This is a genomic window from Paractinoplanes ovalisporus (assembly GCF_016834655.1).
In the GTDB taxonomy this organism is placed as follows: domain Bacteria; phylum Actinomycetota; class Actinomycetes; order Mycobacteriales; family Micromonosporaceae; genus Actinoplanes; species Actinoplanes ovalisporus.
In genome coordinates this window covers 228349-286019 of record NZ_JAENHP010000005.1, presented here as the reverse complement: position 1 = coordinate 286019, position 57671 = coordinate 228349, and the positions used below count along the sequence as shown (strand labels likewise).

52 protein-coding genes and 2 pseudogenes (2 of these 54 only partly in view) are annotated in these 57671 nt (G+C 70.8%); 15 read left to right on the top strand and 39 right to left on the bottom strand.

What is annotated here, in order from left to right; genetic code table 11:
• Together JIG36_RS19210 and JIG36_RS19205 are read left to right on the top strand one after the other, a co-directional pair.
• Nucleotides 1-422 carry the 3' portion of a GNAT family N-acetyltransferase gene (locus JIG36_RS19210; RefSeq protein ID WP_203377697.1) on the top strand. It extends 142 nt beyond the left edge of the window, so 422 of the gene's 564 nt are visible here — the last part of the coding sequence; its start codon lies beyond the left edge, outside the window; its stop codon occupies nt 420-422.
• 4 nt (nt 423-426) lie between these two features.
• Complete coding sequence (locus JIG36_RS19205) at nt 427-828, top strand: thiol-disulfide oxidoreductase DCC family protein (RefSeq protein ID WP_203377696.1); 402 nt, start codon at nt 427-429, stop codon at nt 826-828.
• A gap of 112 nt (nt 829-940) precedes the next feature.
• On the opposite strand, the gene JIG36_RS19200 is transcribed toward JIG36_RS19205, so the two are convergent.
• The 6 genes from JIG36_RS19200 to JIG36_RS19175 all read right to left on the bottom strand — a co-directional run bounded on the left by JIG36_RS19200 (nt 941) and on the right by JIG36_RS19175 (nt 6557).
• Nucleotides 941-1804: an HTTM domain-containing protein gene (locus JIG36_RS19200; protein ID WP_236047584.1), complete on the bottom strand. Its 864-nt coding sequence runs from the start codon at nt 1802-1804 to the stop codon at nt 941-943.
• Nucleotides 1801-2238 (bottom strand): hypothetical protein, encoded by a 438-nt coding sequence (locus tag JIG36_RS19195; protein WP_203377694.1) that lies wholly within the window; start codon nt 2236-2238, stop codon nt 1801-1803. The genes JIG36_RS19200 and JIG36_RS19195 overlap by 4 nt, the downstream gene beginning before the upstream one ends.
• Nucleotides 2239-2433: 195 nt before the next feature.
• On the bottom strand, nt 2434-3267 hold the full coding sequence (locus JIG36_RS19190; protein WP_203377693.1) for a carbohydrate ABC transporter permease: 834 nt from the start codon (nt 3265-3267) through the stop codon (nt 2434-2436).
• Between the two features lie 46 nt (nt 3268-3313).
• Nucleotides 3314-4333 (bottom strand): carbohydrate ABC transporter permease, encoded by a 1020-nt coding sequence (locus JIG36_RS19185; protein WP_203377692.1) that lies wholly within the window; start codon nt 4331-4333, stop codon nt 3314-3316.
• 2 nt (nt 4334-4335) lie between these two features.
• Complete coding sequence (locus tag JIG36_RS19180) at nt 4336-5571, bottom strand: sugar ABC transporter substrate-binding protein (protein ID WP_203377691.1); 1236 nt, start codon at nt 5569-5571, stop codon at nt 4336-4338.
• 17 nt (nt 5572-5588) lie between these two features.
• On the bottom strand, nt 5589-6557 hold the full coding sequence (locus JIG36_RS19175; protein WP_307872792.1) for a LacI family DNA-binding transcriptional regulator: 969 nt from the start codon (nt 6555-6557) through the stop codon (nt 5589-5591).
• Nucleotides 6558-6691: 134 nt separating this feature from the next.
• On the opposite strand from JIG36_RS19175, the gene JIG36_RS19170 reads away from it, so the two are divergent.
• The gene (locus tag JIG36_RS19170) at nt 6692-8635 is read left to right on the top strand and encodes a glycogen debranching N-terminal domain-containing protein (RefSeq protein WP_236047582.1); all 1944 of its coding nucleotides are present in this window, start codon (nt 6692-6694) and stop codon (nt 8633-8635) included.
• Here the strand turns inward: JIG36_RS19170 and dapB are convergent.
• From dapB to rimP, 16 genes are all read right to left on the bottom strand, one after another.
• Nucleotides 8603-9361: a 4-hydroxy-tetrahydrodipicolinate reductase gene (gene dapB, locus JIG36_RS19165; RefSeq protein WP_203377689.1), complete on the bottom strand. Its 759-nt coding sequence runs from the start codon at nt 9359-9361 to the stop codon at nt 8603-8605. The two genes, JIG36_RS19170 and dapB, sit on opposite strands and share 33 nt — an antisense overlap.
• Nucleotides 9345-10250 (bottom strand): phosphatase PAP2 family protein, encoded by a 906-nt coding sequence (locus JIG36_RS19160; RefSeq protein WP_203377867.1) that lies wholly within the window; start codon nt 10248-10250, stop codon nt 9345-9347. Before JIG36_RS19160 ends, dapB begins: the two co-directional genes overlap by 17 nt.
• A gap of 86 nt (nt 10251-10336) precedes the next feature.
• The gene (locus JIG36_RS19155; protein WP_203377688.1) at nt 10337-11671 is read right to left on the bottom strand and encodes a M16 family metallopeptidase; all 1335 of its coding nucleotides are present in this window, start codon (nt 11669-11671) and stop codon (nt 10337-10339) included.
• Between the two features lie 6 nt (nt 11672-11677).
• Nucleotides 11678-14020: a polyribonucleotide nucleotidyltransferase gene (locus JIG36_RS19150; RefSeq protein ID WP_203377687.1), complete on the bottom strand. Its 2343-nt coding sequence runs from the start codon at nt 14018-14020 to the stop codon at nt 11678-11680.
• A 243-nt stretch (nt 14021-14263) separates the two neighbouring features.
• Complete coding sequence (rpsO, locus tag JIG36_RS19145) at nt 14264-14533, bottom strand: 30S ribosomal protein S15 (protein ID WP_133874895.1); 270 nt, start codon at nt 14531-14533, stop codon at nt 14264-14266.
• Nucleotides 14534-14649: 116 nt separating this feature from the next.
• On the bottom strand, nt 14650-15582 hold the full coding sequence (locus tag JIG36_RS19140) for a bifunctional riboflavin kinase/FAD synthetase (RefSeq protein ID WP_203377686.1): 933 nt from the start codon (nt 15580-15582) through the stop codon (nt 14650-14652).
• A 292-nt stretch (nt 15583-15874) separates the two neighbouring features.
• A complete protein-coding gene (gene truB / locus JIG36_RS19135; RefSeq protein ID WP_203377685.1) occupies nt 15875-16756 on the bottom strand; it encodes a tRNA pseudouridine(55) synthase TruB in 882 nt (293 codons plus the stop codon).
• 115 nt (nt 16757-16871) lie between these two features.
• Nucleotides 16872-18206 carry an MATE family efflux transporter gene (locus JIG36_RS19130; protein ID WP_203377684.1) on the bottom strand — a complete coding sequence of 445 codons (1335 nt, stop codon included), beginning with the start codon at nt 18204-18206 and terminating at the stop codon, nt 16872-16874.
• 489 nt (nt 18207-18695) lie between these two features.
• The gene (locus tag JIG36_RS19125; protein ID WP_203377683.1) at nt 18696-19730 is read right to left on the bottom strand and encodes a DHH family phosphoesterase; all 1035 of its coding nucleotides are present in this window, start codon (nt 19728-19730) and stop codon (nt 18696-18698) included.
• Between the two features lie 14 nt (nt 19731-19744).
• Entirely contained in the window at nt 19745-20212 is a 468-nt protein-coding gene (gene rbfA / locus JIG36_RS19120; protein ID WP_203377682.1) for a 30S ribosome-binding factor RbfA, read from the bottom strand.
• 107 nt (nt 20213-20319) lie between these two features.
• Nucleotides 20320-20613, bottom strand: coding sequence for a DUF503 domain-containing protein (locus tag JIG36_RS19115; RefSeq protein ID WP_203377681.1), 294 nt, complete (start codon nt 20611-20613; stop codon nt 20320-20322).
• Nucleotides 20614-20652: 39 nt separating this feature from the next.
• The gene (locus JIG36_RS19110) at nt 20653-21675 is read right to left on the bottom strand and encodes a TRM11 family SAM-dependent methyltransferase (RefSeq protein ID WP_203377680.1); all 1023 of its coding nucleotides are present in this window, start codon (nt 21673-21675) and stop codon (nt 20653-20655) included.
• A gap of 153 nt (nt 21676-21828) precedes the next feature.
• Nucleotides 21829-24879 (bottom strand): translation initiation factor IF-2, encoded by a 3051-nt coding sequence (gene infB, locus JIG36_RS19105; RefSeq protein WP_203377679.1) that lies wholly within the window; start codon nt 24877-24879, stop codon nt 21829-21831.
• A gap of 92 nt (nt 24880-24971) precedes the next feature.
• Nucleotides 24972-25373 (bottom strand): YlxR family protein, encoded by a 402-nt coding sequence (locus tag JIG36_RS19100; RefSeq protein WP_203377866.1) that lies wholly within the window; start codon nt 25371-25373, stop codon nt 24972-24974.
• Complete coding sequence (gene nusA / locus JIG36_RS19095) at nt 25351-26385, bottom strand: transcription termination factor NusA (RefSeq protein WP_203377678.1); 1035 nt, start codon at nt 26383-26385, stop codon at nt 25351-25353. The genes JIG36_RS19100 and nusA overlap by 23 nt, the downstream gene beginning before the upstream one ends.
• Entirely contained in the window at nt 26382-26996 is a 615-nt protein-coding gene (gene rimP, locus JIG36_RS19090) for a ribosome maturation factor RimP (RefSeq protein ID WP_203377677.1), read from the bottom strand. Before rimP ends, nusA begins: the two co-directional genes overlap by 4 nt.
• A gap of 177 nt (nt 26997-27173) precedes the next feature.
• On the opposite strand from rimP, the gene JIG36_RS19085 reads away from it, so the two are divergent.
• Genes JIG36_RS19085 through JIG36_RS19075 form a run of 3 tightly spaced genes read left to right on the top strand, consistent with a single transcriptional unit; the run spans nt 27174 to nt 28841 of the window.
• Nucleotides 27174-27641, top strand: coding sequence for a hypothetical protein (locus JIG36_RS19085; RefSeq protein ID WP_236047580.1), 468 nt, complete (start codon nt 27174-27176; stop codon nt 27639-27641).
• Nucleotides 27638-28060, top strand: a complete 423-nt coding sequence (locus tag JIG36_RS19080) for a ferritin-like domain-containing protein (protein ID WP_203377675.1) — start codon at nt 27638-27640, stop codon at nt 28058-28060. The genes JIG36_RS19085 and JIG36_RS19080 overlap by 4 nt, the downstream gene beginning before the upstream one ends.
• Before the next feature lie 55 nt (nt 28061-28115).
• Nucleotides 28116-28841 (top strand): nucleotidyltransferase family protein, encoded by a 726-nt coding sequence (locus JIG36_RS19075; protein ID WP_203377674.1) that lies wholly within the window; start codon nt 28116-28118, stop codon nt 28839-28841.
• On the opposite strand, the gene JIG36_RS19070 is transcribed toward JIG36_RS19075, so the two are convergent.
• Entirely contained in the window at nt 28842-29537 is a 696-nt protein-coding gene (locus JIG36_RS19070; protein ID WP_203377673.1) for a VIT1/CCC1 transporter family protein, read from the bottom strand. It lies immediately after the preceding gene.
• Nucleotides 29534-30391: a type I methionyl aminopeptidase gene (map, locus tag JIG36_RS19065; protein ID WP_203377672.1), complete on the bottom strand. Its 858-nt coding sequence runs from the start codon at nt 30389-30391 to the stop codon at nt 29534-29536. The genes JIG36_RS19070 and map overlap by 4 nt, the downstream gene beginning before the upstream one ends.
• Before the next feature lie 186 nt (nt 30392-30577).
• Here map and JIG36_RS19060 point away from each other — a divergent pair, with 186 nt between their 5' ends.
• A complete protein-coding gene (locus JIG36_RS19060; protein WP_203377671.1) occupies nt 30578-30889 on the top strand; it encodes an STAS domain-containing protein in 312 nt (103 codons plus the stop codon).
• Here the strand turns inward: JIG36_RS19060 and JIG36_RS19055 are convergent.
• The 7 genes from JIG36_RS19055 to JIG36_RS19025 all read right to left on the bottom strand — a co-directional run bounded on the left by JIG36_RS19055 (nt 30879) and on the right by JIG36_RS19025 (nt 41309).
• On the bottom strand, nt 30879-34451 hold the full coding sequence (locus JIG36_RS19055) for a SpoIIE family protein phosphatase (RefSeq protein WP_236047578.1): 3573 nt from the start codon (nt 34449-34451) through the stop codon (nt 30879-30881). The genes JIG36_RS19060 and JIG36_RS19055 overlap by 11 nt on opposite strands.
• 90 nt (nt 34452-34541) lie before the next feature.
• Complete coding sequence (locus tag JIG36_RS19050) at nt 34542-35291, bottom strand: gamma-glutamyl-gamma-aminobutyrate hydrolase family protein (RefSeq protein ID WP_203377670.1); 750 nt, start codon at nt 35289-35291, stop codon at nt 34542-34544.
• Between the two features lie 49 nt (nt 35292-35340).
• Nucleotides 35341-36021, bottom strand: coding sequence for a gamma-glutamyl-gamma-aminobutyrate hydrolase family protein (locus JIG36_RS19045; protein WP_203377669.1), 681 nt, complete (start codon nt 36019-36021; stop codon nt 35341-35343).
• A gap of 220 nt (nt 36022-36241) precedes the next feature.
• Complete coding sequence (locus JIG36_RS19040; RefSeq protein ID WP_203377668.1) at nt 36242-37006, bottom strand: 3-oxoacyl-ACP reductase; 765 nt, start codon at nt 37004-37006, stop codon at nt 36242-36244.
• Entirely contained in the window at nt 37007-38371 is a 1365-nt protein-coding gene (locus JIG36_RS19035; protein ID WP_203377667.1) for an aldehyde dehydrogenase family protein, read from the bottom strand.
• Between the two features lie 2 nt (nt 38372-38373).
• The gene (locus JIG36_RS19030; protein WP_203377666.1) at nt 38374-39720 is read right to left on the bottom strand and encodes a glutamine synthetase family protein; all 1347 of its coding nucleotides are present in this window, start codon (nt 39718-39720) and stop codon (nt 38374-38376) included.
• A gap of 62 nt (nt 39721-39782) precedes the next feature.
• Nucleotides 39783-41309 (bottom strand): amino acid permease, encoded by a 1527-nt coding sequence (locus tag JIG36_RS19025; protein ID WP_203377665.1) that lies wholly within the window; start codon nt 41307-41309, stop codon nt 39783-39785.
• A 769-nt stretch (nt 41310-42078) separates the two neighbouring features.
• Between JIG36_RS19025 and JIG36_RS19020 the strand changes: the two genes are divergently transcribed.
• The 5 genes from JIG36_RS19020 (at nt 42079) to JIG36_RS19000 (ending at nt 46762) form a co-directional block, all read left to right on the top strand.
• Nucleotides 42079-42450: a MerR family transcriptional regulator gene (locus tag JIG36_RS19020; protein ID WP_203377664.1), complete on the top strand. Its 372-nt coding sequence runs from the start codon at nt 42079-42081 to the stop codon at nt 42448-42450.
• A 337-nt stretch (nt 42451-42787) separates the two neighbouring features.
• Nucleotides 42788-44077 (top strand): sensor histidine kinase, encoded by a 1290-nt coding sequence (locus JIG36_RS19015; protein WP_203377663.1) that lies wholly within the window; start codon nt 42788-42790, stop codon nt 44075-44077.
• On the top strand, nt 44074-44730 hold the full coding sequence (locus tag JIG36_RS19010) for a response regulator (RefSeq protein WP_307872790.1): 657 nt from the start codon (nt 44074-44076) through the stop codon (nt 44728-44730). Before JIG36_RS19015 ends, JIG36_RS19010 begins: the two co-directional genes overlap by 4 nt.
• A 77-nt stretch (nt 44731-44807) precedes the next feature.
• Nucleotides 44808-45701, top strand: a complete 894-nt coding sequence (locus tag JIG36_RS19005; RefSeq protein WP_203377662.1) for an ABC transporter ATP-binding protein — start codon at nt 44808-44810, stop codon at nt 45699-45701.
• Nucleotides 45698-46762: an ABC transporter permease gene (locus JIG36_RS19000; RefSeq protein WP_203377661.1), complete on the top strand. Its 1065-nt coding sequence runs from the start codon at nt 45698-45700 to the stop codon at nt 46760-46762. Before JIG36_RS19005 ends, JIG36_RS19000 begins: the two co-directional genes overlap by 4 nt.
• Before the next feature lie 114 nt (nt 46763-46876).
• Here the strand turns inward: JIG36_RS19000 and JIG36_RS18995 are convergent, their stop codons facing one another.
• From JIG36_RS18995 to JIG36_RS18985, 4 genes and pseudogenes are all read right to left on the bottom strand, one after another.
• Nucleotides 46877-47488 (bottom strand): TetR/AcrR family transcriptional regulator, encoded by a 612-nt coding sequence (locus tag JIG36_RS18995; RefSeq protein WP_203377660.1) that lies wholly within the window; start codon nt 47486-47488, stop codon nt 46877-46879.
• A gap of 12 nt (nt 47489-47500) precedes the next feature.
• Nucleotides 47501-48148, bottom strand: a pseudogene (locus JIG36_RS54785) (YhgE/Pip family protein); the annotation flags it as partial.
• A gap of 228 nt (nt 48149-48376) precedes the next feature.
• Nucleotides 48377-49612, bottom strand: a pseudogene (locus JIG36_RS54780) (YhgE/Pip family protein); the annotation flags it as partial.
• A 29-nt stretch (nt 49613-49641) separates the two neighbouring features.
• Nucleotides 49642-50544, bottom strand: coding sequence for an ABC transporter ATP-binding protein (locus JIG36_RS18985; protein ID WP_203377659.1), 903 nt, complete (start codon nt 50542-50544; stop codon nt 49642-49644).
• Between the two features lie 132 nt (nt 50545-50676).
• Here JIG36_RS18985 and JIG36_RS18980 point away from each other — a divergent pair, with 132 nt between their 5' ends.
• A complete protein-coding gene (locus JIG36_RS18980; protein WP_203377863.1) occupies nt 50677-51630 on the top strand; it encodes an LLM class F420-dependent oxidoreductase in 954 nt (317 codons plus the stop codon).
• 188 nt (nt 51631-51818) lie between these two features.
• Complete coding sequence (locus JIG36_RS18975) at nt 51819-52454, top strand: CG0192-related protein (protein WP_203377658.1); 636 nt, start codon at nt 51819-51821, stop codon at nt 52452-52454.
• A 505-nt stretch (nt 52455-52959) separates the two neighbouring features.
• On the opposite strand, the gene JIG36_RS18970 is transcribed toward JIG36_RS18975, so the two are convergent.
• On the bottom strand, nt 52960-53547 hold the full coding sequence (locus tag JIG36_RS18970) for a PadR family transcriptional regulator (protein ID WP_203377657.1): 588 nt from the start codon (nt 53545-53547) through the stop codon (nt 52960-52962).
• A 125-nt stretch (nt 53548-53672) separates the two neighbouring features.
• Between JIG36_RS18970 and JIG36_RS18965 the strand changes: the two genes are divergently transcribed.
• Nucleotides 53673-54512: a GNAT family N-acetyltransferase gene (locus tag JIG36_RS18965; RefSeq protein ID WP_203377656.1), complete on the top strand. Its 840-nt coding sequence runs from the start codon at nt 53673-53675 to the stop codon at nt 54510-54512.
• Nucleotides 54513-54839: 327 nt separating this feature from the next.
• On the opposite strand, the gene ispG is transcribed toward JIG36_RS18965, so the two are convergent.
• The 3 genes in view from ispG to dxr are tightly spaced (at most 11 nt apart) and all read right to left on the bottom strand, a layout consistent with a single transcriptional unit that may run on beyond the window.
• Nucleotides 54840-56012, bottom strand: a complete 1173-nt coding sequence (gene ispG, locus JIG36_RS18960) for a flavodoxin-dependent (E)-4-hydroxy-3-methylbut-2-enyl-diphosphate synthase (RefSeq protein ID WP_203377655.1) — start codon at nt 56010-56012, stop codon at nt 54840-54842.
• Between the two features lie 11 nt (nt 56013-56023).
• Complete coding sequence (locus tag JIG36_RS18955) at nt 56024-57286, bottom strand: M50 family metallopeptidase (protein ID WP_203377654.1); 1263 nt, start codon at nt 57284-57286, stop codon at nt 56024-56026.
• On the bottom strand, nt 57286-57671 hold the 3' end of the coding sequence (dxr, locus tag JIG36_RS18950; RefSeq protein ID WP_203377862.1) for a 1-deoxy-D-xylulose-5-phosphate reductoisomerase. The gene runs 823 nt beyond the window's last position; only the last 386 of its 1209 coding nucleotides appear in the window; its start codon lies off the right edge, out of view; it ends in the stop codon at nt 57286-57288. The genes JIG36_RS18955 and dxr overlap by 1 nt, the downstream gene beginning before the upstream one ends.

The following is a 57671-nucleotide window of genomic DNA, read 5'->3' as shown; positions in this document are numbered from 1 at the left end:
GGGGTTGGACCGAGGCCATCGAACGCCCGCCCTCCGACCGGCACCGGGTGCTGGTCTCGGTCGAGCAGAGCGAGTCGGCGACCCAGACGGTCGGGTTCGCCGCGTTCGGCCCGGCCGACGAGCAGGCCCTGGCGCCCGAGGAGCCGCCGCTGCCCGACACGGTGGCCGCGATCACCGATCTGCTGGTCGAGCCGCGCTGGGGCCGCCGCGGTCACGGCAGCCGGCTGCTGTCGGCGGCGGTCGCCCATTGGCGTGACGACCATTTCACGTACGCGGTGGCCTGGGCCTATGAGCAGGACAAGGCGATGCAGAAGTTCCTGGGCTCGGCCGGCTGGGAGCCCGACGGCGCCGGGCGCGCGCTCGACGTGGACGACATGCTCGTCCCCCAGCTGCGGCTGCACGTGGCGCTGAGCGGAGAATAGACGCGTGACCACGCCGACCTTCGTCTACGACGGCGACTGCTCGTTCTGCACGACCTGCGCCGAGTTCATCGAGACGCGCATCCCGACCCACGCCCGGGTGATCCCGTGGCAGTTCGCCGACCTCGAGTCGCTGGGCCTCACGGTCGAGGAGTGCGAGGAAGCCGTGCAGTGGGTCGGCGCCGACGGCACAACGGCGGCCGGCCCCGACGCGATCGCCCTGATGCTGAACGACGCGGGCCGCGCGTGGCAGCTGGCGGGCGGCGCGCTGCAGTTCGGCCCGATCCGCTTGGCGGCGTGGCCGGCCTACCGCTGGATCTCCGGCCACCGCCACCTGCTGCCCGGGGGCACCGCGGCGTGCTCGCTCCCCCAGGCCCAGCGCGACCTGCTCTACGGGAAGGACGCCTGAGGCCGGCCCTCTCGCCGGCCGACAACGCTTGCTGGCCGGCGCTGCTTGCCGGTCGGCGCTGCTAGCCCGTCGGCGCTGCTAGCCCGTCGGCGCTGCTAGCCCGTCGGCGCTGCTAGCCCGTCGGCGCCGGTTTTGTCGGCTCGGGTGTGGCCCGGGAGCGGCCCAGCCGCCGGCGCACCCGCTCGATCGGACGCACCCGCTCCAGCGCCAGGAAGCTCGCCATCGCGACCAGGTGCGGCGCGAACGAGATGGTGATCATCGAGAACGTCATCACGTGGAACGAGTAGAAGAAGGCCACGCCCATCCAGCGGAAACGCTGCGGGATGACGAAGATCAGCGGGCTCAGCAGCTCGAACAGGATGATGCCGGCCTGGGCCGCGATGAGCAGCCCGGGCACGACGGCGATGTGGTCGGCCAGCCAGGTGCCCCGCCGGATGATCGCCTGAGCCAGCACCGCACTGGTCAGCCAGTCGATGCCGCCGAACCGCAGCTTGGCCCACGCGGCCAGGAAGTAGGTGCAGATCACGGCGATCTGGGTGACCCGCAGGGCCCACCCCGCGGCCTCGGAGAGCGTCTTGTCGCCGAAACGCGCCTTCCCGATCGTCGGGAGCACCGCCAGCGCCACCAGCAGCCCGACCCGGTCGTGGTCGACCTTGCCGTAGCTCATCGCGATGACCATCCACTCCAGGTACAGCGCGAAGACGGCCCAGCCCAGGATGCGCGGCGCCCGGCCGGTGGCGGCGGCCAGTGAGAGCACGATCAGCGCCCAGAACACCGCCCAGACCAGCAGGTGGGTCGGCGTCGGCAGATGCAGGATCCGGCCGATGAGCAGCGGCTGGTAGAGGTCGCCGGGGGTGTTGGCGTGCGAGAGCACCCACGGGGTGAAGACCGTCAGGTCGAGGGCCACAAAGACGTAGACCAGCGTGCGGAAGGCGGCGATCCGCCCGAGCGGCACCGGCGCGAACAGCCACTTCATGGGCGCGTCCATTCCGCCACGACCTCGTCGCGCCAGGTGCCGGTGGGTCGGGCGTGCTCGATGCCGTGCCAGCGGATCACGATGCGGACCGTACGCAGCGGCGAAGCGCCCGGGGTGTGTTCCGCGTACGCCTCGGCCACCTGCCCCAGGCGGGCGGGCTCATCGACGTACGCCTGCTGCTGGCCCTCGATCTCGGCCCGGCGGATGCCGCTGTTGCCCTCGGTGATCGCGACCGTGTGCCCGTCGGCGTCGACGCCCTCGACCCGGGTGTCCCGCGCGTCGCCGTTCGGGTCGGGCGCCGTCGAATACATGCGGAAGGGCCCGAACGGGAAGTCGTCGTCGGTGCCCCACAGGGTGCCGGCGAGCAGCAGGACCCCGGCGATCAGGGTGGCGAGCACCCGGACCCGGCGGCCACGGACGGATAGCTGGTTCACAGCACGACAACCTAGCCGCAGTGGTCCAGCCGCCGCCGGGCCGCCTGTGGATAACCTCCGAATGTGGATAACCTCCCCGGCGCCCGCCAACGGCGTAGGCTCTGGGCCCGCCCCCGGTTGGGTGGGGTAGGCCTAGTTGGGACCCTAGGTCTGGCGGGAACGGGCGGGCCTGGTGGCGGGGCGGCGGGGCGGGAACTAGCCCTTGTCGGCGCCGGCGGAGGCGTCGCGGACGAAGTAGCGCTGGAAAATCACGAAGATGATGGCCACCGGGATGGTTGCCAGCAGGGCCGCGCCGAGCTTCAGCGGATACTGCGTGCCTGCCCCCAGCGAACCGCTGACCAGGTCGGCCAGCCCGCGCGGCAGCGTGAACAAGCCCGGGTCCTGCACCGAGACCAGCGTGTGCGGGAACTCGTTCCATGATCCGGTGAACGACAGGATGGTCAGCGTGATCAGCGCCGGCTTGGCCATCGGCAGCACCACCGACCAGAAAATCCGGAACGAGCCGGCCCCGTCGATGCGGGCCGCCTCCTCGACGCTGACCGGCACCGAGTCGAAGAACTGCTTCATCACGAAGATGCCGGTGGCGTCGGCCAGCAGCGGGACGATCAGCCCGGCGTAGCTGTTGTACATGCCGAGCTGGTTGAGCACCAGGAACTTCGGGATCAGCAGCACGACCGGGGGCACCGCCATCAGCGCCAGCAGGCCCGCGAAGAGCGCCCTGCGTCCGGGGAAGCGCAGCCGGGACAGCGCGTAGCCGGCCATCGAGGCGAACGCCACCCGCCCGATCGTCACCACGACCGTGACCAGCACCGAGTTTCCGAGCCAGGTGGGGAAGCCGGTGCCTTCGAAGATGCGTACGAGGGAATCGGTGACGAACGGTGACGGAATGGGCGAGAGCGGGTTGTCGGCCGCGTTCGCCTCGGTCTTGAACGAGTTCGCGATCTGGATGACGAACGGATAGAGGAAGACCAGCGCGAAAAAGATCAAGATCGCATAACCCAGGAACCGCGAGGCCAGCGTACGGATCACAAGTCACGCTCCCAGGAGAGCCACCACAGCAACTGGGGCAGTCGGATCACGAGTCACGCTCCCGGGTGATGCGCCGCTGCAGCAGCGTGAGCAGCACGATGATCAGGAACAGCACGAACGAGATGGCCGCCCCGGAGCCGTAGTCGAAGTCGCGGAACGCCGTCCGGTAGGACAGGAACGCGGGAGTCAGCGTGGTCTTGGCCGGGTTGCCCTGGCTCATCACGTAGATCTGGTCGAAGACCTGCCACGTGCCGATCAGCCCGAGCGTCACCACCAGGAACGTGGTCGGGCGCAGCTGCGGGAGGATCACGTGGCGCAGCAGCTGCCACCGGTTGGCGCCGTCGATGCGGCCGGCCTCCTCGAGCTGCACCGGCACGTTCTGCAGGGCGGCCAGGAACATCACCATGAACGTGCCCGAGGTGGTCCAGACGACCAGCGAGATGATCGCGCACATGGCCACGCTGGGCCCGGAGAGCCAGTCCCACCACGACAGGCCGAAGACCCCATGATCAACCAGCGGCGAAGGAGAAGACACTCCGAACTTGGACAGGACGATGTGGAGGAGCCCGCGCGGGTCGGAGAACCACTGCGGCCCCTCGATGCCGAAGACGGCCAGGATCGCGTTGATCGCCCCGCCGTTGGCGAACATGAACAGGAAGACCACGCTGATCGCCACCGAGCTGGTCACGGACGGGAAGTAGAACGCCGTACGGAAGAAGCCTTTGCCCTTGAGCAGCCGGTTGTTGACGATCAGGGCCAGCCCGAGCGCGAGCACGGTCTGGATCGGCACCACGAAGAACACGTAGTAGGCGTTGTTGCGGATGCTGGTCATGAAGTCCTGGCGGGCCAGCCCCTCGTCGGTGAACAGCCGGGTGTAGTTGTCCAGCCCGGCGAAGGGCACGTCGCCGGTGAACGGGCTGCCCTGGCCGTTCCACCGCGTGAGGCTGACCCACAGCGCCATCAGGATCGGCAGCAGCATGAACAGGCCGAGGATGAGCACGGCGGGGGCGACGAACAGCCAGCCGGCCGGCTGCTCGTTGCCGCGGATGCCTTTCCTGGAGAACAAGGTCAGCCCCCGAGGGCCGTCTTGGCGTTCTTGTCGAAGCGCTGCAGCACCGTCGCCGGGCGGCCGTTCTGCAGACCCTGCAGGCCGGCGTCGAGGTCGGCGAGGACGCTGTCCATCTTGGGCGCGTTCACCGGACCCTGGGCGTACTGCGCGCCGGCCACGAACGCGGCGTCGTCCGGGTTCTGCTGCTGGTAGGTGGCCTGCGCGTCCTGCCGCGAGGGCATCACACCGAACGACTTGCTGAAGCTGAGCTGCTGGTCGGCCGTGGTCATGGCCTGCACGAAGGCGACCGCCTGCTGCTTGAACTTGCTCTTGGCGGCGACGCCCCAGCACTGGGTGAAGCTGAGCGTGCCCTTGCCCTTGGGCCCGGCCGGCAGCTCCTTGACCGTGTACTTGATGGTCGGGAAGTCGGCGCTCAGGGCGCCCTTGATCCAGTTGCCCTCGATCGCCATGGCGGCTTTGCCCTTGCCGAACGCCTCGCCGGCCCAGCCCGCGTCGAGCGCCTTCGGATACTTGGCCAGGCCGTCCTTGAGCAGGGACTGCACATAGGTGAGGGCTTCGACGTTCGGCGGGGTGTCACCGGTGGCCTGCTTGCCGTCGGCGCTCACCCAGTAGCCGCCGGCCTGCACGAGGAAGGCGCCGATGCGGTCCCGGGTGTCGCCGATGGCCAGCGGGGTGATGCCCTTGGCCTTGATCTTCTCGGACGTGGAGCGCAGCTGGTCCCAGGTCGTCGGGATGTCGGCGTCGGTCAGTCCGGCCTTCGTCCACAGGTCGGTGTTGATCTGCAGGGCCAGGGTCGAGGTGTCCTTGGGAACGCAGTAGACCTTTCCCTCGTACGTGAAGCTCTGCCGCAGGTTGGGCAGGAACGCGTCCACCCCTTGCATGTCCTGCGCGTAGGGCTCGAGGGCGCCCACGCTCGCGTAGTCGGCGAAGCGGGCGGCGTCCACATAGAAGACGTCCGGTGGCGTGCTGCCCGCCAGGGCCTGGCCGAGCTGCTGCACGATGTCCTGCGCCGGGATCACCTCGGCCTTGTTGCCGCTGCTGGTCGCCCACTGGGCGGTGGCGTCGCGCACGGCCTTGGTCTCGGCGTCACCGGACGACGCGATCATGATTTTGAGGTCGGCCGGCCCGGAGCTCGACTGGCTGGTGCCTGATCCGTTGTCGTCGAAGCCGCTGCCGCAGGCGCTGGTGGCGATGAGGACGGCGGCGAGGGTGGCGCCGCAGAGTTTGCTTCTCATGGGTGTCTCCAGGGGAGTCAGGCCGTCTGGCGGACGACCAGGGACGGAGGGAGCAGGACAGTCGTCGGGAACGACGGCGCGCGGCCGTCGAGGAGCTCGCCGAGCAGGCCCATGCAGCGGGCGGCGGCCTCGGCGAGCGGCTGGCTGACACTGGTCAGCCCGATCGCGCCGGCCACGGCGGTGTCGTCGAACCCGACCACCGCGCAGTCCCGGCCGGTCTCGCGGGCGGCCTGGAGGGCGCCGAGGGCGAGGGAGTCGCTGGCGCAGACGAGAGCGGTCGGCGGATCGTCGCTCCGGAGAAGGGATGATGCCGCCGCGGCGCCGGGCTCGACCCCGTCCACCGTGGCGGCCGACGGGCCCCACGGGCCCAGGACCCGGTGCCAGCCCTCGCGCCGGGCGTCGCCGACCCCGGAACCGGCCGGCCAGCCGAGGAACCCGATCCGGCGGTGACCGGCCGCGAGCAGGTGTTCGGTGGCGGCGGCGGTGCCGGCCGCGTTGTCGATGTCGACCCAGGAGTGGGTGTCGGGCGCGCCCCACGGCCGGCCGAAGGTCACGAACGGCACGTCGCGGGCCGCGAGCCACGACGTACGGGGATCTCCGTGGTGTGTGCTGGTCAGGACGAAGGCGTCCAGGTCGTACGCGGAAAGCAGCTCGTCGTAGGTGGCGATCTCGGCGTCGTCACCGTCGGCGGTGTAGAGCATCACGCGATAGCCCGCGAGCCCGGCGGCGTCGGTGAGGCCGTGCAGGAAGCGGTCGAGCACCGAGCCGTTGATGCCGTCGCGGGCGGGCTCGATGCGGACGGCGATGAGCCGGGACCGGCCGGTACGCATCTGCCGCGCGGCCTGGTTGACCCGGTAGCCGAGCGCGGTGATCGCCTCGCGGACACGCTCGCGGGTCTCCTCGCGCACCACATCCGGCGTGTTGATCACGTTGGACACTGTCTGGCGCGAGACACCGGCCCGGCGGGCCACCGTCGCGATCGTCACCTTTTCCACCGAAGTGAGGCCTCTCTAGGTCTTGAACGATCAAATTCTGATAGGGCAGGATTGGATCGATCAAGTTACGGGGTTGTTTCGCACTTTGCCTGCACCCCGGCACGCTGTCAACCCGGGAGTTTCTCTTGCCTCTCCAGCCTCTTCTGCACGATCTGGTGCCCACCCTCGCCGCGCCGACCTCGGCGCTCTCCGGGCCCGACGGTCAGATCCGGGCCGCCGGGGTGCAGGGGGTGTTCCACGCCGACCGGCGGGTGCTGTCGCTGGCCGTGCTGCGTCTCGACGGCCACGAGCCCGAGCCGATCGGGCACGCGCAGGCCGGGCCGGGTGCCACGCGGTTCGTTTCGCTCGCCCGCCGGCTCGGCAATCCGGGTCCCGATCCGACGGTCCGGGTCGACCGCCTTCGCCGGGTCCGCCCTGGTGGCCTCGAGGAGGAGATCACGATTTTTTCCACCGCCGACGCCCCCGTCACGACCACTCTCACGATCGAGACCGCCTCCGATCTCGCGCCGATCGAGGCAGTCAAATCCGGGAGCATATCGGCCAGGAAAGACAATTTTCCCGTACGCCTGGAAGGCGACCTCAACCGCACGATCACGATCCCGCCCGGCGAGTCGGTGGTCCTGCGCTGGTCACTGCAGGTCGACGATCCACACGCCGTCATGTTCCCCGGCCCCCGCGGCTCCTTCTCCCGCCCCACGGTGACCGGCCCCGACCGCCGGCTGTCCCGCCTGCTCGACCAGTCCCTGGACGACCTGGCCGCCCTGCGCCTCACCACCGCGATCGACGACGGCGACACGTTCCTGGGCGCGGGCGTCCCCTGGTATCTCACGCTGTTCGGCCGGGACAGCCTGTGGGCCGCCCGCATGATGCTGCCCCTCGGCACCGACCTGGCCCTGGGCACGCTGCGGGTGCTGGCCCGCCGTCAGGGCACCAGGGTCGACCCCGCGACCGGCGAGGCCCCCGGCAAGATCATGCACGAGCTGCGGCGCTCGGACGTCGACGTCGAGGGGCGGCTGCCCGCCGTCTACTACGGCACGATCGACGCCACCCTGCTCTGGATCAGCCTGCTGCACGACGCCTGGCGCTGGGGGCACGACCCGGCCGAGGTCGAGGCGCTGCTGCCCGCGCTCGAAGCGGCGCTGGGCTGGCTCGCCGACCACGCCGACCCCGACGGCGACGGCTTCCTCGAATACCTCGACCCGACCGGCCGCGGCCTGGCCAACCAGGGCTGGAAGGACTCGCACGACGCGGTCCGCTTCCACGACGGCCGCCTCGCCGACCCGCCGATCGCGCTGGCCGAGGTGCAGGGGTACGCCTTCCGGGCCGCCCTCGACGGCGCCGCCCTGCTCGACGCGTTCGGCCGTCCCGGTGGCGACCGCTGGCGGCAATATGCCGACGACCTCGCGGCCCGGTTCCGGGGCGCGTTCTGGGTCGACGGCGGTCGCTACCCGGCGCTCGCGCTCGACCGTGACAAGCACCCGGTCGACTCGCTGACCAGCAACATCGGCCATCTGCTGGGCACCGGCATGCTGACCGGCGACGAGGAGGCCCGGGTCGCCGCGGCGCTCGGCTCCGAGGGCATGTCAGGCGGCTACGGCCTGCGCACGATGTCGGCCGACGACGGCGGGTTCGCGCCTTTGTCATACCACTGCGGCTCGGTCTGGGCCCACGACACCGCGATCGTGGCGGCCGGGCTGGCCCGGGGCGGTTTCGCGGCCGAGGCCGGGCGCCTGGTCGACGGCCTGTTGAGCGCGGGCGAGGCGTTCGGGTTCCGGCTTCCCGAGCTGTACGCGGGGGACGCGCGCGCCGAGATCAGCCGGCCCATGCCGTACCCGGCCTCGTGTCACCCGCAGGCGTGGGCGGCCGCCGCCGCGGTGCTGATCGTCCAGTCGCTGCTGGGCCTCGACCCCGACGTGCCCAACGGCGTGGTCCGCCTCCGCCCGCTCCCCGACGCCCCCACCGTCACCGGCCTGATCATCGCCGGCCGGCCGGTGTCGTTCGAGGGCGGCAAGCTCACCGGCCTGCCCGAGGGGTTGTCAGTCGAGGAACGAGTCCAAGCCGACGGTTAGACCGGGACGCTCGAGGATCTTGCGTACGCCGAGCAGGACGCCGGGCATGAAAGACACCCGGTCGAGGGAGTCGTGGCGGATCGTCAGCGTCTCGCCGAGCGACCCGAACAACACCTCCTGGTGGGCGACCAGACCCGACGCCCGTACGGAATGAACGCGCACCCCGTCGATGTCGGCACCCCGCGCCCCGTCGACCTCTTCCTTGGTCGCGTCGGGCATCGGGCCGAGACCCGCCTCGGCCCGGGCCTGCGCGATCAGCTTGGCCGTGTGGGTCGAGGTGCCGCTGGGCGCGTCCAGCTTGCGCGGGTGGTGCTGCTCGATGACCTCGACCGACTCGAAATACCGCGCGGCCCGGGTCGCGAACTGCATCATCAGCACCGCGCCGAGCCCGAAGTTGGGGGCGATCAGCACGCCCACCCCGGGGTTGGCGTCGAGCCAGCCGCGAACCTGGTCGAGACGCTCCCCGGTGAAGCCGGTGGTGCCCACGACCATGTTGATGCCCTGGTCGATCGCCCAGTGCAGGTTGTCCATGACCACGTCGGGGGTGGTGAAGTCGACGAACACCTGGGCGCCGGCGTCGGACGCCTTGAACAGCTCGTCGCCCTGATCGATCATCGCGACGAGTTCCATGTCGCCGGCGGCGTCGACCGCCTTGCAGACCTCGAGGCCCATGCGGCCCCGGGCACCGAGAACGCCGACGCGGATCGAATCAGGTTGCTGAGTCACCCGGATAATTTATCGCAGCCTTGCGCCGCGCCCACCAGCGCTCGGCGAAGGCCACGACGGCGAACGTGCCCGCCACGTAGAGCCAGCCGACCAGCACGTCGATGATGTAGTGCTCGCCCGTGTAGACCAGGGTGAAGGTCATCGCCAGGGGGTAGGCCAGCAGCAACGGCCACCACCGCTTGCGCACCATCGGCAGGAAGAAGGCGACGGCCATCATCGCGTACGCGGTGTGCAGTGACGGCATCGCGGCGACCGGGTTGGACTGGTGCACCTGCAGGGCGTTCAGGGTGTTGCCGGCGCCGTGCAGGCCGATCACGTCGAGGCCGCGCGAGGAGAACCTCTCGACGTGATCGCTCAGATAGCCGTACTGGGAGGCCCACCACGGCGGGGCCGCCGGGTAGAGGAAGTAGGTGATCAGGCCGGCCATGCTGAGCGTGATCCACCGGCGCATGAACCGGTAGGACAAGCCACGGTTGCGCACCCACAGCACCACGGCCACCGTCGGCACGGCCAGGAAGTGCGAGATGTACACCAGGGTGGTGATCACTTCCCACCACGGAACCGCCTTGGTGTAGAGGTGCTCCTGCAACCAGACCGTCGGGATCTTGTCGTCGGTGAGCCATCCGAACATGGCCACGTCCGCGTCGATCAGCGGATAGACGTGCGGCTTGAACAGTTCGTCGGCCGCGCCCCGGGACACGTTGTAGAAGACCAGCAGCAGTACGACCGGACCCCAGTCGCGCAGGAACAGCAGGTGCTCCCGCCAGGGCAGATAGTTGCGCCAGGCGATCGTGGCCAGCCACAACCAGCCGAAGGCGGTCATCGGGTCGCTGGTCGGCACCCCGACCAGCCACACGAAGACCGCGAAGGCCGCCGCCCACACCAGCATCCCGACGATCCGGCGTTTCCGCTGATCGGGCGTGATGGCGGGGGTGGGCGGCGGCGGAGTCTCCAGCGTGGTCACGGGCACCAAGGTTAGCGGTGGGGGCCGAACGCGGATTCGTCGAAGGGTCCGACCACGGCCAGCGACATCGGCTGGGCCAGCAGCTCGGTCGCGATCTCGTTCACCTCGTCGGGGGTCACGTCGTCGACCCGCCGCAGCAGTTCGTCGACCGACATGAGATCGCCGTACAGCAGCTCGGCCTTGGCCAGCCGGCTCATCCGCGAGCCGGTGTCCTCCAGGCCCAGCACGTACGAACCCTTGGCCATGCCCTTGCCGCGCGCGATCTCCTCGGCGCTGACGCCCTTGACCGCCACCCGTTCGAGCTCGGTGCGGACGAGGTCGAGGACCTCCTCCACCTTGCCCGGCGCGCAGCCCGCGTAGACGCCGAACAGGCCGGCATCGGCGTACTGGCTCGCGTACGAGTAGACCGAGTAGGCCAGGCCCCGCTTCTCGCGGATCTCCTGGAACAGCCGGCTCGACATCCCGCCGCCGAGCAGGTTGTTGAGCACGCCCAGGGCGAACCGGCGCTCGTCGCGGCGACCGATCCCGACCCCGCCCAGCACCAGGTGGCCCTGTTCGGTGTCGCGGTTGCGGACGACGGTGTGCGGCTTCTGGGTGGGCACCCGCTTCGATCCCGTACGGGGTCCGGCCGGCGCCGCCGGAGCGGAGTCGAGCGCCGTGCCCGCCAGCGCCTTGCGCACGAGCCGGACGACCGTGGCGTGGTCGAGGTTGCCCGCGGCCGCGATCACGATGTTCGGGGCGGTGTAGCGCCGCCGGTAGAACCCGTTGATCTGGTTCCGGGTCATCGGGGTGATCGATTCCTCGGTCCCCGAGATCAGCCGGCCCAACGGGTGCGTCCCGAAGATCGCCTCGGTGAAGACGTCGTGCACCTCGTCACCGGGCTCGTCCTCGTGCATCGCGATCTCTTCGAGGATCACGCCACGCTCGGTCTCCACGTCGGCCGGTTCGATGATCGAGTCGGCCACCGCGTCGCAGAGCACGTCGACCGCGAGCGGCAGGTCGGCGTCGAGCACCCGCGCGTAGTAGCAGGTGTACTCCTTCGTGGTGAAGGCGTTGGTCTCGCCGCCCACGGCCTCGATCTCGGACGAGATCTCCAGCGCGGTGCGTTTGTGCGTGCCCTTGAAGAGCAGGTGCTCGAGGAAGTGCGACGCGCCGGACATGCCGGGCGTCTCGTCGCGCGAGCCGATGCCCACCCACACACCGAGGGCGGCGCTGCGGGTGGTCGGGATGGCCTCGGTGACGATGCGCAGCCCGGAAGGCAGGACGGTGCGCTTGGCGCCGTCCGAGAGGGTCCTGGTAGAAACGCGGGCCGGCTTGGCAGCCGACCCGCGGTCACTCGTTGTCACTGGTGATTAGTCGCGACGCTCGCCACCGCGGTCACCGCGGTCACCGCTCGGGCGGGACCGGCGACGGCGGGGCTCGCCACCACCCTCGCCACGGTCACCCCGCGGCTCACGCGGCGGACGGCCACCCTCGGAGGAACCGCCCTCCGCGGCGGCCGGGGCCTCCGCGCCCTCGGGGCGGACCTTGTCGAGGTAGATCTTGCCGCGGGCGTCGATGTCCGCGATGGACACCTCGACCTTGTCGCCGACGTTGAGGAAGTCCTCGACCTTCTCGACGCGCTTGCCGTCGCCGACCTTGCTGATGTGCAGCAGGCCGTCGCGGCCGGGCAGCAGCGAGATGAACGCGCCGAACGCGGCCGTCTTGACCACCGTGCCCAGGAACTTGTCGCCGACCTTGGGCAGCGTCGGGTTGGCGATCGCGTTGATCCGCTCGACCGCGGCCTCGGCCGACGGGCCGTTGGTGGCGCCGACGTAGATCGTGCCGTCGTCCTCGATCGAGATGTCGGCGCCGGTCTCGTCCTGGATCGCGTTGATCGTCTGACCCTTGGGGCCGATGACCATGCCGATCTTGTCGACCGGGATCTTCACCGAGGTGACGCGCGGGGCGTACTCCGACATCTCGGCCGGGGCGCTGATCGCCGCCTCCATCACGCCGAGGATCGTCGCGCGGGCGTCGTGGGCCTGCTGCAGGGCGCCGGCCAGCACGTCGGACGGGATGCCGTCGAGCTTGGTGTCCAGCTGCAGGGCGGTCACGAACTCGCTGGTGCCGGCGACCTTGAAGTCCATGTCGCCGAACGCGTCCTCCGCGCCCAGGATGTCGGTCAGCGCGACGTACTGGGTCTTGCCGTCGACCTCGTCCGAGATGAGGCCCATGGCGATGCCGGCGACGGGCGCCTTCAGCGGCACACCGGCGCTCAGCAGCGACAGGGTCGAGGCGCAGACCGAGCCCATCGACGTCGAGCCGTTGGAGCCCAGCGCCTCCGAGACCTGGCGGATCGCGTACGGGAATTCTTCGCGCGACGGCAGCACGGGCACCAGCGCCCGCTCGGCCAGCGCGCCGTGACCGATCTCGCGGCGCTTCGGCGAACCCACCCGGCCGGTCTCACCGGTCGAGTACGGCGGGAAGTTGTAGTTGTGCATGTAGCGCTTGGACTTCTCGGGCGCCAGGGTGTCGAGCGCCTGCTCCATGCGCAGCATGTTCAGCGTGCTGACGCCCAGGATCTGGGTCTCGCCCCGCTCGAACAGGGCCGAACCGTGCACGCGGGGCAGCACGCCGATCTGAGCGGTCAGCGGGCGGATGTCGCGCGGGCCGCGGCCGTCGATGCGGACCTGCTCACGCAGCACCCGCTGGCGCACCTCGCTCTTGGTGACCGAGCGGAAGGCGGCGCTGATCTCCTTCTCGCGACCCTCGAAACGCTCGTCGAGCAGGTCGTGGGCCTTGGCCTTGACCAGGTCGAGGGCCTCTTCGCGCTCCTGCTTGGCGGCGATCTTCAGTGCCTCGGCGGTCTCGGCGCGGACGGCCTCGGTGACGGCCGAGTAGACGTCGTCCTGGTACTCCAGGAACACCGGGAACTCGACGGCCGGCTTCGAGGCGACCTCGGCCAGCTCGCTCTGGGCGCGGCACAGCTCGCGGATGGCGGGCTTGGCGGCCTCGAGACCGCTCGCCACGACCTCCTCGGTCGGGGCGGTGGCGCCGGCGGCGATCAGCTTGACCGCGTTCGGGGTGGCCTCGGCCTCGACCATCATGATCGCGACGTCGCCGTCCTCCAGCGTGCGGCCCGCGACGACCATGTCGAAGGTGGCCCGCTCGAGCTCCTCGATGGTCGGGAAGGCGACCCACTGGCCGTCGATGTGCGCGACGCGGGTCGAGCCGATCGGGCCGCTGAACGGCAGGCCGGACAGCTTGGTCGACATCGAGGCGCCGTTCATGGCGACCACGTCGTACGGGTGGGCGGGGTCGAGCGCGAGGACGGTCTCGACGACCTGGACCTCGTTGCGCAGGCCCTTGGTGAACGACGGGCGCAGCGGCCGGTCGATCAGGCGGCAGGTGAGGATCGCGTCCTCGCTGGGACGGCCCTCGCGCCGGAAGAACGAGCCGGGGATGCGACCCGCGGCGTACATCCGCTCCTCGACGTCGACGGTCAGCGGGAAGAAGTCGAAGTGCTCCTTCGGCTGCTTGCTGGCCGTGGTCGCGGAGAGGACGACGGTCTCGCCCAGCTGGACGATGACCGATCCGGCGGCCTGCTTGGCGAGGCGGCCGGTGGAGAACGTGATCTCGCGGGTGCCGAACGAGCCGTTGTCGATGACGGCGGTGCGGAACTCGGTGCCGAGAGCGGTGTTCTGCTCTGTCATGTGGTGCGGTACTCCTTCGTCGAGGACCCGGCGGTCTGCACATCGCGGTTTTAGGCTGCCGGTCTTCGATCGAAGTGCCCAGGACGAGGGTCGTTCAGACCTCGCTCGATCGCGCTGGTCGGAAAACCTCTCGCATGGCCTGGGAACCACTACCGAGGACCGGTGGCTCGCCTCGGCATCACCGCGCGGGTCCGTGGGTGGTAAAGCTCGGGGGAGCGGCCAGGCGGCCACTCCCCCGTCAAGTCATCGGCGCAGGCCGAGGCGCTCGATGAGCGACCGGTAGCGCTGGATGTCCTTCTTCTGAACGTAGTTGAGCAGGCGGCGGCGGCGGCCGACCAGCAGCAGCAGACCACGACGGCTGTGGTGGTCGTGCTTGTGGGTCTTGAGGTGCTCGGTCAGGTCGGCGATCCGCTTGGTGAGCATCGCGACCTGGACCTCGGGCGACCCGGTGTCGCCGTCCTTCGCCTTGTACTCGTCGATGATCTTGGTCTTGGTCTCTTGATCGAGCGCCATGTTCTCCGTAATTCTGTGTTGCCGGTGAGAAGCGGTTTCTCCGCGGCCCGCGGCGTCGGGCAGGCAGGCGGGACCGGTCGCTGGACATCCAGCGTCACCTCAACCCTACCAGGGTGTCATCGAAGCAGCGCGCGGGTCTCTTCGACATCGGCGTTGATCTGGGCCACCAACGGCTCGATGGCGTCGTACGTCCGCTGTTCGCGCAGGTGGGCCACGAAGTCGAGGCTCACCCGCTCGCCGTAGAGGTCACCCGCGAAGTCGAGCACGTACGCCTCGACCCTCCGCTCGCGCCCCGAGAACGTGGGGTTGGTGCCGATCGACACGCTCGCGGGCAGGCGCGCGGCGTGCTCGCCCCCGCGGATCAGCCACGCCGCGTAGACGCCGTCGGCCGGCACCGCCGCATAGCGGTGCACCATCAGGTTGGCCGTCGGAAACCCGAGCTCGCGCCCCCGCTGGTCGCCGCGCACGACCACGCCGGCCAGGCGGTGCGGCCGCCCGAGAGCAGCAGCGGCGGCGCGCACGTCCCCCGCGTCGACACAGCTGCGGATGTACGTCGAGGAGAAGACCAGCCCGTCCTCGGTGACCAGCGGCGCATCTTCGACGGTGAAGCCGAACTGCACGCCCAGCCGCTCCAGCAGCGTCACGTCACCGGCGGCGCGGTGCCCGAAGCGGAAGTTGTCACCGACCACCACAACGGCCGCGTGCAGCGCCTCGACCAGCACGTCGTGCACGAACGCGTCGGGGCTGAGCTGCGAGAACGCCGGGGTGAAGGGCACCACGCAGAGCGCGTCGACACCCAGTTGCTCCATCAGTTCGGCCTTGCGCACCGGTTCGGTCAGCACGGCCGGGTGCGAGCCCGGGCGAACCACCTCGGCCGGGTGCGGGTCGAAGGTCATGACCACCGACTGCAGCCCCAGATCGTGGGCCCGCTTCACCGCGTGCCCGATGATCGCCTGGTGGCCGCGGTGCACGCCGTCGAAGACCCCGATCGTGACGACCGAGCGCCCCCACCCACCGGGCACAGCCTCGAATCCCCGCCACCGCTGCATGTTCACGCGCCTCCGTCAGCCCTTGCGTCCCGCACAGCGTATAGCCCGCCCCCTCGGCCGTTACATGCCGTTTGAGCGGCTTTTATAGGCATTTCTCGGTATCCGCTCCTTGTACGAGGTTCATCGGCTGGAGCGGCCATCCCAAACCCCCACCCGCCCTGGGGAACGGCAGGGACGTTACGCCCTGTCAAGGCCGCGCGGAGCGTTGTCCACAGCCGCCGGCCCGTGGCGTTGCTGACACCCCGCTACGCCAGAGCCGGCACGATCTCGGCCCGCTCGACGCCTGCCCCCGCTACGCCGGCGCCAGCACGATCTCGGCCCGCGCCCGCCCCTCCCGCTCCGAGACGATCGCCAGCACCTCACCTGAAGGCGCGAACACCGCATACGGGCCCTCGATACCCACCGGCGCGAGCGGCCCGCCGTGGCTCAGCACCCGCGCCTCGTCGGCCGTCGCCTCGCGCTGCGGGAACGCCTGCCGGGCGGCTTCGGCCATCGGGAGCGTCACCACGTCGGGCGCGACCGCCTCCAGCTGCTCCAGCGTGCGCGCCTCGGCCAGCGTCATGCCGCCGACCGCCGTACGTCGCAACGCCGTCAAGTGGCCACCGACGCCGAGCAGCGTTCCCAGGTCGCGGGCGATGGCCCGGATGTATGTGCCGGACGAGCACGTCACGTCGATATCCACGTCGACCGCGTCGGCCGTGTGCCGGATATCGAGCACGTCGAGCCGCGAGATCGTGACCCGGCGGGCCGGGATCGAGACCTCTTCGCCCTCGCGCACCCGTTTGTAGGCCCGCTCCCCATTGATCTTGATGGCGCTGACCGCGCTCGGCACCTGGTCGATCTCGCCGCGCTGCCGGGCCAGCCCGTCGTGGATCGCGACGTCGGTGACCTCGTCGACCCCGGACGTGGCGGTGATCTCGCCCTCGGCGTCGTCGGTGATCGTCGACTGGCCCAGGCGGATCGTCGCGGCGTAGCTCTTGGACGAGCCGATCACGTACGTGAGCAGGCGCGTCGCCCGGTTGACCCCGATGATCAGCACACCGGTCGCCATCGGGTCGAGCGTGCCGCCGTGACCGACGCGCCGGGTCTTGGCCAGCCGCCGGATGCGCGCCACCACGTCGTGCGAGGTCATCCCCGCCGGCTTGTCCACCACGATGAGTCCGTCCGCATTCACGGCACCACCCTAGAAGCCCCTAGGAGGACCCACTGTCACGGCACCACCCTGGAAAGCCCCCGGGAGGACCCGCTCTCACGGCACCACCCGGAAGACCGCGCACCGCGCCAGAAAGCTAGGAGCTCCGGGAAGCTCCGGTGACGACCCACCGATCCGACCGCCAGCGCCACACGGTCGTGACGAACCGGATCGCGATCAGCAGGGCCAGCCCGGCCCACACCCCGCCCAGGCCGAGGTCGAAGAAGTAGGCGATCCAGATCGCGGGCAGGAAGCCCAGCAACGCCGCGGCCAGCGTGATGTTGCGGAGAAAACGCACGTCGCCGGCGCCGATCAGCACCCCGTCGAGCGCGTAGACCACCCCGGCGAACGGCAGCAGCCCGATGAACCAGGGCCAGATGACCGCCGCCTGGTCGTGGATCCCCTGATCGGGGGTGAACCAGCCGGGGATCGACCCGGCGCCCGCGGTCACGAAGAGGGCGAACACGACACCGGACAGCCCGCCCGCGATCGTCACCTTGCGGGCCACCGCCTTGGCGTCGTCCGCGCTGCCGCCACCGAGCGCGGCCCCGACCAGCGACTGGGCGGCGATCGCGACCGCGTCGAGGGCGAGCGCGCTGAAGAACCACAGCTGCAGGGCGATCTGGTGGGCGCCGACCGACTCGACGCCGAATCGGCTGGCCACCGCGGTCGCCGAGAGGAAGCAGGCCTGGAAGGCGGCGCCGCGGATGAGCAGGTCACGCCCGAGGCGCAGCTGCTGGCCGATGATCTGCGGGCTGGGACGCAGCTGCCGGGTCTCGCGGACCAGCGCGTACAGGAAGAAGCCGCCGGACACGCTCTGGGCGATCACGTTGGCGACGGCCGAGCCGGTGAGACCCCAGCCGACCGGATAGACCAGCAGGGGGCAGAGGATCGCCGACAGGACGTTCGCGCCCAGCACGAAGATCAGGGGGCGGCGGGTGTCCTGCACCCCGCGCATCCAGCCGTTGCCGGCCGCGGCGAGCAGCAGGCCGGGAGCGCCGAGCGCGGCGACCCGCAACCACCCGGCGGCGGCTTCGGCCGTCTCGGGATCGCCGGCCAGCGCGTGGGCCAGGGGTCCGGCGAAGGCTTGGGCCAGCAGGGCCAGCAGGACGCCGACGGTCAGCGCCAGCCAGGAGGCCTGGACACCCTCGGCGACGGCCGCGGCCCGGTCACCGGCACCGAAGCGCCGGGCGGCGCGGCCGGTGGTGCCATAGGCCATGAGCGCGCCGAGCCAGGCGGCCAGCGACATGACCGAACCGCTGACGGCGACGGCCGCGAGCGGCACGGGACCGAGGTGGCCCACCACGGCGGTGTCGACCAGCACATAGAGCGGCTCGGCGGCCAGCACGACCAGCGCCGGCAGGGCGAGCTGGGCGATGCGGCGGGCGGACGCCTGTTCAGGTGCGGCGTGCGGCTGGGCAGGCGGGCTCATGGACAGTCATGATGCCCGCCCAGCCGTAAGGACTGCAATTCAGTGTGGTGCTTACCCGAATTACTGGCGGGTGTCCATCGACGTCTGCAGGGCGCGGCGGGCAGCCTCGCGGGCTTCGTCGGTGTTCTGGGGCTTCGGCTTGGCAGCCATGATCGTGGTCCTTCCACGGTGGGTGTGGGCGCGGCCGAACGGGCACACGCCGCAGGGATCGGTCGAGCAGGCGTCACATCGGGGCCGGCCCGGGATCGCCGGGCGCTCGGCGCTGGGTGACGCGACCCGGATGGGTGAACCCGGGTGGCTCGAGGTTCCACGGCGGGCGGTGGTCACGGCCGCGCAAAACCAAATCACCGTTCAGGGACCAAACTATCGTTCAGGTCCGCCTTCTGGAGCGCGGTTCCCACGAATCGAGACAGCGGGCGGATACCCGACAGTCACCCGGGAACACAAAAGCGCGCGCCCTCCATGAGAGCGCGCGCCTTGCAGTGCAGGTCAGGCCAGGTTGGCGTCCAGCAACGGGCGGATCTGGGCGATGACCTCACCGGGGGTTCCGTACGCCGTAAAACCCGCCGCCAAGCGATGGCCCCCGCCGCCCAGCGCGACCGCGACCGCGCTCACGTCGACACCCCCCTTGGAGCGGAGTGACACCGACCACTCCCCCGGCACCAGTTCCTTGACCACCACCGCCACGTCGGCCTCGGCCACCCCACGCACCGGGTCGATGAGCGAGTCGAGCACGTAGGGCCTCTGGTGGTGCCGCTCCAGGTCGGCGTTGGTCGCGTAGGTCCAGACCATGCCGTGCCCGCCCGCCGCCTCGGGTTCGAGCAGCGCCCGGCCCAGCACCTCGCCGGCCAGCTTCATGGCGCCGAACGGGCGGGTGTCGAAGATGCGGCGCGCGATCTCGCCGGGGCTGATGCCGGTGGCGATCAGCCGGGCCGCCAGCGTGTGCACCGACGGCGAACGCACGAACTTGAACGAGCCGGTGTCGGTGGCCAGGGCGACGTAGAGGCATTCGGCGATCTCGGCGTCGAGCTCGACCCCGAGCCGGACCAGCAGCTCGTCGGCCACCACGGAGGTCGCGACAGCGGCCGGGTCGACCAGGTTCACATCGCCGAAGCTGGTGTTGGAGGCGTGATGGTCGAGCACCACCACCGGCGCGGCGCCGTCGAGCCGGCCGGCCAGCCCGACCAGGCGTGATTCGGACGCCACGTCGAAGATCAGGATCAAGGCCGGTTCCGCGTACGCCTCCCGCTCCTCGACGAGCAGGTCGGCGCCCGGGAGAGCGCGGTAGGGCTCCGGAACGTCGAACTCGCCTGGGAAGGTCGCGCGCAGGCCGGTGAAGCCCAGTTGCCGCAGCCCCAGGGCGAAGCCGAGCATGCTGCCCAGCGCGTCCCCGTCGGGGTTGACGTGACAGATGAGCTGCACCTCGGCGTCGAGGGGCACGGAGCGGATCGCGGCGACGGCGGCGTCCCAGTCGCGGTCGCGGATGCCGGAAGACGAGCGGCCCGGCTCAGTGCCGGGCCGCATTACCTCAGACGACGTCAACTCTGGTCCTCGCGGGCGCCGACCCGCTCGGTGGTCTCGTCGTCGTCCTCGTCGTCGCTCTTGTAGGGGTCGGCGTCGCCCGCGTATTGCTTGCCGGCCGACAGCCGCTGCACCTCCTGGTCGCGCTGGCGCGCCTCGGCGAGCAGGTCGTCGATCTCTTTGGCGTGGTCGAGCACGTTGTCGAGCACGAAGGCCAGGCTCGGCGAGTGCCGCAGGCCCAGGGCGTGGCCCACACGGCTGCGCAGCATGCCCTTGGCGCTCTCGAGCGCGGCCTGGGTGCCCGCCTGCTCCGCGGAGTCGCCGAGCACCGTGTAGTAGACCGTGGCCTCGCGCAGATCACCGGTGATCCGCGCGTCCGTGATGGTCACCATGCCGAGCCGGGGATCCTTGATCTCACGTACCAGCGACGCCACCAGTTCCCGTACGCGTTCCGCATGCCGACGCGTCTTGGCCGGGTCCGACATATCGCCCACCTCCGACTATGATCCCGCGGGTCAGAAAAGCCCCCGCCCAACTGCTGAAAGCCTACCCACGAGCCCGCCGGCCCGAACGTCCCCGTCGGCCGTCCGCGTCAGTCGTCGTCGCCGTAGAGACGGCGCTTGACCGACAGCAGCTCGACCTCGGGCCGGCCGGCCACCTGGTTCTCGCAGGTGTCGATGACGGCCCGGGCCTGAGCGGCCTCGGCCGCCACCACCGCCACGCCGAGCTGGGCCCGGGCGTGCAGGTCGTGAAAGCCCACCTCAGCCGCGCTGACCTCGTATTTCTTCAGCATGGCGAGGATCGGGCGGACGTAGGAGCGCTTCTGCTTGAGCGAACGCGAGTCGCCGGGCAGGAGCAGGTCGAACACTGCGGTCTCGGTATACATCAGCGCGAAGGGTACTGCCGGGGTACGACAGTTCGCGGCTCAATTTCGCCGGGCGATCAGCACGTCCCGCTCGATGCCCTGGTCGACCCGGTGCACCAGGGGCAGCTGGGGCACGAGTTCCAGCCCGTTGGCCTGCAGGATGTCCTCGGCCAGCTCGCGCCGGGCGACCTTGGTGTTCCACGACAGCCCGATCGCTCCGCCCGGCCGCAGCAGGGGCAGCCACTGCGGCACGGCCCGCTCCAACAGGTCGAGCGGGCGCCGCGTGATGCCGCCGTCCTCGTCGTAGGAGCCGTGTGCGACCCCGTAGGGCAGGTCGGCGACCAGCACGTCGGCGACACCACCGCGCAACAGGCCCTCGAGCTGGGTGGTGTCGGCCTGCAGCACGACGAGCTTCTGCACCGCCCCCGCCTTGTGGTCGTCCTTGCTGGCGGCCATGGTCACCTCGAGCCGGCGGGCGGCGCGACGGCCCTGACGCCGTACGGGAACGAGGTCCGCGGTGTGTTTGAGCCGCTTCCGCTTGAGCCAGGTCTGCAGGAAGAGCTTGTACGCCTCGACGTCCTTGCCGTCGATCTCGATGCCGATGCCGTCGAAGCCGTACATCAGCGCCTGGTTGAGCGTGGTGCCCCGGCCGCACAGCGGGTCGAGCACGGTCAGTCCGCCGTCGAGCAGACGGCCGGGCCACGCCGAGGCCAGGATCGTGAGGTTGAGGACGAGCTTGGTGAACTGCTCGTTGGTCTTGCCGGCGTACTTCGGGATGGTGATCAGGTCGCTGTCGTAGCGGGCCAGCGGCGTCATCATGACCGGGCGCAGGTGGTCGTCACCGGTGCGTTCGAACAGCGCGTACGCCGCCGAGAGGTTCGACAGGTAGGCCACGTCGCGCACGCTCAGCTCGCCGGTGAACGCCAGATATTCCACGCCGCCGAGCGTGGTGACCTCGATGTCGTCGAGGCCGGCTGAGAGCGCCGGCGCGAAACCGGCCAGTTCGGCGATCGCGAGCTGGGCGGCCTGATCGGCGTAGACGCGGTTGGCGGAGGGCGCGAGCAGAAGAACGTACCGGGACATGCCGTCGATTTTGTCAGGACCCGGTCAGCGCCTCCGCCGCCGGGCTCACCAAGCGAGCGCCCCGGCCCGCGTTGCCGCGGACGGGGTGGGCTCACATAGCGAGCGCCCCCGCCCGCGTTGCCGCGGACGGGGGCGCTTCACCAGCACTCGCAATTACGCGCGGGGCTTCTCACGCATCTCGAAGGTCTCGATCACGTCGCCGACCTGCGGGGTGCCGAAACCGCTCAGCGTCAGACCACACTCGAAGCCCTCGCGGACCTCGGTGGCGTCGTCCTTGAAGCGGCGCAGCGAGCTGATCGTGACGTTCTCGGCCACCACAGTGCCCTCCCGCAGGATACGGGCCTTGGCGTTGCGGCGGATGAGACCGGTGCGGACCATACAACCGGCGATGAGTCCGATCTTGGACGAGCGGAAGACCTCGCGGATCTCCGCCGTGCCCAGCTCGACCTCTTCGTACTCCGGCTTGAGCAGACCCTTGAGCGCGGCCTCGATCTCCTCGATGGCCTGGTAGATCACGCTGTAGTAGCGGATCTCCACGTTCGCCCGGTCGGCCATCTCCTTGACCTTGTTCGAGGCCCGGACGTTGAAGCCGATGATCGTGGCGGTGGCCTCCGAGGAAGCCGACGCCAGGTTCACGTCGCTCTCGGTGATCGCACCGACGCCGCGGTGGATGACCTTGAGCTGGATCTCGTCCGGAATCTCGATCTTGAACAGCGCGTCCTCGAGGGCCTCGACCGAACCGGACGAGTCGCCCTTGATGACCAGGGTGAGCGAGGTCTTCTCGCCCTCCTTGAGCTGCTCCATGAGCGTCTCGAGGGTGGCCTTGGTGCGCGAGTTGGCGAAGCTCGCCGCGCGGCGGCGGGCCTGCCGCTGCTCGGCGATCTGCCGGACCGTGCGGTCGTCCTCGCCGGCGAGGAACGTGTCGCCCGCGCCGGGCACCGAGGTCAGACCGAGCACCAGGACCGGACGGGCCGGCAGGGCCTCGGCGACCTGGTTGCCGTTCTCGTCGAGCATGGCGCGGACGCGACCGTGCGCGCCGCCCGCCACGATCGAGTCGCCGGCCCGCAGCGTGCCCTTCTGCACCAGCACCGTCGCGACCGCACCACGACCCTTGTCGAGGTGCGACTCGACGACCGCGCCCTGGGCCGCCCCGTCGATCGGAGCGGTTAGCTCCAGCGACGCGTCGGCGGTGAGCAGGACGGCCTCGAGCAGCTCGTCGATGCCGATCCCGGGCTTGGCGGCCACGTTCACGAACATCGTCTCGCCGCCGTACTCCTCGGCCAGCAGGCCGTAGTCGGCCAGCTGCTGACGCACCTTCTCGGGGTTGGCGTCGGGCTTGTCGACCTTGTTGACCGCGACCACGATCGGCACCTCGGCCGCCTTGGCGTGGTTCAACGCCTCGACCGTCTGCGGCATGACGCCGTCGTCGGCCGCGACCACGAGGATGACGATGTCGGTCACCTGGGCACCACGGGCACGCATGGCGGTGAACGCCTCGTGACCCGGGGTGTCGAGGAAGGTGATCGCCCGGTCGTCCCCGTTGTGCTCGTAGTGCACCTGGTAGGCGCCGATGTGCTGGGTGATGCCACCCGCCTCGCCGGCGACCACGTTGGTCTTGCGGATCGCGTCGAGCAGCTTCGTCTTACCGTGGTCGACGTGACCCATGACGGTCACGACCGGCGAACGGCTGACCAGGCGGTCCTCCGCGACCTCGGCGTCGAGGTCGATGTTGAACTGCGCGAGCAGCTCGCGGTCCTCGTCCTCGGGGCTGACGATCTGGACGTCGAAGCCCAGGTGCTCGCCCAGCAGGAGCAGGGTGTCGTCGGAGACGGACTGGGTCGCCGTCACCATCTCGCCCAGGTTGAACATCTCCTGGACCAGCGAACCGGGGTTCGCGTTGATCTTGTCGGCGAAGTCGGAGAGCGACGCGCCGCGGGAGAGCCGGATCTCCTGGCCCTGACCACGCGGGGCGCCCGAGCTCATCTGCGGAGCCGACAGGTTGTCGAACTCCTGACGCCGCTGCTTCTTCGACTTGCGACCGCGGGTCGGCCGGCCACCCGGACGCCCGAAGGCACCCGCGGCACCGCCGCCACGACCGCGACCGCCACCACCGGGACGACCGGGAGCGCCGGCACCGGCCGGAGCACCGCCGCCGCCACCGGGACGGAAACCGCCACCGCCGCCACCACCGGGACCGCCACGGTAGCCACCGCCACCGCCGCCGCCACCGGGACCGCCGCGGAAGCCACCGCCACCGCCGCCACCACCGGGGCCGCCACGGTAGCCGCCACCGCCGCCACCGGGACCGCCACGGCCGCCGCCGGGACCACCGGGACGACCGGCGCCGCCGCCGGGACCACCACGGCCGGGACCGGCCGGGCGCTGCGCGGGCATGGACGCGGGGCTGGGCCGCGGCGGCATCGACGCCGGGCTCGGCCGCGGCGGCATGCCGGGCTGGTTGGGCCGGGGCATCGCGTTCGGGGTGGGCCGGGACCCACCGCCGCCGGACACGCCGAACGGGTTGTTACCGGGACCACGCTGCGGCGGGCGCGGGGCACCACCGGCGGGGCCGGGACGCGGACCACCCGGAGCACCGGGCGCCGCGGGACGAGCCGCCGGGGAACCCGGGCGCGGCGGAACCGCGTTGGGGCCCGGACGGGGACGCGAGCCGCCGTCGGCCGGCGGCTGCTGGGCGCGACGCTCGGCGTCGCGGGTGCGGGCGGCCTGTGCGGCCTTGACCGCGGCCTCCTGCTCGGCCTTGAGCGCCGAGGCACGGGCCTCGGCCGCTGCGACCTCGATGTCGTGGGCACTCGCCGGCTTGGCGACCGGACCGGGCGTGGGGCCCGGGCGGCCGGCCGGCGGCTTGGGACGCGCGAAGGAACCGGGTGACGGCGCCGCCGGGGACGTGGGGGCGCTGGGCGCTCCCGCGGCCGGGGCGGCCGGCTTGCGCGGCGGCTGGGGCCGCGCGTTGGGCGGAGCCGGACGGGCGGAGGTGGGGGCGGGGGCACTGGGCGCCGACGCGGCCGGGGCCGCCGGAGCGGAACCTGCCTCGAGGGCACCACGCAGCCGCCGGGCCACCGGAGCCTCGACCGTGCTGGATGCGGACTTGACGAACTCGCCCATCTCTTTGAGCTTGGCGAGAACGGTCTTGCTGTCGACCCCGAGCTCCTTCGCGAGCTCGTGTACGCGGGCCTTTCCTGGCACTGCACTCCTCACTTCGAGGTCGTGCGAGCGCACCCGCAACGACCTCACTCGTGCACTAGAAGCCTGTTCATTTCAGGGACTTCATCGTGTGCTCATCTGGGTCGTCCTACCTTGCTGGGTCGTGACGCGGCCACGGCGGCCGTGTCATCGGTCGTTCCGAGTGGAATGGAGACCACACGGATGTGCTCGGCAAGCATTCCGGTGTCAGCAACACCGGGGAGACGCAGCGCCCGCCCGAAGGCCCGGCGCCGCTCCGCCAGCGCGAAGCAAGCCGGATCAGGATGCAGATGCGCTCCCCGACCCGGCAGTCGGCGGTTCGGATCGGGCTGGAGCCGGAGATCATCCCCGGAGCCGGCCGCGACGAACCGAATCAACTCGGAGGCCGGCGCGCGTTTGCGACAACCGACACAGGTTCGCGTCGGACCGACCACGTGAAAGTCTACCCCTCGTATGCCCCGGACGCGTATCCGGTCAGCTTCCCGCCTCGGCCGCATCACGGTCGGCCGGTGCGGAACGGTCCGAAGATCCAGTGGGCTCGTTGTCCGGCCGGATGTCGATCCGCCACCCGGTGAGCCGGGCCGCGAGCCGCGCGTTCTGGCCTTCCCGGCCGATCGCAAGCGACAGCTGGAAATCGGGCACGGTGACCCGGGCCGTCCGGGTGGCGGCGTCCACCACCTCGACACGCAGGGCCTTTGCCGGCGAGAGGGCGTTGCCGACGAACTGGGCCGGGTCGTCCGACCAGTCGATGATGTCGATCTTCTCGCCGTGCAGCTCGCTCATCACGGCCCGGACCCGCTGGCCCATCGGGCCGATGCAGGCGCCCTTGGCGTTGACGCCCGGGACCGTCGAGTGGACCGCGATCTTGGTGCGGTGACCTGCCTCACGTGCGATCGCGGCGATCTCGACCGTGCCGTCGGCGATCTCGGGCACCTCGAGGGCGAACAGCTTCTTGACCAGGGCCGGGTGGGAGCGCGAGAGGGTGACCTGGGGGCCGCGGAAGCCCTTGGCCACGTGCACCACGATCGCCCGGATGCGCGACCCGTGGTCGTACGACTCGCCGGGCACCTGCTCGGACTGCGGGAGCACCGCCTCGATCTTGCCGAGGTCGACGATCACGATGCCCTTCTCGGCCCGCGCGGCGTCGGCCTGCACGATGCCGGTGACCAGGTCGCCGTCGCGTCCCGCGTACTCACCGAAGTGCTGCTCGTCGGTGGCCTCGCGCAGACGCTGCAGGATCACCTGCTTGGCGGTCATGGCGGCGATGCGGCCGAAGTCGTGCGGGGTGTCATCCACCTCACGCACCACGGTGCCCTCGTCGTCGAGCTCCTGCGCCAGCACCGAGGCGACGCCGGTCTTGCGGTCGATCTCGACGCGGGCGTGGCTCTGGGCGCCCTCGGTGTGCCGGTAGGCGGTCAGCAGGGCCGTCTCGATGGCGGCCAGAATCGTGTCGAACGGGATCTCCCGCTCGCGCTCCAAGGCGCGCAGCGCCGCGAGGTCGATGTTCATTCCTCGCCCTCCCCTTCGTCCTCATCGTCGTCTTCGTCGTCGAACTCGGCCTCGTCCAGCCGCTTGAACTCGATCTGCACCTTGCCCGGCCCCAGCTCGTCGTAGCGCAGCTCGCGGGGTGTGCCGTCGACGTCGAGCACGACACCCTGGTCGTCGGTGTCGACCACGCGGCCGGTCAGCCCGTTGACCGCGACCAGCCGGCCCCGGTTGCGCCGCCAGTGGCGGGGCAGGGTGAGGGGGCGGTCGACGCCGGGGGAACCGACCTCGAGCTGGTATTCGCCCGCCAGCACCTCGCCACCGCTCTCGTCGGCCGCGTCGAGGGCGGTCGAGATCTCGCGGGACACGATCGCCACGTCGTCGAGGCTGATGCCGCCGTCGGTGTCGACCAGCACGCGCACCAGGTGCCGGCGGCCGGCCCGGGTGACGCTGACGTCTTCGAGGTCGTAGCCCGCGCGGGTGACGACCGGCTCGATCACCTCGCGCACGCGGGCGCGGGCGGCGGTCAGGTCGATGCGCGGCGCGGCGGGGACGGTGGATTCCTCGTCCTCGCGACGGCGGCGCTGCCCCGGGCGCTGTCCGGGCCGGGACCCGGCGCGACCACGCTGCGTCATCGGTGCTCGACCCTTCTCTCACAATCGGACAAACGACTATATGCCGCCGGGCCGGAAAGCCCCGCGGCTGGGACAGAGCGTAACGCGCCCGGGCTCGCGCCGGTTCGCCGCCGCACCGATTCCGCGCCATCCGCAGGTCACGGTGTGTACCCCATGGTGTTGACTGGCGCGGTGCGCATGAGCATCACGGGGTACAGCCGCCGGCGGGTCCTGGGAGCGACCGTGGCCGGCGTGGCCACCACCGCCCTGAGCGGGTGCGGGCTCTTCGACGACGAGCCCGCGCCGCCCGAGCAGCCCGATCCGCTGCAGCCCCTGCTCGACGAGGCGGTCGCGCTGGCCGCCTCCTACGACCGGGCGGTCGCGGCCCAGCCCGGTCTGGCCTCCCGGCTCACGCCCCTGGCCGAGGACCACCGCACGCACGCGGCCGAGATCTCGCGGCTGATCGGCAAGACGCCCCCCTCGGCCGGCCCGAGCGCGAGCCCGCCGGTCGGCGCCCCGGCCGAGACGATCGCCACGCTGCGCTCGGCCGAGCAGGCGGCGCAGAAGTCGGCGGTCGCGTTGTGCCGGGCCGCCCCGGCCGAGCGCGCCGCCCTGATCGGTTCGATCGCCGCCAGCCGGGCCACCCACGCCGAGGCGCTGCGATGAACCCCCAGCTCGGAGCGGCCCTCGCGGCGGAGGAGGCGGCCATCTACGCGTACGGGATCATCGGGGTCAACCTGAGCACCACGGGTGACGTGACCGAGGCGCGCACGGCCGAGCAGGCGCACCGCGGCCGGCGCGACTACCTCGTCGGGCGGCTGGCCCAGCTCCAGGCCAGTTCGGCGCCGTCGCCCGCGGGCTACCAGCTGCCGTTCGAGGTGACCGACCGGGCCGGCGCGCTCAAGCTGGCGATCCACGTGGAGGACGGCGTGGCCCAGGCCTGGCGGCCGGTGCTGCCGGTGACCACCGGCAACGACCGGGCCACGGCCCTGGCCGCGATGACCGAGGCGGCCGTACGGGCGACCCGCTGGCGCCGCCTGGCCGCGGTGAGCCCGGTGACGCTGCCGTTCCCGGGGCGTCCCTGAAATCCGTTAAGTCCCTTCTCCAGCTACGCGCTGTACATCTACCGCATACGCATGGATGCCCGAGAATGAGCGGGTGCAGGACGAGATCGACTTCACCTCGCCCCGGGGCCGCCTGGCCACCCGGCTGAGCGACGTCGTCGGACACCGCTGGCCGGCCGAGGTGCAGGCGATCGGCGTGCACGGCTCTCTGGCCCACGGCGACGACCACGACTCCAGCGACGTCAACCTGGTCGTGCTCACCTACCGCCCGGGCCACGGTCCCCGGCCCGCGCTGCGCCGGGTCGACGGCATCCTGGTCGACCTGCAGGTCACGACGGCCGAGGAGGGCCTGCGCCGGGCCCGCGAGCTGACCCCGCGCTGGCCGTTGGAGGCCGAGCGGTTCGTCACCAGCCGACCGCTGCACGACCCCCACGGCCTGTTCGCCCGGCAACGCGACGCCCATCTGGGCCGGCTCGCCGAGGCCCGGCCGCTCGAGTTCAGCGGCCTGGCCCGGCACGACTGGGAGATCGCGGCGGCCGCGCACGCCCGGGCGGTGCGGCTGGCCGAGTACTACGACACCGACGCCGCGCTGGTGATGATGGCCGAGGCCCGCCTGCACGCCGCCCTGGTCGCGGGCCTGCTCAGCCGCACCTATTTCCGCAACCAGGCCGACGCGGTCAAACGCACCGGGCTGGCCGGGGCCGACGTGCAGGAGCTGAGCAAGATCCTCGACGCGCAGGCCGAGGACCTGACGGCGCGGGGCCGCCCGGTCGACGGCACCCTGAAGGAGTTCCTCGAATAGTCAGACGCCGACGCCGATCAGCGCGCCGATGCCGTACGTGGCGAGGGCGGCCAGCGCACCCAGGGCGAGCTGCCGCAGGCCGCCCGACCACCACGGACGGGCCGTGAACCGGCCGACGACCGCGCCCGCCGCGAACAGGCCGAGCCCGCCCACCCCCAGCGCCAGCCACAGGCTGTCGAAGCCGAGCAGATAGGTGAGCAGCGGGATCAGCGCGCCGACGGCGAAGCACACGAACGACGACCCGGCCGCCGTCCACGGGCTGGGCAGCTCGTCGGGCACCACCCCCAGCTCCTCCTGCGCGTGCACCCGCAGCGCCTGGTCGGGGTGCTCCTTGAGGATGTCGGCGACCTCACGGGCCAGCGGCTCGGGCAACCCGCGGGCGACCCACATGCCGACCAGCTCGTCGGCTTCCCCGTCGGGGTTGCGCTGCAGCTCGCGCAGCTCCTTGGCCAGCTCGGCCGCGACCTGTTCGTTCTGGGTGCGGACGCTGGTGTATTCGCCGATGCCCATCGAGATGGCGCCGGCGACCAGGCCGGCCACCCCGGTGAGGACCAGCGTGCCGCGGTCGACCCCGCCGCCGCCGACCCCGGCGATCAGGGCGATGTTGGTGACCAGCCCGTCCATCGCGCCGAAGGTCGCCGCCCGCAGCCAGCCGCCCGAGACGTCGGCGTGGTGGTGCTCGGCGACCTCGGTCACGGCCGGGTCAGGATCTCGGCGCCGTCGTCGGTGACCACCAGCGTGTGCTCGAACTGGGCCGTCCACCGGCGGTCCTTGGTGACGACCGTCCAGCCGTCCTTCCACATGTCGTACTCGTGGGTGCCCAGCGTGATCATCGGCTCGATGGTGAAGGTCATGCCCGTCTCGATCACCGTGTCGAGGCGCGGGTTGTCGTAGTGCGGGATGTAGAGCCCGGAGTGGAACGTCTCGCCGATGCCGTGACCGGTGAAGTCGCGGACCACGCCGTAGCCGAACCGTTTCGCGTACGACTCGATGACCCGCCCGACGACGTTGATCGGGCGCCCGGGTGCGACCGCCTTGATGCCGCGCATCATCGCCTCGTGGGTGCGCTCGACGAGCAGGCGGGCCTCCTCGCTCACCTCGCCCACGCAGAACGTCGCGTCGGTGTCGCCGTGCACGCCGTTGAGGAAGGCCGTGACGTCGACGTTGATGATGTCGCCGTCCTCCAGCACGGTCGAGTCGGGGATGCCGTGGCAGATCACCTCGTTGAGCGACGTGCAGCACGACTTCGGGAAGCCCTTGTAGCCCAGCGTCGACGGGTAGGCCCCGTGGTCGCAGAGGAACTCGTGCACGACCCGGTCGATCTCGTCGGTGGTGACGCCCGGCTTGCAGTGCTCCCCGGCGAGCTGGGTGGCCTGGGCCGCCAGCCGCGAGGCGATCCGCATCTTCTCGATGGTCTCGGCGGTCTGCACGTGGGAGCCACGCCACTCTTTCGGGCGCTTCTTGCCGACGTACTCCGGGCGGACGATCGACGCCGGGACGGCGCGCCAGGGCGACTGCTTCCCCGGCGCCAGCGGGGCGCGAACGGTCATTGCTGAGCCTCCCGGGACATGCCCTCCCGGCCCTCGCCTGCGGGGCCGTAGATCGGTTCGGTCATATCCAGAGCCTATCGCCGGACGCCCGCCCCGCCGGTGTGGCGGCGGCCGCACGATAACGGCTCAGTTGAGCCCGAACGGGCGGTTCTTGCCGGTGTCGGGCCCCTGTGTAATCGTGTCAGCGTGGATCAAGAGCGGGCGGACCAGAACTTCACGGCCACGGCGGTCGTGCAAGCGGGCCGGGTCGTCGTGACGGTCAGCGGCGAGGTCGACATGTCCACCGCCGAGACCATGTTCCGCACGGCCGCCCGGGACGACGTGGCCGCGGCCACCCTCGATCTGCACGCCGTCACGTTCTTCGACTCGGCCGCCATCCACGCGCTGCTGCGGCTGGCCGAGCACTACCCCGGCGCGCTGACGGTCCTGCCCTCACCGCAGGTGCGCCGGGTGCTCGAGATCTCGGGCCTCTCGACCCAGCCCTGGCTCAAGGGCTGAGCTCCCGCCGCAACGTCACGGCTGTTCCCTCGGGCGAGCGCAGCACCGCGAGCTCGGACAACGCGCCGATCAGGGCCAGCCCGCGCCCCCGGAACCCGCCGCCCTCGCTCGGCCGCCAGCTGCCGGTGTCGCGGACGACGACCGTCACGGCGTCGTTGTCCAGCGAGGCCTCCACCGTGATGAAGGGCTCGGCCGGGTCGACCGGGTGCTCGATCGCGTTGGCGGCCGCCTCGGACACCGCGACCGTGAGGTCGAACGCGTCGGCCTCGGGCACCTCGTGCCCGGTCAGGAAATCGTCGAGCCGCCGGCGCAGCACGCTGAGCTGGGTCGGCTCGGCCGGCAGCCGCAGCACGAACTCGCGCGCTTCGGTGGTCTCGAGGGCGAGCAGGGCGATGTCGTCGCGGCGGGGGCGCCGGGCCGCCTTTCCCAGCAGGGTGTCCAGCAGGTCCTCCACGTGTTCGGCCGGCTTGGCGGCGTCCGCGGTCAGCTCGGCCAGCCCGGCGTCGATGCCGATCCGCCTGTCCTCGATCAGTCCGTCGGTGTAGAGCAGCAGCCGCGCCCCGGTGGGCAGGGCGGCCGAGAGCGTGGGGTATTCGACGTTCGTCAGAGCGCCGATCGGTGGCCCGAGCGCCGCGTCGTAGAGGAACGATCCGAGCTCCCCCGGCGGCACCAGCACCGGCGGCGGGTGCCCGGCCGACGAGAAGTGCAGCCGCCGTTCGCGCGGGTCGTAACGCACGCACACGACGGTCGCGAACTGCCGCCGGCCCAGGTTGTCGACGAGCCGGTTGAGCCGGGTCAGCGCCTCGCCGCAGTCGAAACCCTCCAGGATGTACGCCCGCAGCGCGTTGCGGAGCTGGCCCATGCCGGCCGCGGCCTGCACACCCTTGCCGACCACGTCGCCGATGACCAGATAGAGCTGCTCGTCCTGTCCGGCGATCACGTCGTACCAGTCGCCGCCGACCTCGGCCTCGCTGCTGCCGGGCAGATAGCGGCTGGCCACGATCATGCCCGGCAGCTGCGGCAGCGACTGGGGCAGCAGGCTGTGCTGCAGGGTGCTCGCGATCCGGTGCTCGGCCTCGTAGAGCCGGGCGTTCTCGAGCCGCAGCCCGATCAGGCGGGCCAGCTGGGCGAGCACGGCCGGTTCCGGGGTGGCCTGCGGCGAGGCCCAGACCCGCAGCTCACCGACGGTCGCGCCGGAGGTGTCGGGCAGCGGCAGCACCACGTCGGGCCGGGCGCCCGGGTCGGCGCCGGCGTCCACTTCGGCCCGGGCCCCGGGGACGGTGACCACCACCCGACCGGCCGACGCCATGTCGCGCACGTGCTGGGCGGCGACGTCGAGCACCTCGGCCGTGGTGCGGACGGAGTTGACCGCGGCCGCCGTGTCGACCAGCTCACGCAGGCGGTGCAGGACCTGGCGGCGGGCCTGCCCGAGGTCGAGGTTGGCCCGCACCCGCGCGGTCAGGTCGCGCGCCGAGAACGGCTTGACCAGATAGTCGTCGGCGCCGGCGGCCAGGCCCTCGCTGGACGCCTCCTCGCCGGCCCGGGCCGAGAGCACGACGATCGGGATGTCGCGGGTGCGCTCGCCGGCGCGCAGGGCCGCGATCAGGCCGAACCCGTCGAGCCGCGGCATCATCACGTCGGTCAGCACCAGGTCGAACGGCTGCCGCTCGGCCAGTTCGAGCGCGGCCCGGCCGTCGACGGCGGTGGTGACGTCCCACAGCGTGCGCAGCAGCCGGGACAGGTGGTCCCGCAGGTCGGCGTTGTCGTCGGCGAGCAGGATGCGACCGCGGGGCCGTCCGGTCGCGGCGGGCTCCGGCGATGGCTCCGGCTGCGCGTCACCCGTCCCCCAGTGCTCGGCCTCTTCCACGTACGGGCGGGGGTCGATCTCGGGGACGGGGCTCTCGGCGCTCTCGGCGACCCGGTCGGCGGGCAGGTGGGCCGTGCCGAACGGGATCGTGACGGTGAAGGCGCTGCCCACGCCGGGCTCGCTCTCGACCCCGGCCGACCCGCCGTGCAGCTCGGCCAGTTCGCGGACCAGGGCCAGGCCGATGCCGGTGCCCTCGTAGCTGCGCGACCACACTCCGGTGACCCGGTGGAACCGGTCGAACAGCAGCGGCAGCTGGTCGGGCGGAATGCCGACGCCGGTGTCCCGCACGATCAACTCGGCGCCGCGGTCGGCCACCCGGACACGCACCTCGATGCGCCCGTGGGCGGTGAACTTGACCGCGTTCGAGAGCAGGTTGAGGACGAGCTTCTCCCACATCTCGCGGTCGACGTGGACCGGCGCCGGCAGCGGGGGCGCGTCGACCACCAGCTCGAGCCCGGCCCGTTCCGCCGCCGAGCGGAAGGTGCTGGCCAGCCGGGACGTGTAGTCGGCCAGATCGGTCGGGCGGTAGGCGGCGCGCAGCCGCCCGGACTCCAGGCGCGAGAAGTCGAGGACCGTGTTGACCAGCTTGAGCAGGCGCAGGCCGTTGCGTTCCATGGCCTGCAACCGTTCGCGCTGCTCGGCGGGCAGTTCCGGGTCGTCCAGCAGGTCTTCGAGGGGACCCAGGATCAGGGTCAGCGGCGTACGGAACTCGTGGCTGACGTTCGAGAAGAAGTTGGTCTTCGCGCGATCGAGGGCGGCCAGTTCGAGCGCGCGGGCGCGTTCCTGCTCGTACGCCCGCAGGTTGCCCACGGCCCGGGAGATCTGCGCGGCCGCCAGGTCGAGGAAGTCGCGGTAGCCGCCGCCGAGCGCCAGATAGCGGCTCACCCCGACGATCAGGGCCCCGACCCGGGCGGTGCCGACGGTGATCGGCAGCACGAGCGCCTCGTCGGCCGCGGAGGGCGGAGCGTCGGTGATCTTGCGCAGCGCCGCGGGCTCCGTCTCCCCGGTCGCGATCACCCGTCGTACGACCGGGTGGATCGGTCCCTCGTGGTCGTCGAGCACCAGTTCGGCGTACGGGACGTCGGCCGCGTTCTCCGCGAACACCGCCACCGCCTCGGCCGCCAGCGCCGCCTGATCGGGTGAATCGGCCAGGCGCGAGCCCAGCGCGCTCAACGTCCGCACCCGCCGCTCGCCGAGCACCCGCCCGGTGGTGTCGCTGACCACGCAGAAGATGCCCTCGACGGAGCCGGTGGCGCCGCGGATCGGGTCGTAGGAGATGTCGAAGTAGGTCTCTTCGAGGAAGCCGTGCCGTTCGAGCATGAACGGGTGGTCGGCGGCCCAGAACGCCTCGTTGTCCCGGAACACGCCGTCGAACAGGATCTTCAGCACCGACCAGGTCTCGGCCCACAGCTCACGGCCCGGACGGCCCAGGAACTGCGGATGTTTGGTGCCCATGGCCGGGATGTAGGCGTCGTTGTAGAGCGAGCAGTGCTCCGGGCCCCAGAAGATGATGATCTGCGCCCGGGAGGCGAGCATGGTCGCCACCGCACCCCGGAGCTCGGGGGGCCAATCGGCCGGCGGTCCGAGCGGACTGGTCGACCAGTCGAACCCGGCCATCCGGCGACCCATTTCGCCGCCCCGCTCGAACGCCGTGCGGAGCTGACTCGGAAGGGCGCCGTCCGAGCTCGCGCCCATGGGTCCTCCCACGCGTCAACAACCGGCGAACCGTTCCGCCGGTACGGTTGAGCACCGTAACACCGGAAGGGACGCCCGTGCCCGGCGTGGTTACGCGGCGAAGGCTTCCGGTTTCAGTCCGGAGCGGGTGGCCGCGGCTTCCACGAGCGCGGCGAAGAAGCGCAGATCGGCGGTGCGCTCCGGGTGCCACTGCACCCCCACGGCATACGTGTAGGAAGGGTCTTCGAGGATCTCGATCACGTGGTCGTCGGGGCACCAGCCGGTCGGGGTGAACGACCCGGGGTTGTCGACAGCCTGGTGGTGGAACGAGTTCACGACGGTGTGCCCGCCGATCAGCGAGTGCGCGAACGAGCCGGGCTCGGTGATGACGTCGTGCCGTCCGTAGGCGGAAGCGTCGGCGGCCAGCGGGTCGGTGCCGGCCGCGGCCCGGTGCCGGTCGTGGCCGATCAGGTCGGGCAGGTGCTGGTGGAGCGTGCCACCGCCGACGACCGCCATCACCTGCATGCCGCGGCAGACGCCGAGCAACGGAAGGTCGGCCGCGAGCGCGGCGCGCATCAGCATGATCTCGGCCTCGTCGCGTTCCTTGTCGACCTCGGTCGCCGGGTGCCGCTCGGCCCCCCAGTAGGCCGGGTCCACGTCCCCGCCACCGCTGAAGACGATCCCGTCGAGCGATTCGAGCACGTCGGTCCCGGGGTCGTCCGGGGTGATCAGCACGGCTCGGCCACCGACGGCGTGCACGGCTCGCACATATGTCATGGGGAGCATGCCCGCCATGAGGTTGTTGCTGCCGTACGTCACCTGCTGGGCGTATGCCGTCATGCCGATCAGGGGCCTGCGCATTCGGTGCCTTCCTCCTTGTTTCCCGGTCTTCTACCTTGCTGCCGCTCTTTTACCTTGCTGCCGTCACCAGGGCGCCGAAGAGCCGTTCGTCACGGATCACCTCGGGGTGCCACTGCACACCCAGAACAAACCGCCGGTCCGGATCCTCGACCGCCTCGGCCAGGCCGTCCTCGGTGCGGCCGGTCACTGTGAGCTTTCCGGCATCGGCCACACCCTGGTGGTGAAAACACCGGATTGCCAGGTCGTCACCCATCAGACCGGCGATGCGGCTGCCGGGGACGAACGAGGCTTCGTGCTCGCCGTAGACGCCCGGGGCCGGCCGGTGCCGGTCGTGGCCCAGAACGTCGGGCAGATGCTGGTGCAGCCGGCCCCCGGCGGCGGCGACCAGGAGTTGCATGCCGCGGCAGACACCGAGGACGGGCACTTCTTGTTCCAACGCCCGCCGGACGAGCAGTATTTCGGCCCGGTCACGATCGGGGCGGGTCACGGTCAGCGGCTCGGGCTCGGCGCCGTAGAGCTCGGGGCTCAGATCGGGGCCGCCGGCCAGCACCAGGCCGTCGAGGATGCCGAGCACGTCGGTGTCCTCGTGCTCGGGGATCAGCACGGGCCGGCCGCCGGCCTGGCTGACCGCGGCCACGTAGTCGTGCGGGATCAGGGTGGTGGGCAGATCGCGCCAGACGCCCCAGGTGGCCGGTTCCACATAGGTCGTGATGCCGATGATCGGACGCATCGCCCCACCGTAACCAGATCACGTTTCGGATCAACCACCGAAACGGCTCGGAAAAGAGGCGCGCGGCGTCGCCTCCATATGCGGAGGCGGCGCCGCGCCCGGGTCCCTCTGTCCCACCCCCACCGGGATCGACCGGCAAGGGCGGGGATTCGACCCCTTCACCCCACTGATCACCAGGGTGTACAGGGGCGATGCCCGTGGAAACGGGACTTTAAACACATCAAAGCGGAGTTACATAGGCTCCCGTGATTCCGCCGTCGACCACGAATTGCGAGGCGGTCATGAAGGAGGCGTCGTCGGAGGCGAGGAAGGCCACCGCGGCGGCGATCTCCTCGGGTTCGGCGAACCGGCCCATCGGCACGTGCACCAGGCGGCGCGCGGCCCGCTCCGGATCCTTGGCGAACAACTCCATGAGCAGCGGAGTGGCGACCGGCCCGGGGCAGAGCGCGTTGATCCGGATGCCCTCGCGGGCGAACTGCACCCCCAGCTCCCGGGTCATCGCCAGCACCCCGCCCTTGCTCGCGGTGTAGGCGATCTGCGACGTCGCGGCGCCGAGCAGGGCCACGAACGACGCGGTGTTGATGATCGAGCCCTTGCCCTGGCGCTGCATGTGCGGGATCGCGTACTTGCAGCAGAAGAAGACGCTGGTCGTGTTGACCTTGAGGACCCGCTCCCAGGCGTCCAGGCCAGTGACCAGGATCGAGTCGTCGTCGGGCGGGCTGATGCCGGCGTTGTTGAAGGCGATGTCGACCCGGCCGTGGCGCTCGGCCACGCCGTCGAACAGGGCCTTGACCTGCTCCTCGTCGGAGACGTCGCAGGCGACGAACTCGCCGCCGGTCTCCTTCGCGACCGCTTGGCCCGCTTCCTCCGAGATGTCGACGGCGACGACCTTGGCTCCCTCGGCGGCGAACCGCCGGGCCGTGGCCAGACCGATCCCACTGCCGGCGCCGGTGATGACGGCGACCCGGTCCTGTAGACGCTCCACTTAATCTCCCATTGCCATGAACACGTTCTTGACGTCGGTGAAGCTGAGCAACGCGTCGGGGCCCAGTTCACGGCCGAGGCCGGACTGCTTCATGCCGCCGAACGGCGTCCAGTAGCGCACCGAGGAATGGCTGTTGACGCTGAGCGCGCCGGTCTCCACGGCTCGCGAGACCCGCAGCGCACGGCCGAGGTCGCGGGTCCAGAGCGAGCCGGAGAGGCCGTACTCGGTGTCGTTGGCGAGCCGGACCGCGTCGTCCTCGTCGGAGAACGGCAGCACCGACAGCACCGGTCCGAAGACCTCCTCGCGCCAGTGGCGGTCCTCGGTCGAGTGGGCCAGCAGCACCGTCGGCGGGAACCACCAGCCGCTGTCGGTCGGCGCGCTCCCGCGGAAGGCGATGTCCGACCCTTCGACGTACGAGGTCACGGTCTGCCGGTGGCCGGCCGAGATCAGTGGGCCCATCTCGGCCGTGGGGCTGGACGGCTGCTCGACCCGGAAGGCCTTGACCGCCGGCTCCAGCAGCGACAGGAACTTGTCGTAGACCGACTCCTGCACCAGCAGCCGGGACCGGGCGCAGCAGTCCTGACCGGCGTTGTCGAAGACGCTGGACGGGGCCGACGCGGCGGCCTTCTCCAGGTCGGCGTCGGCGAAGACGATGTTGGCGCTCTTGCCGCCCAGCTCCAGGGTCACGCGCTTCACCTGGTCGGCCGCGCCCGCCATGATCGACTTGCCGACCTCGGTGGATCCGGTGAAGCAGACCTTGCGTACGGCGGGATGGGTCACGAACCGCTGCCCGACGACCGACCCCTTGCCGGGCAGGATCTGGAAGACGCCCTCGGGCAGGCCCGCCTCCAGAGCCAGCTCGCCGAGCCGGATCGCGGTGAGCGGGGTGAGCTCGGCCGGCTTGAGCACGACCGTGTTGCCGGCCGCCAGCGCCGGGGCGAAACCCCAACCGGCGATCGGCATCGGGAAGTTCCACGGCACGATGATCCCGACCACGCCCAGCGGCTCGTGGAACGTCACGTCGAGGCCGCCGGCGACCGGGATCTGGCGGCCGCTGAGCCGCTCGGGGGCGCCGGCGTAGTAGTCGAGCACGTCGCGGACGTTGCCGGCCTCCCAGCGGGCGTTGCCGATGGTGTGGCCGGAGTTGCGTACCTCCAGCCCGGCCAGCTCGTCGAGGTGCTGGTCGACCAGGGCGGCGAAGCGGCGCAGCAGCCGGGCCCGGTCGCCCGGCGCGACGGCCCGCCAGGCCGGGAACACCTTGGCCGCCCGCTCGATGGCGGCATCCGTCGCCGCCAGGTCCAGGGACGGCACGGTCGTGAAGACCTCGCCCGTGGACGGGTTGATCACATCAGTCACGCTGCTCATGATCACATCCGCTCGAAGCCGCGGCGCAGCTCCCAGTCGGTGACGGCGGCGTCGAACGCGGTCAGCTCCACCTGGGCCATGTTGGCGTAGTGACCGACCACGTCGGCCCCGAATGCCGTTTTCGCCACCTCGCTGCCCAGCCACAGCTGCTGCGCCTCCCGCAGCGTGGTCGGGACCCGCTCGGCGGCCGCGTCCTCGTACGCGTTGCCCGGCGTCTCCGGCTCCAGCTCGAGGTTGTTCTCGAGGCCGTGCAGCGCGCCCGCGACCAGGGCCGCGATTGCCAGGTAGGGGTTCACGTCCCCGCCCGGCACCCGGTTCTCGACCCGCATGCCCTGGCCGTGCCCGGCGATCCGCAGCGCGCAGGTGCGGTTGTCCACACCCCAGCGCAGCGCGGTCGGCGCGAACGACCCGGCCTGATACCGCTTGTACGAGTTGATGTTCGGCGCGAACAGCAGGCTGAACTCGCGCATCGTGGCCAGCAGCCCGGCCAGCACCCGCTGCCCGGTCTCGCTGAGGTGGGCCGGCCCGTCGCCGAGCATGGCCGACTTGCCGTCGCGGCCGCGCAGCGAGAAGTGGATGTGGCAGGAGTTGCCCTCCCGCTCGTTGGGCTTGGCCATGAAGGTCAGCGACATGCCCTCCTGGGCGGCGATCTCCTTGGCCCCGTTCTTGTAGATCACGTGGTTGTCGGCGCAGGTCAGCGCGTCGGCGTAGCGGAACGCAATCTCGTGCTGCCCGAAGTTGCACTCGCCCTTGGCGCTCTCCGGAAGCAGCCCCGCGCCGTACATCTCGTTGCGGATGCGGCGCAGCAGCGGCTCGACCCGGGCCGTCCCGAGCAGCGAATAGTCCACGTTGTACTGGTTCGCCGGCACCAGGCCGCGATAGCTCTTGTCGAACGCCTGCTCGTAGGAGTCCTGGAAGAGCACAAATTCCAGTTCGGTTCCCGCGTACGCGGTGAGACCGTGCTCGGCCAGCCGGTCGAGCTGGCGCTTGAGGATCTGCCGGGGCGAGGCGTAGACGGGTTCCCCGCCGGTGGTCTCGAGGTCGGCCAGGACCAGGGCTGTCCCCTCCTGCCAGGGCACCTTGCGCAGCGTCGTGAAGTCGGGCTTCATCACGAAATCGCCGTAACCGCTGGACCACGAGGACATCTCGTAGCCGTCCACGGTGTTCATGTCGACGTCCACCGCGAGCAGGTAGTTGCAACCCTCGCTGCCGCCGCTGACCACCTCGTCGACGAAGTAGCGGCCGTGCAGGCGTTTGCCCTGCAGCCGGCCCTGCATGTCGGTCAGCGCCAGCAGCACCGTGTCGATGCTGCCGTTGTCGACGGAGACGTCCAGTTCCTCGAGATCCATCAGGTTGTCCCCCTCTGTGCGGGAGGCCAGGCCCCGTTTCGAGCCCGGCCCCCATTTTTGTGTCAGTTCTCGGTCGGCATCGTCTGTTCGCCGTGATGAGCCTTCTCGATCAGGTTCTGCTTCGGCCCGGTGAACCACTTACGGGCGCCCGCGAACCACCAGATCGTGGCGAAGGCCAGCACGACCAGGACCGCGAAGATCGTGTAGTTGAAGTTGGCCGCCGTGATCGGGCTCGCCGTCGGCAGGATGAACAGGATGCAGATGATCACGACCCAGACGATCGCGATCCAGCCCACGGCCGCGCTCCACCGGCCGAGGTGCCACGGGCCCCGCTCGAAGTCCGGGTTCACCCGCCGCAGGAACACCGGCACCACGTACGCGATGTAGAGACCGATGACCGCGACCGAGGTGGCCGCCAGATAGGCCGTCGTGTTCCACAGCGACGGCAGCACCAGCAGCGTGGACAGGGTCACGCAGAGCCAGATGGAGTTGGTCGGGGTGCCCGTACGGGGATTGACCTGCTTCCACAACCGCGAGCCGGGCAGCGCGCCGTCGCGGGCGAAGGCGTACGACATCCGGGAGTTCGCGGTCACCGAGGCCATGCCGCAGAACCACTGCGCGACCATGCAGATGAACAGCAGGAACGTGCCCGTGTTGTGCCCAGCGGCGTCGATGAAGATCTGCGCCGGCGGCAGGCCCAGGTCGGTGGTCCGCTGCGCCTCGTAGTCCTGGATCGACCAGGTGATCGCGAACAGCAGCACAAAACCGGCGATCACCGAGACGACCACGGACATCACGATGCCCCGCGGCGCGGCGTTCGCGGCGTCGTGCGTCTCCTCGGCCACGTGCGCCGAGGCGTCGTACCCGGTGTAGGTGTACTGCGCCATCAGCAGACCGATGAGCACGGCGTAGACGCCCGCCCCGGCGAAGGTGAAGCCGGTGGCGTTGTGGACCTCGGTGAACACCTCGGAGATCGGCTTGTGGGTGTCCGGCACGATCGCCAGCACGCCGACGATGACCGCCACCCCGACCAGGTGCCACCAGGCGCTGACGTCCGAGAGCAACCGCACCAGGTTGACGCCGAACGTGTTCAGCAGGCCGTGCACGACGATGATGACCAGGAAGATCAGGAACGTGCGCCCGGTCGTCACCTCCATGTCGAACGTCAGGCTGAGGAACGCCGAGGTGGTGATGGCCGCACCGAAGTCGATGGCGGCGGTGACGGCGACCTCGCCGAGGAAGTTGAACCAGCCCACGAACCAGGCCCAGGCGGCCTTGTTGCGTTTGGCCAGTGCCGCCGCCCACCAGTAGAGCGCGCCGGCGGTCGGATAGGCCGAGCAGACCTCGGCCATGGCCAGGGCCACGAAGGTCACCATGATGCCGACGAACAGCCAGCCCAGGGTGATGGCGATCGGGCCGCCGGCGGTCATGGCGATCCCGTACGAGGTGATCGCGCCGGCCAGAATGGAGATGATCGAGAAGGAGACCGCGAAGTTCGAGAAGCCGGACAGTCGGCGATGCAGTTCCTGCTGGTAGCCGAGTTGGGCAAGGCGTTCTTCGTCGGTGCTGGGTGCGGGGTTGACGCTCATGTGCGGCTCCCTTACCGAAGGGGTGCTGTGACCGAGGCCACGGCGTGCCGTGATGATCTCTCCGCTCTGTTACACCAGTCAATGCGCAGAGTTAATTGCGTTGCTCTGCCCCTATCGGCGCGGGCACACTCATAGCCATGACAGGGCATCGGAACACTTCCGGACGAGCCCTGCCGGTGTTCTGACGCCGCACTCATCACGGCGCGCGGGCCCTCGGCAGGTTCGCGAACACCTCGGGCGTCCATAGACGCCCTACCCGCGGCGGCGCGGGGCGCGGTCACCTCTCTCTCACGCGGCATCGCCGCGCCACGCGCCCGTCCCGCGCCGCCGCCCTCAACCTGACTCGCCACGCCGGGCAACCTCTCCCCCTCCCCGCGCAGCACCCCCGCCCCCACCTGCGGCAACGTGGATCACGCCGCCGATTTGTCCAAAAAATCTGCAGCGTCGGTACTAGAAATCCGGCTGTGATCGGCATATGGTTTCTGGGTCGGCCACGCACAGCCGACACGCAATCGCAGACCCTGAGTTGGCTAAGGAGGACGAGATACCGCAGCAACGCGCAATCGTTACGTCCCCGACCCGACAAGAGGTGATCGCAGCCGATGCCCATCACTCAGGTGGTCCGCTAGCGGCACGCAGGCGGACAACCGCATGCGCCGGCGACGGCCGGCATCAGAATTGAAAAGCCAAGGCCCCGGTTACCCGCCGGGGCCTTGGATTGTGTACCGGACACCCCGGACACGACCCGTTTGACCCCTCGGAAGGCAGTATGAGCACGTCGTTCGACGACGCCGACTTCCCGGCGTACACGATGGGCCGCGCCGCCGACATGATCGGCGTGACCCCCGCATTCCTCCGCAGCCTCGGCCCCGCCGGCCTGATCGAGCCCGAGCGCTCCCACGGCGGCCACCGTCGCTACTCCCGTCACCAGCTGCTGCTGGCCCAGCGAGTGCGCCAGCTCCTCGACGAGGGCTACCTCCTGACCGCCGCCTGCCGCATCGTCACCCTCGAGGACCGCCTGGCCGCGGCCCACCGCCGGATCATCGAGCTGGGCGGCACGCTGACCCCCGACGACGACGCGGACATCCCCACCCAAACTCACCCCGACATCGCCAAAACGCAGTACTACAGCGCATCCTGACATCCGCCTGCCGGTTGCACATCGACGGTGCGCCGTCGGCCCTGGTGACCGCGGCGGGCGCCTGTGGACAACGCCGTCCCGGCCCCGCCGCGACCTGTGGACAGCCGCGCGTTCCTGTCGTACCGACCGCCTACTCTCGCCCTTGCCCTCGGGAGGGTGGGGGAGGCGGTGGCTCTCCAGCGATCTTGCGCGCCGACGATCTTGGGCCATTCGGCGATCTTGCGGGCTAGCGTGGGCCGGCGTTGGGTGCGACGTGCGTAAGCATCGCGGGCGGGGCTGCGGCGTCGCGCGGGTCTGGGCGGCGCGTCTGTGCTGGTCGTGTGGCACGCTCGGGGGCATGTCCAGCCTCGACGACTGGCGACGACCTGGGCCCACGCCCCGGCAACGCCGCATCGACCTCGTCATCGGCCTTGTCGTGGTGGCGGCCGCGCTGCTCTATGTGATGCTGGCCCGCAGCGTGGGGCAGTTCGTGTGGGGGGTCGAGCGCAGCGCCTTCGAGCATCTTGGCTTCGCCTTCGCGATCACGTTTCCGCTGATCTGGCGGCGTAGCCACCCCGATGTGGTCCTGCTGGTCACGGCCGTCGTGTTCATCGTGGGGCAGGTCCGGGAGGCGCAGGAGATCCAGTTCGCGTCGGGGGCGATCTTCGCGGCGATCTATGCCGAAGGGGCCTGGGGGCGGGATCACGCGCGGGCCCGCTGGCTGCGGATCGGTGTGATCGGTGCGATGTTCGGGTGGCTCGCCGTCGCGTGGCTGATCTCCGTCGACGGCATCCCGGAGGACGCGTTCGCCGACGGCACGGGCGAGCTGCCGCCGCTGCTCTCGGCCCTGGTCAGCCAGGTTCTGATGAACGTCGTGGTGTTCGGCTTCTCCTACTTCTTCGGTGAGATCGCCTGGCTGGCCGCGCGGCGTGAGGCCGTGCTGGTCGACCAGACCGAGCAACTGCGGCTGGCCCGGGCCACGGCCGAGGAGCAGGCGGTCGTCACCGAGCGGCTGCGGATCGCGCGGGAACTGCACGACGTCGTGGCGCATCACGTGTCGGTCATGGGCATCCAGGCCGCGGCGGCGCGGCGGGCGATGGACCGCAACACCGAGACCGCGCGCGATTCGTTGACGGCGGTCGAGGAGAGCGCCCGTACGGCGGTGGACGAACTCCAGCGCATGCTGGGCGCGCTGCGCACGGCCGACGAACCGGTGACCGCGCCCAGCCCGGGTGTCGAACGGGTCGAGGAGCTGCTCGACCGGGTGCGCGACGCGGGGCTCACGCCGCACTTCGCGGTCTACGGCACGGCCGCCGAGGTGCCGGCGTCGACGTCCCAGACGGCGTACCGGATCGTGCAGGAGGCCGTGACCAACGCGCTCAAGCACGCCGGCGCGTCCACAGTCGACGTCCGGATCCGCTACCTCGCCCGCGAGCTGGAGATCGACGTGGCCGACGACGGACGTGGGGCGGTGCGGACCACCGGCGGGATGGGTCTGATCGGCATGCGGGAACGGGTGGCTCTGCTCGGCGGCACGGTCGAGGCGGCCAACCGGACCGGCGACACGGGCGGCTTCCGCGTACGGTCGCGGCTGCCCCTGGCCGTACCCAAGCAGCGGGAAAGCACGGAAGAGAAGGTGGCGTCGTGATCCGGGTCCTCCTCGCGGACGACCACCGCCTGGTGCGTACGGGCTTCCGCGTGATCCTCGGCATGGAGGACGACATCGAGGTGGTCGGCGAGGCCGAGGACGGCGCCCAGGCCGTCGCGGCGACCGCCCAGCACGCCCCCGACGTCGTGCTCATGGACGTCGAGATGCCCGGCATGAACGGGCTCGAGGCGACCCGCCGCATCGTCGCCACCGGGGGTGGGCCGTCGGTGCTGATCCTGACCACGTTCGACCGCGACGACTACCTGTTCGCGGCGCTCGAGGCCGGCGCCAGCGGGTTCCTGCTCAAGAACAGTTCGCCGGAGTCGCTGGTCGAGGCCGTGCGGGTGGTGGCCCGGGGCGACGCGCTGCTGGCGCCCGAGATCACCCGTCGCGTGATCTCGGCGTTCGCGCGGCCGGGGACCGTACGGGCGGAACCCGCGGCCCGCCTCGACGAGCTGACCCCGCGCGAGCACGAGGTGCTGGTCGAACTGGCCGGGGGCGCCACCAACGCCGAGATCGCGGCGTCGCTGCACCTGGGCGAGACCACGGTCAAGACCCACGTGAGCCGCGTGCTGACCAAGCTCGGCGCGCGTGACCGCACACAGGCGGTCGTGTTGGCGTACGAACTCGGGGTGGTCCGCCCGGGCGGGTAGTCCTCCGCGCGGAGGACCCGGTGGATCATGCTCGAGCCGGACGCGCGGAGCGGCCCGATTGCCTAGCGTCTAAAGGCATGACCACCGTGCTGAACGTCGATTCCGTCAGCCGCAGCTTCGGTGACCGGGCAGTTCTCAAGAACGTCTCGTTCGCCGTCGGCGGCGGCAAGCTGACCGGTTTCGTCGGCGCGAACGGCGCCGGCAAGACCACCACCATGCGGATCATCCTGGGCGTCCTGGCCGCCGACAGCGGCGAGGTGACCCTGGGTGGGAAGCCGCTGACCCGGGAGATCCGGCAGCGGTTCGGATACATGCCCGAGGAGCGCGGCCTCTACCCGAAGATGACCGTGCACGACCAGATCGTCTATCTCGGCCGGTTGCACGGCCTGAGCAGCAGCGCGGCCGAGGAGCGTACGGGAAAGCTCCTGGAACGTCTCGGGCTCGGCGAGCGCGCGGGCGAGAAACTGGAGAAGCTGTCGCTCGGCAACCAGCAGCGCGCGCAGGTGGCCGCCGCTCTGGTGCACGACCCCGAGGTGCTGGTGCTCGACGAGCCGTTCTCGGGGCTCGACCCGATCGCCGTCGAGACGATGGTCGAGGTGCTGCGCGACCGGGCCGCCTCCGGGGCGCCGGTGCTCTTCTCGAGCCACCAGCTTGAACTGGTCGAGCGGCTGTGCGACGACCTCGTGATCATCGCGGACGGCGGGATCCGGGCCGCCGGTGACCGCGCCACGCTGCGCGCCCAGCACGCCGAACCGCGCTATCAGATGCTGGTCGACACCGACGCCGGCTGGCTGCGCGACCAGCCGGGGGTGGAGCTGATCGACCTCGACGGCGCCCGGGCCGTCTTCACGCTGGACGCCGGCTTCGACGACCAGAAGGTGCTGCTGGCCGCGCTCGAACGTGGCCCGGTGCGCTCCTTCGGCCCGGTCGTCCCGACCCTGACCGAGATCTTCCGAGAGGTCGTCCGATGAGCACCTACGCCGCCGCCAAGGTCGTCGCCGCCCGCGAGATCAAGGTCAAGCTGCGGGACAAGACGTTCCTGTTCAGCACCGCGTTCTTCCTGCTGTTCTCGATCGCGGTGACGGTGCTGCCGGCCGTGTTCTCGGGCGGGCCGACCTCGGTCGCGGTCGCCGACCAGACCACGGCCACGGCCCTGCAGCAGGCCGACCTCGAGGTGCGGGTGGTGGCCGACGACGCGGCCGCCGAGAAGCTGCTGCGCGACGGCGACGTGGACGCCGCGGTCGTCTCCGGGCCCGAGGTGCTCGGCATGTCGGACACCCCGACCGACGTGGTGCGGGCGCTGAGCACGGCACCTCCCACCCGGCTGCTGGACCCGGACGCGGTCGACCCGTTCCTGGCCTACATCGTCCCGTTCGCGCTGGCGTTCGTCTTCTTCTTCACGTCGTTCCTGTTCGGCCTGCAGATCGCGCAGAGCGTCACCGAGGAGAAGCAGACCCGCATCGTCGAGATCCTGGTGGCCAGCGTCCCGACCCGGGCGTTGCTGGCGGGCAAGGTGGCCGCGCTCTCGTTGCTGGCGTTCGTCCAGGTCGGCCTGATCGCGATCGTCACGCTGGTCGGATCGAGGCTGGCCGGGCTCGACAGTGGCGTGCTGCGGCTGCTGGAGCCGACGATCGGCTGGTTCGTGGCGTTCTTCGTGGTCGGCTTCGTGATGCTGGCGGCGCTGTGGGCCGGCGTGGGCGCGATGGCGTCGCGGCCCGAGGAGCTGAGCAGCTCGTCGCAGCCGGTGCAGATGGCCGTCATGCTGCCGTTCTTCGCGGTGATCTTCTTCGGCGAGAACGACCTGGTGATGCGCATCCTGTCGTACGTGCCGATCTCGGCGCCGGTCGCGATGCCGGTCCGCATCTTCAACGGCGACGCCGCCGTCTGGGAGCCGATCGTCGCGCTCGTCGTCATGGCCGTCACCGCGGCCGGGTTGCTGGCCATCGGCACCCGGGTCTACGAGGGGTCGCTGCTGCGCACCAACGGCCGCACCTCGTGGGCGACGGCGTGGCGCTCGAAGGCTATGTCGTAGTTCCGCCGACCCTGCGCACGATCGCCAGGAGCGACTCCTCCACGTCTTCATGAATGGGGATTGGGAGCCCCGCCTACCTGCCGCACGATCGCCAGGAGCGACTCCTCCACGTCTTCATGAATGGGGATTGGGAGCCCCGCCTACCTGCCGCACGATCGCCAGGAGCGACTCCTCCACGTCTTGGAGGGGTCGCTCCGGCATGAACACCAGCCAGTCGACGGCCACGACCAGGCCCACGCCGAACAGCGCGGACGACGCCACCCGAACGTCGAGGTCGGCCGGCAGGTCACCGGAGTCGACGCCGGCCTGCACGGTCTCCGCGATCACGCCGATGGCCTGCTCGCGCAGCAGCACGAGGGTCTGCTGCCATTCCCGGTTGGTGCGCCACATCTCCGACAGCAGCAACTGCGCGAACGCCCGGTAGCGACGGATGTATTCGAGCTGGCTCCGAATCAGGGCGGCCACCGCCTCACGTGGGGGCAGGCCCTTCACCGCCGTGCGGAATTCCTCAGTCAGCAGCCCGATCCCGTGCCGCAGCAGCTCCTCGAACAGGTCGGTCTTCGACTTGAAGTTGTAATAGACCGTGCCCTTGGCGACCTGGGCCCGCAGCGCGATGTCGTCCACCGTCGTGGCCGAGAAGCCCTGTTCGGCGATGAGTTCCACCGCCGCCTCGAAGAGCCGCTGCCGGGTGTCCTCCCGCCGCCGCGTCCGCCCGTCCGTCGTCACGATGACAGTGTTTCAGAGCACGAGTTCGGGGTGCAGGTCGCTCAGCGTCAGGCGCCTGCTCCGCCGAGCGGCCAGCAAGGTCAAGGTCAAGGCGCCCAGCCCGTACGCCACCAGGAGCGCGACCCCCTGCAGCACGGTGCCCCACGGGCCGCCGTCGATGGTGTGGCGCGCGGCCTGGACGACGTACGTCATGGGAAGCAGCGGGTGGACCACCTGGAAGAACCCCGGCGTGGTCTGCACCGGATAGGTGCCGCCGGAGGACGTGAGCTGCAGCATGAGCAGCGCCAGGGCGAGGATGCGACCGGGGGCGCCGAACGCCGCGCCGAGCAGCTGCATGATGGCCGCGAACACGGCCGCGGTGAGAGCGAGCAGTCCCCACGTGGCTGCCGGGTGCACCGGGTCGAGCCCGAGGCCGAAGTGCACGACCACGAACAGCAGAGTCGCCTGCACGAGACCGACGGCCACCGCGGGCAGCAGACCAGCCAGCAAGATCCGGTACGTGGGGGCCTCACTGACCAGGTAGCGCCGGTTGAGCGGGCGCAGCACCATGAACGTGATCATCGCGCCGACCCACAGGGCGAGGGCCAGGAAGTACGGGGCGAAGCCGACCCCGTACGTGCCCGCGGGGTGCCGGACGCTGCGGTCGAGCGAAACGGGATCGCCCAGCACGTCGGCCCGGTCACCCGGATCGTCCCCGTAGCCCGGGATCTTGTCGGCGCCGTCGGCCAGCCCCGTGGCGAGTTGTTCGGCGCCGCCCTGCAGGTCACCCAGCCCGCCGGCCAGTTTGTGACCGCCACTGGCCAGCGTGGACAGACCGCCGGAGAGTTCGCGGGCGCCGGAGGAGAGCCGGTAGAGGCCGCCCTGAAGGTCCTGCGCGCCCTGCTCGGCCTGAGCGGTGCCGGTGCTGAGCTGCCCCGCGCCCGTGGCCAGCCGGTCGAGACCCGCGGCGAGCTGGTCGACCTTCGTACGGGCGGCCCGCACGTCGTCGGCCAGGTGCGGCGCCGCGGCCGAGATCTTCCGGGCCGTCGCCGCGACCTGACGCAGCTCGGTGCGCAGGCTCGCCAGGTCGGCGTCGTCGATCTCGGTTCGCACCTGGCGGGCCGCGCTGACCAGACGCCCCGCGAGCGCCCGGGCCTCGGTGATGCCTTCGGTGTCGTCGGGCAGGCCGTTCAGATAGTCCTGAAGCTGTTCGGCGTTCCGCACGGCCCGGTCGGCGGCGCTGTCGATGGCCCCGATGTTGGCCGCCAGCGTGTCCGCCCCACGGGCGACGAGGTCGGCCGCGTCGGCGATGCGCTCGGCGTTGTCCCGCAGCAGCGGACCCGCCTTGTCGGCGGCGTCGTCGACCGCGTTCGCGAGCTGCCGCCCGCCGGTGGCCGCCTGCCGGGTGCCGGTGGCGAGTTGCTGGGCGCCCGCGTTGAGCTGGGCCAGCCCGTCCGCGAGGTCTCCGGCCCCGGTCGTGGCCGTGCCGAGACCGCTCCGCAGCCGTCCCGCGCCACTTTCGGCGTCGTCCAGCCCGCCGGCCAGCTTGTCCGCGCCGTTCTCGGCACTGCCGGCGCCGTCCCGCAGCTTCCCGGCCCCGTCGGCGGCCTGCGCGGTCTGCTCCTTGAGATCGGTGAACCCGATCAGCATCTTGTCGAAATACCCGGCCGACGCCGAGGCCGCGGCCGCACTGCGGACCTCGTCGAAAGCGGTGCGCGCGAAGACCCCCGACAGATAGTTGGTGGCGTCGTCGCTGACCGCGGTGAGTCGCGCGAGCTGCGGCTGCTTGGCGGCGTCGGGCCCGGTGACCAGGTCGGCCGAGAAGTCCGCCGGGATGCGGAGCATGAGCTGGTAGCTGCCGTCGGCCAGCCCCTTCTCGGCGCCGGCCTCGTCGGTGACGTGCCAGTCGAAGATCTCGCGGTCGATGAGCTCGTCGGCGAGGTCTTTGCCCGCGTGCACGGTGGTGCCGTCGCTCGCGGTGGCCGCTCGATCCTCGACGACCAGAGCCGCGGGGATGTGGTTGAGCCGCCCGTAGGGATCCCAGAACGCGTACAGATAAAGCGCCCCGTAGAGCAGCGGAATGACGGCCAGAGTGACCAGGGCGGCCCGGGTCAGCCTCCCCCGGAGGAACCGCCGCAGCTCCATCCCGGCCAGCGAAACCGTGGAAAGTCCCTTCACCGCTCCGCCCCCTTTCCCGTCTCGTCGTCATCCAGCTCGGCGGCGCGCTCGTCACCCACACCGCCCGCGTCGCGGTCGTCTTCCGCACCGCCCGGGTCGCCCGGGTCGCCCACGTCGGCACCCGCGCCGCGCGATCCGCCGGTGCCGCCGCCATCGCGCGAGCCCGGCGCACCATCCACGTCGCCGCCGTCGCGCGAGCCGCCAGCACCGCCCGCGTCGCCCACGTCGGCGCCCATGTCGGCGTCCGTGTCGCCCGCGTCGCCGCTGTCGCGCGAGCCGCTCGCGGGGCTGGCACCGACCGGCTGGGCGGCGTCGGCGCCCAGGTGGATCACCGTGGTGAAGTCGGCCGGGGAGGCCTCGCGGGCGGTCACGATGACGGCCACGCCCCGGGCGGCGACCTCGGTGATGAGCCGGAGCAGCGACTCCTGCTCGCGGGCGTTCAGGCCGTCGTCGAAACCGTCGAGCGCGATCACGGCCGGGTCGGCGAGCTCGGCCAGGACCAGTCCGAGGAGCTGTTTCTCGTACGGGGAAAGCTCTTGACCCTGCTTGTCCCCCTCGAGACCGCGCAACGGAACCGTGGCCGCCTCGGAGCATGGGCGGCCCAGCAACGCCAGGCGCTCGCGGATGTGCTCGGTGACGGTGAAGACTGGTTCGGGCGTCGAGACCTCGGGCACGTAGCCGAGGGACGCGCGGCCCTCGAGCGTGACCCGGCCCGACGCCAGCCGGAAACGCCGGGCCAGGGCGAGCAACACCGTCGTCCGGCCGCTGCCGGGCGGGCCCACCACCGCGACGAGATCGCCGGGCTCGACCGTCACGTCGAGGTCGCGGAAGAGCCACGGGTCTTGGCCGCGGCGACGGCGCCGGCGGACGCCCGCCCCGCGCGCGATGAGCACCGGCATGACGGGCTCCTCAAACTTAGACTGACTGGTCAGTTCAAAAACATACCCGCGACGCCCGTCGATGCCACCGCCCGGTGGTGGACCTCACTGCCGCGCCAGGGCAGGATCATGGACATGTCGATGCGATGGGGCATGACCGTTCCCCTGGGCGGGATTCCGCTCTCCGAGCACGCCGCCGTCTACCAGGTGCTGAGCGAGGCCGGGTTCACCGATCTGTGGACCTCGGAGGTGGCCGGCTCCGACGCGTTCACCCCGTTGACGCTCGCCGCCGCGTGGGCGCCGCAGTTCCGGCTCGGCACGGCCATCGCCCCCGTCTTCACGCGCGGTCCGGGTCTGCTCGCGATGACCGCGGCCGCCCTGGCCGAGGCGGCGCCGGGCCGGTTCCAGCTGGGCATCGGCGCGTCGTCCCCCGTGGTGGTCGGGGACTGGAACGCGGCCGAGTTCACCGAGCCGTTCCAGCGCAGTCGCGACATGCTGCGCTTCCTGCGGGCGGCGCTCGCCGGTGAGCTCGTCGACGGCCAGTTCGAGACCTTTTCCGTACGGCGTTTCCGGCTCGAGCGTCCCCCCGCCGCCCCGCCGCAGATCCTGCTGGCCGCGCTGCGCCCGGGAATGCTCCGCCTGGCCGCCGCCGAGGCCGACGGCGTGATCCTGAACTGGCTTTCCCCGGCCGACGTCGGGACCGCCCTGTCCGAGGTGAAGCGCGACTTCGAGGTCGCCGCCCGGATCTTCGTCTGCCCCACCGACGACGCCGACCACGCCCGCCGGGTGGGCCGTCGCATGATCGCCGCCTACCTGACGGTTCCCGCGTACGCCGCCTTCCACCGCTGGCTGGGCCGCGGCGAGGTGCTGGCCCCGATGTGGCAGGCCTGGTCGGCCGGCGACCGCAAGGGCGCGCTGGCCGCCATCCCCGACGAGGTGGTCGACGACCTGATCGTGCACGGTTCGCCCGCCGAGTGCCGGGCCAAGGTGGAGGCCTACGTGGACGCGGGCATCACCGTGCCCGCGATGGCCCTGCTCCCGACGCCGGCCCTCGAGTCCGGAAACGTAACGGAGATCATCGGCGTGCTGACCGCCCTGGGCCGCTGACGCGTCCGCTCCGCCATGGACCACTGATATCGGCCGGCCTGAGCCGCTGGCATCCGGCCCGGCATGGGCGAAATATCCGGCGCGTCGGATTGACGGGCGTCACATTCGCGCAGGCAGGTCCGCCGGACGGGACAGTCAGCCCGGTTGCCGGTAACCGTTGCGCGCGCGGGGAAACTACGATGCGGCGCATGGCATTGATCCACAAGGCGACTTTGAGTCCCACCAAGGTTGAACTGCTGGCGGCGTGGCTCCCGAGCCGCTCGTGGTATCAGGGCACGGCCGGCGCCGCGGTCGAGCGTGTGGCGTCCTACCGGTTCGACGACCCGGAAGGCGAGGTCGGCATCGAGACGATGCTGGTCACCGCCGGGAAGGGTCCGACATACCAGATTCCGCTCACGTACCGGGCGGCGCCGATCGAGGGTGCGGACGAGTGGCTGGTCGGCACGATGGAGCACTCCGTGCTGGGCCGGCGCTGGGTCTACGACGGCACCGGCGACGTCGTCTATGCCGAGGCCTTGGCACAGGCGCTGCTCACCGGCAGCGGCCAGGCCCAGGAATACGTCGAGGTCGACGGCCACCTGGAGCCCCGCCAGCCGAGCATGACGGTCACCACCAGCCTGATCAACGAGTTCGCCGAGGCCCGCGCGGTAACCGCGATCACGCACGTCGACCCGGGCAACCCCACGGTGATCGAGACCGACAAGCTGATCCTGACAATCCCCCGCATCCTGGACCGCGCTGTCTCCCACCCCGGCGCCGTCCTCTTCGGCACGTGGCCGTCCGAGCCCGCCTCGGTCCCGCTGGCGTTCGCCCTCCCCCGCTGACGTTTCCGCCCTTCCCCCGCTGACACCCAGGGCGCCAGTCCCACATCCCCGACCAGTCCCCGCGCACGCCGCCAGGATTGGCCCCTGGGCGTCGGCCCTCCCAAACGCACCCGCGCATCCCCCGGCATACAGCCCTCAACTTCCGCGCGCCTCGCGCATCCCCTGCGCGCCGCGCTCAACTTCCGCCCGCTATGCACATCCATCGCGCGTCGCGCGCATCCGTGCACACCCCAGCGCGCCCGCGGGAACCCTGCACGCCACGCTCAACATCTGCGCGTTTCTGCGTGGGGCCACCGTGCCGAAGGCCGGGTACGGCCGTTGGGTGCAGCTAGGTCGGCCGCAGCGGCGTAGGAGTCGTGGATTGCGGTTGATGCGCGGGCTTCCGCGTACGGAAAAAGAAGCGCGAGAAACACGGAAAAGCGCACCCACCACGGGGTGCGCTTTCCGATGAGATAACGATGGTGACGACGATGACGATCGCTTGGCGGCCGTCTCCCGGCATCGGTTACTCGGCGTCGGCCAGGATCGCGTACAGCTTGCGCTTCGTCTCGTTCAGGATCTCGAGGGCCCGCTGGCGCTGCTCCGGCGTGCCGTTGAAACCGACCTGCTTGAGGGCGCCCATGATGCCCACCGCGGCGTCGCGGAAATCCTGGACCTGGGACATGGTGTCGTCGCCGATCGTGCCCCACGGCGGGGTCTGCGCGGCCGTCTCGGCCTCGGCGCGGCCGGCCTCGGTCAGACGGTAGCTCTTGCGACCCTCGGAAGCCTCGGGCTCGATCAGGCCCTCGTCCTCGAGCATCTGCAGCGTCGGGTAGATCGAGCCGGGGCTCGGCCGCCAGATGCCGTTGGTGCGGGAGTCGAGCTCCTGGATCATCTCGTAGCCGTGCATGGGCCGCTCGAGGAGCAGCGCCAGGACGGCGGTGCGGACGTTGGGACGTCCGCCGCGCCCGCCGCGTCGCGGGCCTCCTCCGCGGCCGCCGGGGCCCCACGGGCCGCCGGGACCGAAGTCGCCGGGACCGCCGAACGGGAACCCGGGCGGGAAGGTGAAACCACGGTGGCGGAAGCCGTGCGGGCCGGGGTGTTGGTACCTCATGACTATCTCCGATCTGTTGTCGATAGTTAGACGATATATCGCCAACAGATCGGCCGCAAGGGTTTCTTTGCGGGGAGCGGGTTGCGATGGGTGTGCACGGCCGGAGATCTGGCAATGTGATAGCTGTGCTGACGGTGCCGATTCGCCAGCTCGGTGAGTCCGAGCGCGCGCAGGTCGAGAAGACGCTCGACCGCGACCCCTACGCCGGCGCTCAGATCGCCGAGCGGGTGGCGGCGCATGGGCTGAACTGGTGGCGTTCCGACGGGCGGATTTTCGGGTACGGGCCCGGCCGCCGCGTCGAGTCCCTGATCTGGTCGGGGGCCCATCTGGTGCCGGTCTGCTCGACGCCGGCCGCCACCGCCGCGTTCGCCGAGATGCTGGGGGCCGAGCCGCGCATCTGTTCGTCGATCATCGGGCGGTCCGAGGCCGTGCTCGACCTGTGGGACAGGCTGGGCGGTCACTGGGGACGGGCCCGCGACGTACGGCCCAATCAGCCGCTGCTGGTGGCCGACCGTGATCCGGTGATCGCGGCCGACCCCGAGGTGCGGCTCGTGCGGCCCAACGAGGTCGACGCGCTGTTCCCGGCGGCCGTGGCGATGTACACCGAAGAGGTCGGGGTCTCGCCGCTGCTCGACGACGGCGGACGCGGCTACCGGCGTCGGATCGTGGAGCTCGTCAAGGGCAAGCGGGCGTACGCACGGTTCGTCGGCGACCGGGTGATCTTCAAGGCCGAGCTGGCCATCGTGACGAACCGCACGACGCAGGTACAGGGCGTCTGGGTCGACCCGGAGTTCCGCGGCCGGGGCTTGGCGGCGCCGGCAATGGCGGCAGTGACACGCGACGCCTTGAGGCGCGTATCACCCACGGTGAGCCTCTACGTGAACGACTACAACACGGCAGCGCGGCGCGTTTACGCGCGGTGCGGTTTCGCGTCGGCCGGCTCCTTCGCGACGGTCCTTTTTTAACCTATTCCGTACGCATCGTGGCCGCGCCACAACCGCACCAGCGAGCTCCCGCCCGTTCGCACACGCTGCGCGAGCACGGCCCGCCGCACGCCGGCGCCGGCCGTGCGGTCCGACCGGCGCTCCGCGCCTCGCTTCCACCCGAAACCCGAGCGCCCAGCTCAAAGCGCAGCGCCCGACTCGATACGCAGCGCGCGGCACCACCCAGCACAAGCACAGCTCAAGCGCGGCGCCAAGCTTAAACACAGCGCCCGACGCCCCTGCTCGAAACGCGGCGCCCAGCTCAGCGCGCGACGCCCGGGCTCGGAGCGCCGCGCTCGGCTCGAACGGCTAGTGGACCGTCACCTGCGGGCCGGGGAGCAGGTCGCGCAACTCCTCGGGCAGGTCGGCGCCCATCTCGTCGGCGAGGCGCAGCGCCTCCTCGATCAGGGTCTCGACGATGATCGACTCGGGCACGGTCTTGATGACCTGACCCTTGACGAAGATCTGGCCCTTGCCGTTGCCGGAAGCCACGCCGAGGTCGGCCTCGCGCGCCTCGCCCGGACCGTTCACGACGCAGCCCATGACGGCCACCCGCAGCGGCACCGGCAGCCCCTCGAGACCGGCCGTGACCTGCTCGGCCAGCGTGTAGACGTCGACCTGGGCGCGACCGCAGGACGGGCACGACACGATCTCGAGGCCACGCTCGCGCAGACCCAGCGACTCCAGGATCTGCTGGCCGACCTTGATCTCTTCGACCGGCGGGGCCGACAGCGACACCCGGATCGTATCGCCGATGCCCTCGGCCAGCAGCGCGCCGAACGCGACCGAGCTCTTGATCGTGCCCTGGAACGCCGGGCCGGCCTCGGTCACGCCGAGGTGGAGCGGGTAGTCGCACTGCTCGGCGAGCTGCCGGTAGGCGCGGATCATGACGACCGGGTCGTTGTGCTTGACCGAGATCTTGATGTCGCGGAAGCCGTGCTCCTCGAACAGCGAGCACTCCCACAGCGCCGACTCGACCAGCGCCTCGGCGGTGGCCTTGCCGTACTTCTGCAGCAGCCGCTTGTCGAGCGAGCCCGCGTTCACACCGATGCGGATCGGCACGCCGGCGTCGGAGGCCGCCTTCGCGATCTCCTTGACCTTGTCGTCGAACTGGCGGATGTTGCCCGGGTTGACCCGGACGGCCGCGCAGCCGGCGTCGATCGCCGCGAACACGTATTTCGGCTGGAAGTGGATGTCGGCGATCACCGGGATCTGCGACTTCTTGGCGATCGCGGGCAGCGCCTCGACGTCGTCCTGCGAGGGCACCGCGACCCGCACGATCTGGCAGCCCGAGGCGGTGAGCTCGGCGATCTGCTGCAGAGTCTTGTTGACGTCGGAGGTCAGCGTGGTCGTCATCGACTGCACGCTGACCGGCGCGCCACCACCGACCGGCACGTTGCCCACCATGATCTGCCGGCTGTGCCGGCGAGGCGCCAGCGGCGGCGGGGGCACGGCCGGCATACCGAGACTGACAGCGGTCACTTTCGCATCACCTATTTGAAGATCGTGATCGGGTTGATGATGTCGGCGGTAACGGTCAACAGGGTGAACGCACCGCCAATGAGGATGACTGCATAGGTGACAGGCATCAGCTTGTAGTAGTCGACACGGCCCGGGTCGGGCTTACGGAAACGAGCGTAGAGCCACGACCGCACACGTTCGTACCAGGAGATCGCGATGTGACCACCGTCCAACGGCAGCAGCGGTAGCAGGTTGAAGATGCCGATGAAGACGTTGAGCGAGATGAAGATGTTGAGGAACAGCTCGGGCACGCCGTTCTCGATGGCCTCGCCGCCCAGCCGGCTCGCACCGACCACGCTGATCGGGGTCTCGGGGTCGCGCTCGCTGCCGGTGATCGAGTTCCACAGGGCCGGGATCTTGTCGGGGATCCGCTTCATGGCCTCGAACGTGCGCTCGACCAGGAACCAGCCGTAGTCGGCGGTCGCGCCGACCGCCTCGACCGGGCCGTATTCGATCATGGTCGGCACGCTGCGCTGGTCCCAGCCCACGCCGGCCACCGAGACCGTGGTGGTCGCGCCCTCGGAGTCGGTGATCGGCGCCCGCTGGGCGGCGACCAGGTCGACATTCGCGGTCGCGGTGGCGCCGTTGCGCTGGTACTCGACCGGCACCGCACCGGCCGGAAGCGCCCGGATCGCCTCAGTGAGCTGCCCGTACGTGGTGATCGGGGTGTCGCCGACGCGGGTGATCAGGTCGCCGTCGCGCAGGCCGGCCGCGTAGGCCGGGCCGGCGATCGCGCCGTTCTGCCCGGGCACGCACTCCTGCTGCGTGGTGGGCAGGTTGATCCACGTGCACTCGGTGATCGTGATGACCGGCTTCTCGGCCAGGGTGTCGGCGTCGGTCTGCGGGTAGGCCGTGTTGGGCAGGCCGAGCGAGATGGCGGCGAAGTATGCGGCCACGGCGGCCAGCATGAAGTGCGTGATCGAGCCGGCCGACATGACGATCGTCCGCTTCCACACCGGGTAGCGCCACATCGCGCGGGGCTGGTCCTCGGGGGCGACGTCGTCGTCCTGCGGCGTCATGCCGACGATCTTGCAGAAGCCACCGAGCGGGATGGCCTTGAGGCCGTACTCCGTCTCGCCCTTCTGGAAGGAGAAGATGGTGGGCCCGAAGCCGACGAAATAGCGCGACACCTTCATGCCGAAGCCCTTGGCGGTGAGCATGTGGCCGAGCTCATGCAGGCTCACCGAGATCAGGATGGCCAGCGCGAACGCGACCACCCCCAGCCAGTACAGCATCAAGCTCCTTCTGCCGCAGTAGCGATCATCTGCTGTGCCTGGGTGCGCGCCCATGACTCGGCGGCGAGCACCTCTTCGACGGTACTCGGCTCGGCAAAATCAGGGGCCGCGGCGAGGACCCGTTCCAACGTGTCGACGATGCCCAGAAAAGGTAGCCGACCGGAGACAAACGCGGCCACACACTCCTCGTTCGCGGCGTTGAAGACGGCCGGACGGCAGTGGCCCTCCCGACCGGCCTGCTTGGCCAGGCGCACGGCCGGGAACGCCTCGTCGTCGAGCGGGCGCAGCTCCCAGTTGTGCGCCTCACGCCAGTCGACGCCGGCCGCCGCGCCCGGCACCCTCTCCGGCCAGGCCAGCGCGAGCGCGATCGGCAGGCGCATGTCGG

Coding starts and splice junctions, on each gene's coding strand:
- JIG36_RS19200 (WP_236047584.1), bottom strand. CDS start 1,804: ATGAAGTGGCTGTTCGCGCCGGTGCCGCTCGGGCGGATCGCCGCCTTC.
- JIG36_RS19180 (WP_203377691.1), bottom strand. CDS start 5,571: ATGAGAAGCAAACTCTGCGGCGCCACCCTCGCCGCCGTCCTCATCGCC.
- JIG36_RS19160 (WP_203377867.1), bottom strand. CDS start 10,250: ATGCTGGTGTGGGCGGCGGCCTTCGCGGTCTTCGTGTGGCTGGTCGGG.
- JIG36_RS19150 (WP_203377687.1), bottom strand. CDS start 14,020: ATGACAGAGCAGAACACCGCTCTCGGCACCGAGTTCCGCACCGCCGTC.
- rpsO (WP_133874895.1), bottom strand. CDS start 14,533: ATGGCGCTCGATCAAGAGACCAAGACCAAGATCATCGACGAGTACAAG.
- JIG36_RS19140 (WP_203377686.1), bottom strand. CDS start 15,582: ATGCAGCGGTGGCGGGGATTCGAGGCTGTGCCCGGTGGGTGGGGGCGC.
- JIG36_RS19130 (WP_203377684.1), bottom strand. CDS start 18,206: ATGAGCCCGCCTGCCCAGCCGCACGCCGCACCTGAACAGGCGTCCGCC.
- JIG36_RS19125 (WP_203377683.1), bottom strand. CDS start 19,730: ATGCGGCCCGGCACTGAGCCGGGCCGCTCGTCTTCCGGCATCCGCGAC.
- rbfA (WP_203377682.1), bottom strand. CDS start 20,212: ATGTCGGACCCGGCCAAGACGCGTCGGCATGCGGAACGCGTACGGGAA.
- JIG36_RS19115 (WP_203377681.1), bottom strand. CDS start 20,613: ATGTATACCGAGACCGCAGTGTTCGACCTGCTCCTGCCCGGCGACTCG.
- JIG36_RS19110 (WP_203377680.1), bottom strand. CDS start 21,675: ATGTCCCGGTACGTTCTTCTGCTCGCGCCCTCCGCCAACCGCGTCTAC.
- JIG36_RS19100 (WP_203377866.1), bottom strand. CDS start 25,373: ATGCGGCCGAGGCGGGAAGCTGACCGGATACGCGTCCGGGGCATACGA.
- nusA (WP_203377678.1), bottom strand. CDS start 26,385: ATGAACATCGACCTCGCGGCGCTGCGCGCCTTGGAGCGCGAGCGGGAG.
- rimP (WP_203377677.1), bottom strand. CDS start 26,996: ATGACGCAGCGTGGTCGCGCCGGGTCCCGGCCCGGACAGCGCCCGGGG.
- JIG36_RS19085 (WP_236047580.1), top strand. CDS start 27,174: ATGAGCATCACGGGGTACAGCCGCCGGCGGGTCCTGGGAGCGACCGTG.
- JIG36_RS19080 (WP_203377675.1), top strand. CDS start 27,638: ATGAACCCCCAGCTCGGAGCGGCCCTCGCGGCGGAGGAGGCGGCCATC.
- JIG36_RS19075 (WP_203377674.1), top strand. CDS start 28,116: ATGCCCGAGAATGAGCGGGTGCAGGACGAGATCGACTTCACCTCGCCC.
- map (WP_203377672.1), bottom strand. CDS start 30,391: ATGACCGTTCGCGCCCCGCTGGCGCCGGGGAAGCAGTCGCCCTGGCGC.
- JIG36_RS19055 (WP_236047578.1), bottom strand. CDS start 34,451: ATGGGCGCGAGCTCGGACGGCGCCCTTCCGAGTCAGCTCCGCACGGCG.
- JIG36_RS19050 (WP_203377670.1), bottom strand. CDS start 35,291: ATGCGCAGGCCCCTGATCGGCATGACGGCATACGCCCAGCAGGTGACG.
- JIG36_RS19045 (WP_203377669.1), bottom strand. CDS start 36,021: ATGCGTCCGATCATCGGCATCACGACCTATGTGGAACCGGCCACCTGG.
- JIG36_RS19035 (WP_203377667.1), bottom strand. CDS start 38,371: ATGAGCAGCGTGACTGATGTGATCAACCCGTCCACGGGCGAGGTCTTC.
- JIG36_RS19030 (WP_203377666.1), bottom strand. CDS start 39,720: ATGGATCTCGAGGAACTGGACGTCTCCGTCGACAACGGCAGCATCGAC.
- JIG36_RS19025 (WP_203377665.1), bottom strand. CDS start 41,309: ATGAGCGTCAACCCCGCACCCAGCACCGACGAAGAACGCCTTGCCCAA.
- JIG36_RS19020 (WP_203377664.1), top strand. CDS start 42,079: ATGAGCACGTCGTTCGACGACGCCGACTTCCCGGCGTACACGATGGGC.
- JIG36_RS19015 (WP_203377663.1), top strand. CDS start 42,788: ATGTCCAGCCTCGACGACTGGCGACGACCTGGGCCCACGCCCCGGCAA.
- JIG36_RS19005 (WP_203377662.1), top strand. CDS start 44,808: ATGACCACCGTGCTGAACGTCGATTCCGTCAGCCGCAGCTTCGGTGAC.
- JIG36_RS19000 (WP_203377661.1), top strand. CDS start 45,698: ATGAGCACCTACGCCGCCGCCAAGGTCGTCGCCGCCCGCGAGATCAAG.
- JIG36_RS18985 (WP_203377659.1), bottom strand. CDS start 50,544: ATGCCGGTGCTCATCGCGCGCGGGGCGGGCGTCCGCCGGCGCCGTCGC.
- JIG36_RS18980 (WP_203377863.1), top strand. CDS start 50,677: ATGACCGTTCCCCTGGGCGGGATTCCGCTCTCCGAGCACGCCGCCGTC.
- JIG36_RS18975 (WP_203377658.1), top strand. CDS start 51,819: ATGGCATTGATCCACAAGGCGACTTTGAGTCCCACCAAGGTTGAACTG.
- JIG36_RS18970 (WP_203377657.1), bottom strand. CDS start 53,547: ATGAGGTACCAACACCCCGGCCCGCACGGCTTCCGCCACCGTGGTTTC.
- JIG36_RS18955 (WP_203377654.1), bottom strand. CDS start 57,286: ATGCTGTACTGGCTGGGGGTGGTCGCGTTCGCGCTGGCCATCCTGATC.